The following is a 54,421-nucleotide window of genomic DNA, read 5'->3' on the forward strand; positions in this document are numbered from 1 at the left end:
CCAATGTCATCGAGGGCGCGGCGTACAAGGCGAAACGTGCCGGCGTGCGTTTCATCATCGCCGGCGCCTCGCCGCAGACGCGGCGCATGCTGATCAACCACGGCGTCAAGCGGCCGCTGGTGACCTTTGCCGCTTCGATCAAGGATGCGCGGGCGCAACTCAAAGCCGCGCCCGCTGGCTGAGCCGGCAAGTGTGCGCCGTCAGTCCAGGCTCAGCACCGCGATCTCACCTTCGTTCATCAGCGGCACGAAAATCCGCGTGCCATCTGTGCCGATGTCGGCGCTGCCCGGCTTGAACTGCTCTACAGCCTCCGGCGCCTCGCCGACTTTGTACCGATAGAGCGTGCCGGTCATGAAGGCGGTGGCGTAGATCCTGTCGCCGATGGCGACGACGCCATCAAGGTCGGCAAAGTTTTGTGCGCCAGGCAGCGGCGTCACGGCTTTCGTCGCGAGATCGACCGACAGCAGGCCCCCGGGCGCGGCAGTGCTGAAGTCCGGCTTGATACCCTTGCCCCACGAGGCCACGATCAGCCGGTCGCCATCGGCAAAGATGCCGTTGGGCGCGGCGAGCTTCGCATCCTTCACGAACAGGTCCGGCTTGTTGCCGTCGATGCGGTAGATCGCATCGGCCAGCATGTCGGTGACATAGACCTTGCCCGATGAGTCCGATGTGACGTCGTTGAGGAAGACGGCACCGGGCACATCGATGGTCGAGACCAGCTTGCCGCTGGCGAGATCGACGATGCGCACCTTGGTGATATCGGCGACGTAGAGCTTGCCGCCAGAGATCGCCGAGCCCTTCGGTGCATCCATGCCGGCGGTCCAGTGCCGGCTAACGACCTTGCCGTCCAGCGACAGCACCGAGAGATAACCGTTGCCGTCGGCCTCCCCGGGATTGCCGACGATGTTGGAGACGATGATGCGATTGTTGGCGGCATCGAACAGCGCCGATTCGGGTTGCTCGAAGCCCGAGGCGCGCCAGAGTTCGGCGGCCTCGGCGGCAGGCACAAGCGCGATACCGAAGGCGGCGAGACAAATGGAGGGGATGAGGGTTTTCATGGCCAGGTCTCCTGTGGTGGATGGCGGAGAGCTAGGAGTTTCGATACTTTTCCGGAAGGGCGATTCGAGCTAGTATCGGAAACCGATACGAAATGGCGCAAAAGAGGTGCATCCCATGAACGGCCTGATCTTCGAGGCGCTGAAGCGGACGCTGAAGGCCAAGGGCGTCACCTATCGTGAGCTAGCCGGGCGGATGGGCGTTTCCGAGCCGACGGTGAAGCGCATCTTCCACGAGCGCAACTGCAAGCTCGACCGTCTCGTCGGGATCTGCGCTGCCGCCGGCGTCGAGCTGGAAAACGTGCTGGGGTCGATGAACCGGGGGCCGGGACCGGTCAACCGCATCGCGCCAGAGGTCGAGCGCAAGCTTGCCGGCCGGCCGGCGTTGCTGTTCATCTTCGTCATGCTGTCGGAGAAATTCACGCCCGAGGGCGTCATGCGCTCGCAAGGCTTAAGCGAAGCGTCGATGTTCCTCTATCTGCGCGATCTCGAAGCGCTCGGCCTCATTGCGCTGGGCAGCGGGTTGTCGGCACGGCTGCTGGTCGACACACCGATCCAGTGGAATTTCGAAGGGCCGCTCAGGCCGCTATTCGAGATGACAAACAAGAATTTCATCGGCTGGGCGATCACCCATCTGGAGCGGGAAGCGACCTTCGTCTCTTTCTCCAGGCGGATGCGGCCGGAGACGGCGGAGATGGTGAAGCGCGAGGCGGAGGAACTGGCCGAGCGCGCCAAACTGCTCGCCCATCACGACCAGCACACGACGCCGGAAGACGGGCTGACCGGCTACAAATGGACATTTGCTTTTGGCGCAACCCCGTTTCCGGCGATCATGCCGATCGGCCCGCACCCCAGGGATGCCGGTGCGTCCGACCGGCCCACCGCTCCGGCAAAGGGACGCCGCCCGTTGCCGGCTTGACGCGCCAGCCGCGTTTCAAAAACGAAACCATGATAGAGTTCGCGCGCTGATTTGCCAGACTGTACGGGGCGGGTTTGCCGAATGCGTGACCGTCCCCGCAAAATCGAAGTGATCCTATGCCGACCGCGCCAACACTTGAACTTCGCCGCTATTCGCGCCTGAAAAATTTGCGGGAGCGCGCAGAACGCCAGGGTGCTGCATTGCAGTTCTGGGCGCGCACGGCATCGCTCGCCGTGATCTCCTGCTTCTTTTCCTTGATCAGCCGCTGGGATGCCTCGCTGCTCTTCGTGCTGGCGGGCCTAGCGCTGTTCCAGCTCGTCGGCCTGATCCAGTTTCGCTTTGCGCGCCGTCGCAACGCGCCATGGTGGATCGGTTACCTCGTCGGTACGCTGGACATCATTCTGTTGACCGTTCTGCTGGTAACGCCCAACCCGTTTTCCCGCGAGGTCGCGCCGGCTGCGATGCAACTGCGCGAGGGCAGCTTCAAATTCCTGCTGATTTTCGTATGCCTTGGCGCGCTGACCCTTTCGACGCGATTGGCGCTCTATCTCGGCGCGCTCGCGGCCTTGACGTGGACGATCGGGGTGGGATGGGTGGTTTTTCATGCGGGAACCGTCATTCCGGCAACGAACCTCTATTCGCTGCCGATGACAGAGCGACTGAATCTCTATCTCAACCCCAATTTCGTCGATACGTTCGCGCAGGCGACCAATGTGTTGGTTGTCCTGATTATCGGCGCGATCATGGCTCTGGTCGTCTCCCGTTCCCGGCATCTGTCGGAAGACTATGTCAAGGCGGAGCGCGCCCGCGCCAATCTCGCCCGGCATTTTTCGCCCAATGTCGTCGACCAGCTCGCCTCGGATGACGAGCCCTTCGGTCCGGTCCGCCGGCAGGATATCGCGGTGCTGTTCGCCGACATCGTCGGCTTCACACACTATTCCGAGGATCATCCGGCCGAAGCAGTGTTCGAACTACTGCGTCAGTTCCACCGTCGCATGGAGCAGGTCGTTTTCGACCACCATGGCACCGTCGACAACTATATCGGCGATTGCATCATGGCGACCTTCGGGGTTCCGCAAGCCAGCCATGACGACGCAACCCGGGCCATCCGGTGCGCTGAAGCGATGATCGCCGCTATCGAAGACTGGAATGTCCAGCGTGTGTCCAGGGGATATCCGCCGCTGGACGTTCGGATCGGTGCACAATATGGCGCCGTCGTCCTCGGCGCGGTCGGCAGCGAGCGCAACCTGTCCTTCGCGGTGGTGGGCGACACCGTCAACGTCGCCAGCCGTTTGCAGGCGCTCTGCCGGGAACTTCAGGCGAATATTTGCTTTGGGTCACGACTGATTGAGGCCGCGAAGGCGGAATCGCCAACGACACGGTTGAATGCGCGCGATCATGGACCGGTTAGCATCCGCGGCCGGGACGAACCGGTCCATGTCTGGGTCGAACACAGGGCCGAAAACCAGGGCGCTATTGCGGTTTCGGCGTGATGCAGGCCGCCATGTGAGACGCCTGAACCTCATGACTCAGGCCGTAGCCATCACGTGTCTGAGGCGATTGCGCCAGCCTTCGCGGCTGCGGCGTCGGTGCCTGCCTTGTCCTCCCAGGTCACCGCCCGGTAGTCGAACCCAAATTCCAGCGTCGGTTTCACGATGCGGAAGAAGGGCGACAGGTCGAAGTCGCGCGGCGTGTAGAGCGAGTGGTGGCGGATGTGCAGGATTTCGCGGCGCGAATAGTTCGACTGCGCCGAGGCGCGGCCGGGCGCGCGGGTGATCTCGGGCAGGATCGGGTAGCGGATCTCACCATAGGCTTCGGCGATCAGCGTCGAGCAAATGGCGCGCGTCGGATCGCCGGAACCGAAAGCCAGCATGCGGCGGCGCCAGCGCACCGGCACCGGTGGCGTCGGCAGGAAAAAGCGCAGCATGTCGAAGATGTTCTTGAGATCGTATTTCAGGCCGAGCTTGCCGATCATGAAGGCGACAACATGGTCGCGGTCTTCCGGCGCCAGCCCGCTCGCCCGGCAGATGCGGGTGTTGTAGGTGCGGTAGCGCGACAGCGGCACGGCGACACAGCCTTCGCCGAGCGTGACTTCGATCAGCCGACGCCGTTCCGATCCGTCCTCCGGTTCGGACAACGCATCGCCGATATAGAAGGCCGCATGCGACCAGGTCGACTGTGTCAGGTATTTGATGGCCGCGGAGATCTTCTGGTTGCCTTCGATGAGCAGGATGTCGCCGGGTTCGAGCGTGCGCCGCAACGTCTCGGCGTCGGACGGCGTGTAGGGCTCATAGCCCGAGGATTCGTCCTGCAGCCGGCCGGCAAGCCAGCGGCCAAGTCGGTCGAGAAGCGTGTCGCGCGGCGCGGTCATGGTAAAGTGTGACTAGCACGAGGTGACGTCCTCGGCCATGATCAACCGACCGGGACCTCTTTCGACAATACCGGGCCGGCGAGGTCGTCGCGCGCATTGCGCGCGAGTTTCTTTGTCGAGCGCTTGGGGCTGTCGCCGAACAGCTCGGCCGCTCCGGCGAGGCAGCTCTTCTTCAGGCTTTTTTCCGAGCGCTTCAAAAGCTTGCCAAGAAGCCTTGTGTCCTGCGCATCGCCGAGCGGCTCACCGTCGGCCTCGAGCAACACGCGCATGACGAAGACGTCGTGCAGTTCGCCGAGCCTTTCGCCCAGTTCGTCGACCGCCTTGCGCCGCACCTTGATCGGCGTCGGCCACAGCCGGCCGAGCAGCGACAAATGCATCGAGTGGGTCTTGGCAGCCTTGCGCAGATCGTGGAAATCCTCTGCTTCGCCGCGCGATCCCGCCCGGTCCAGCGCCTTCCTGGCACGGCGCAAGGTCTTGCGAGCGCCTTCCGCAAGCACATCGGCTGCATGCTCAGGCAGATCGGGGAGCAGCAGCCGCTCGATCCTGATGAGGCCTTCCTCGCAGGCGGCGGTGGCCGCGCCTATGGCGGCGTCGAGGCCGGCGCCGGCATGCATTTCATGCTGGCGGGCAATCAGCCGGTCGCGCACGCTGTCGAGGCCGCCGCCGGCAACCTGCTCGGGAAAGGCGGCTGCCAGCCGGTCGACGGTCTCGACCAGCGCGGTCGCCTCGCGCGGCCCGGCAAGCAGCGCCGCCACCTGACGGTAGCATTGGTTCTCAGTCCGACAGAATGTTTCATTTCCGGAACGGACCAGCCGCAGCAAGGCGCGCGCGCTCTTCAGCCGCTTGCGGCATTTGTGCAATGCCTGCTCCGGCTGGTCGCGCGCGACGGCCAGATGGGCAAGCGCCTTGCCGATCTCCTCGCCAAGGATACGCCTGACCTCGCCGGTCAGCGGCAGGCGCGGATCGATGCGAAAGCTCATGCGGCGATCTCCGGAATCCCCCTAGAGCATGATGCCGAAAAGTGTGAAGCGGTTTTCGGACGACATCATGCTCCATCTCTTTTGATTTAGAGCCGGATTCCGATTTTAGGTCGACCCGACCTAAAATCATCCGGCTCTAGGGCGAGCGACGCGTTGTAAAATCTCTGCTCGCCGGTCACTTCGCGGCCGAGCCAATCAGGCAGCATTTCGTCAGGTACATCCTCCGGCGTCTCCAGTTCGGCCACCACAAGGCCGGCTAGAATCCCGCCGAAAACATCGACTTCGTAGAGATAGCCGCGATGCCTAACATGGTGGCGTGTCTTCTCGATGACATGTCCGATGGCGAAGGCCAGCATCTCCTCTGCGTCCGCCAGTGGAATTTCATATTCGTATTCGTCACGCTCGCGGATCTTGCTGCCGAATTTAAGCGTCAGCTTCGCCGAACTGCCGTCGCTGATGCGCACGCGCACGGTGCGGCCGGGTGTTGCGGCAAGATAGAACTGGCGAATGCGTATATTCGCCTCGGCCATTTCCAGCCATTCGGCGCTGGAGACCAGGAACTTGCGTTCGACTTCCTTGCCCATGGCCGCCCACTAAAGCGTCTGCGGCCCGACATGGCAAGCGGCCGTAGATAATCAACTTGACTTTAATCAATCGATTGATTAAACACGCCGACATGATCAAATCCGCGCCCGACAAAATGCCCCGCCAGGAGACATCGCCCGCCGAGCAGACGCGCGCCGCACTGGTGCTGGCCGCGCTCAAACTGTTTGGGCGGCAGGGCTTCGACGGCACCTCGACGCGCGAGATCGCGGCGGAGGCGAAGGCCAACATCGGCTCCATCGCCTATCATTTCGGCGGCAAGGAAGGGCTGCGCGGGGCCGCCGCCGACCACATCGTTGAGACCATCCAGGCGGTTGCCGGCCAGGCGCTCGGCGGCATGCAGCTGCAAGGTCAAGCCAGTTCAGAGACGGCGCGGGCGCAGCTCTCGACCGCATTGGAGCGGATGGTAGGATTTGTCGTCGCCAGGCCGGAGGCGGGCGAGATCGTACAATTCGTACTTAGAGAGTTGTCGCATCCGACGGCCGCCCTCGACCGCATCTATGACGGGGTGTTCGAACCGACGCATCGCCGCCTCTGCCAGATCTGGGAACAGGCGACGGGCGAGCCGGCCGAAAGCGAGGCCACCAAGCTCGTGGTCTTCACGCTGATCGGCCAGGTCATCTATTTCCGCATCGGCCGCGAAGCAGTGATGCGTCGTATGGGCTGGCGCGAGATCGGTAACACCGAAGCCGCCAAGGTGGTGGCGGCGGTCACAAGCAATCTTGGCGCCATACTGGCGGCCCGAAATCCGGTCGCCCGCAAGGAGGGCAAGCGATGAGTTTTCTCTGTTCCCTGCCGCTCGCAGCCCAGCTGTTCGGCGCCTGCGCGCCGGCAGCGCCGCTTGCCGTCGGCTATGTCGAGGGCGACTATGTCTTGCTGGCGCCGATCGAAGTGGCGCAGGTCGAGACCGTCGCGGTCAAGCGCGGCGACCGTGTTGTATCAGGCACGCCGGTAGTGACTCTCGAAAGCGCCGACGCAAAAATCGCCGTCGCCCAGGGAGAGGCCGCGCTCGCCCAGGCGCAGGCGCAGCTGGCCGACCTGCAGATCGGCAAGCGGCCGGAGGAGATCGCGGTGCTGAAGGCCGAGGTCGACATGGCCAAGGCCCAGGCCACGGATGCCAAGCGCAAATACGACCGCGCCGCCGACCTGTTCAAGCGCGGTGCCGGCACGCAGGCCGACTACGACACCGCCGCCGCGACGCTGGAGACCGCCAATGCGCAGGTCGGCCAGGCGCAGGCCAACCTCGCCGTCGGCGGTCTGCCTGCGCGTCCCGAAACGATCAAGGCGGCAGACAATCAGGTCAAACAGGCGCAGTCGGCGTTGGAACAGGCTGAGTGGCGGCTATCGAAGCGCGTGCTGGCGGCACCCTCGCCCGGCCGCATCAATGACGTCATCCGCAATCCCGGCGACACCGCCGGTCCGACCGCGCCTGTCATTTCGATGTTGCCGGACGGTGCGGTAAAGCTCAGCGTCTATGTCCCGGAAAGTGCGTTCTCGTCGATCAAGGTCGGCACGCTGCTTGTCGTCCATTGCGACGGCTGCGGGCCGGAGGTGAAGGCGCGCGTCAGCTATGTCTCGCCCGACCCGGAATTCACCCCGCCGGTGATCTACTCGCTCGAGAACCGGCAGAAGCTGGTCTACCTCGTCGAGGCGCGGCCTGAGGGCAAGGCGCAAGCGCTGCAGCCGGGACAGATCGTCGATGTCGAGCTGGCGGCCTCCGCAAAATGAACGCCATCGACGTTCATGGCCTGGTCAAGCGTTTCGGCGACAAGACTGTCGTCGACCATGTGACGATGACGGTGGCCGAGGGCGAGATCGTCGGCTTTCTCGGGCCCAACGGGTCCGGCAAGACGACGACCATCCGCATCATGTGCGGCCTGCTGACGCCCGACGAGGGCGAGGGTACGGTGCTGGGTTTCAACATCCGCACCGAGTCGCTCCGCATCAAGCGCGAAGTCGGCTACATGACGCAGAAATTCTCGTTCTACGAGGATTTGACGATCGGCGAGAATCTCGAATTCGTGGCGCGGCTCTACCGGCTGAAACCGGTCGAGGAGCATGTGTCGAAAACGCTGGAAGAGCTTGGCCTGACGAGCCGCCGCAACCAGCTCGCCGGCACGCTGTCGGGCGGCTGGAAGCAGCGGCTGGCACTGGCCGCCTGCATCATGCACAAGCCGAAGCTGCTGCTGCTCGACGAGCCGACCGCCGGCGTCGATCCGAAGGCGCGGCGCGAATTCTGGGACGAGATCCACCGGCTGGCGAGCGGCGGTCTGACCGTGCTGGTGTCCACCCACTACATGGACGAAGCCGAGCGCTGCCACCGAATCAGCTACATCTCCTACGGCAAGATGCTGGCCACCGGCACGGTGGACGAGGTGGTGACGAATGCCGGTCTGACCACCTTCGTGCTGCAGGGACCGCGCCTCGACCAGGTCGCCGATGCACTCAGGGACCGGCCCGGCGTCGACCAGGTGGCGCCGTTCGGCGCGACGCTGCATGTCGTCGGCTCCGACAAGGCAAAGCTCGAAAAGGCGCTCGCCGATGTCGAGAAGGAGCACAAGGGTGTCAGCGTAAAACCCGGCGAGACCAGCCTCGAGGACGTCTTCATTCAGTTCATGTCCGGCTCGAAGGACAATATGGCATGAACAGCGTCTTCTCCTTCGCCAGGCTCGGTGCGCTGCTGATCAAGGAATTCATCCAGATGCGGCGCGACCGCATCACCTTCGCCATGATGCTGGGCGTGCCGCTTTTGCAGCTGGTGCTGTTCGGCTACGCCATCAACAACGATCCCAAAAGCCTGCCTGCCGCACTGGTGGCGACCAGCAACGACCCCTACACCCGCGCCATTGTCGCGGCCCTGCAGACGACCGGCTACTACCGCTTCGACCATGTTGCGCAAAGTGCCGAGGCTGCCGAATTCCTGATGGCGCGCGGCGATGTCGCCTTCGTCGTCACCATCCCGGCCGATTTCGGCCGCCGGGTGGAGCGCGGCGACAATCCGCAGATACTCATCGAGGCCGACGCCACCGACCCGGCCGCTGCCAGCGGCGCCATCTCGACGCTAAGCAAAGTGGCCAGCCAGGCGCTGCTTCGGGCGCAAGGGATGCAGGAGGCGGCGAGTGAGGCCGCCAGGGGCCAGCTCGATGTGGTGGTGCACCAGCGCTACAATCCGGAAGGCATCTCGCAATACAACATCGTGCCCGGCCTGCTCGGCGTCATCCTGCAGATGACCCTGGTGATGATGACCTCGATCGCGCTGACCCGCGAGACCGAGCGCGGCACTATGGAAAACCTGCTCGCCATGCCGTCCAGCCCGTTCGAGATCATGCTGGGCAAGGTGCTGCCCTATCTGGTGGTCGGCGGCGTCCAGGTGGTCGTCGTGCTGGCGGCGTCGAAGCTTCTGTTCGCCATTCCTTTCACCGGCTCGATGTCGCTGCTGCTTACAGCCGTATTGGTGTTCGTGCTGGCGCTGGTGCTGCTTGGCTACACCATCTCGACCATCGCCCGCACGCAGATGCAGGCGCTGCAGCTGACCTTCTTCTTCTTCCTGCCGTCGATCCTGCTGTCCGGCTTCATGTTCCCCTATCGCGGCATGCCGGGCTGGGCGCAGACCTTCGGCGAGATTTTTCCGCTGACGCATTTTCTGCGCATCACCCGCGCGGTGATGCTGAAGGGCGCCGAACTGCCGGCGGTTGCGGGCGAGATCGCCTGGCTGGTCGGGTTCGTGGCCTTGTTTGCCGGCGTCGCATTGGTGCGGTTCAGGCGCACGCTCGACTGAGCGTTCAGGAATTGAGCGATCGCGGACCGCTGACGAACGGACTGCCCCTGACATAGAACCGCAGCGGGCGGTCAGCATCCTTCGTGATGCCGATGCGGATGCCTTGGCCGATGTCGCCGGCCTGATGCTCGTCGGCTGCCAGCCATAGCGGGCCTTGGCGGCACAGATCGAGGCCGTCCAGCGAACGGTCGATGCGCAATGCCTGGGCGAGCCGCCCCGGCCCGCGCGCCAGGTCGCGCAGGCGCTCCACGCCCCGGTTCAGCCGCATGATGGCGATGCCTTCGAGCGGCTCCAGCGCCCGGATCAGCACGCCGGTGCCGGTGCCCGGCCCCTCGCTCGAGACATTGAGCATCCAGGAGACCCCATAGGCGAGGTAGACGTAGGCGTGTCCGGGCCCGAGGAACAGCGAACGGTTGCGCGGCGTCATGCCGCGATAGCCGTGCCCGGCGGCGTCGCCGGTGACATAGGCCTCGGTCTCGACGATACGGCCGCTGACGATGCCTTCCGGCAGCTCCCGCACCACGAGCTTGCCGATGAGATAGCGGGCGAGATCGGCCGTATCGTCAGGCAGTTCGGCACGATCGAGCGGATGGTGGCTGGTCATGCTACCGCCGTCTTTCAAGGTATCCGTTCGACCCCTTGCGCGCGCGACTGTCCCGGCTCGAACGGATCGCCGAAATACTGGGTCTCGCGAACCACTTTGCCATCGACGAACTCCATGATGCTCACCGTATAGGACGGAATCCCGTCATAGGTCAGGACATATTCGGTGATCCAGAGGTCGCCTGACCCGGTGATCCGCCGCACGGCAAAGCGCTTCCGGTTGGGCTGCGTGGCGCGCGACGACTGGATGTTGTGCCGTCCGCTGATGCGCTCGCCTGATTGCGGATAATCGAGCACCGCGTCCTCGCGATAGATCTGATGCTCCGTCTCGAGATCATCGGCATCGGAGGCAGCCCAATGGCGATCGAGAGCCGCCCTTATCTCAGCGTCTGCCATATCGGTTCTCAGGCCGCGGCCATGATCTCGGCATAGGTGGTGAAATCGACATTGCCGCCTGACAGCACGACGGCGACGCATTTGCCCGACAGTTCGATCTCGCCTGACGAGAGCGCCGCCAGCGCCACGCAGCCGCCGGGTTCGACCACCAGCTTGAGATGGGCCATGGCGTCGCGCACCGCCTGTGCGGCCGCCTTGTCGGAGACGGCGATGGCGCCGGCGAGGTTCTTGCGGTTGATCTCGAAGGTGATCGCGCCGGGCTCTGCGGTGAGGATGGCATCGCAGATCGAACTGTGGCCGGGCTCGTTGGAAACCCTTTTTCCTTCGATCAGCGAGCGGCGGGTGTCGTCGAAATGCTCGGGCTCAACGGCCCAGACTGCTGTGGCCGGCGAGGCATCCTTGACGGCGATCGAAATGCCGCTCGTCAGGCCGCCGCCTCCACAGGGAATGACGACCGCATCGAGGCTGACGCCGAGCGCTTTTGCCTGGCACATCAGTTCGAGACCGATCGTGCCCTGGCCGGCGATGATGGCCGGATCGTCGAAAGGAGGCACCAGCACCATGCCCTTGTCCATGTAGGGTCGCACCACCGTCATGCGGTCGTCGCGAAAGCGGTCGAACGGCACCACTTCGGCGCCCATCTTGCGGACATTGGCGATCTTCATCGCCGGCGCGTCGGCCGGCATGGCAATGACCGCCTTGACGCCGAACATGGCAGCCGCCGCGGCGACGCCCTGAGCATGGTTGCCTGAGGAGAAGGCGACGACGCCGCGGCTGCGCTCTTCTTCGCTCAGCGAAGACAGTTTGTTGTAGGCGCCGCGGAATTTGAACGAGCCGGTGCGCTGCAGCGTCTCCGGCTTGAACAGGATGCGGCCGCCGAAGCGTTTGTTGAGTTCCAGCGATTCGATCAAGGTCGTTTCGGCGATCAGGCCGGAGAGCCGCGCGGCGGCGGCATGGATGTCGGCGATGCCGGGAAGCGTGGTCATGGCGAAGTCCTGAAAGGGATGAGATCGGCGCATGGTGCACGCAAAGGCAGGCCACGCACCAATGAAAAAATGTGACCGTTACAAAGTTTGGCGGGCATGAGCGGCGACGAGGGTCAAACTGGCCCACCTCTCCCGCCTTTATCCGCCGGGCCGCATCGGCTAAGGGCGGGGGAGCAGAATCCCGGACCGCCAGACATGACCGCCAAGCCAAAACCCCTGTTCCTCGGTATCGACACCGGTGGCACCTATACCGATGCCGTGCTGTGGTCGGAACAAGGCGGGCCAAAAGGCAAGGTGCTGGCCAAGGCCAAGGCGCTGACCACGCGGCACGATCTTGCTGTCGGCATTTCCGGCGCGGTCGATGCGGTGCTGGGAAAATCGGCCACCGATCCGGCCGCGATCAAACTCGTGTCGATGTCGACGACGCTCGCCACCAATGCGCTGGTCGAGGGCCAGGGTGGGCGTGTGGCGCTCATCATGATCGGCTTTACCGGGGCCGACCTTGCGCGCGACGGGCTGAAGACGGCGCTCGGCACCGATCCGGTGGTGTTTTGTCCGGGCGGCCATGACGTGCACGGCAATGCGGCCAAGCTCGATCTGTCGGGGCTGGAAGCAGCACTCCCTGAACTCGGCGCCTCGGTGTCGGGCTTTGCCGTGTGCGCCTATTTCGCCACCCGCAACCCGGCGCATGAACTCGCCGCGCGCGACCTCATCCGCGAAAAGACCGGCCTGCCGGTGACCGCCAGCCATGAATTGTCGGCCAAGCTCGGCGGTCCGCGTCGCGCGCTCACCACCCTGCTCAACGCCAGGCTGATCTCGATGATCGACCGGCTGGTGGCGGCAACCGAAGGATTTTTGGAAGCCCGCAACATCGCAGCGCCCCTGATGGTGGTGCGCGGCGATGGCGCGCTGGTTTCGGCGGCGTTTGCCCGCCAGCGGCCGATCGAGACCATCCTCTCCGGCCCGGCCGCCAGCCTGGTCGGCGCCCGCCACATGACGGGCCTGGACAACGCCATGGTGTCCGACATTGGCGGCACCACCACCGATGTCGCCGTGCTCGATGGTGGCCGGCCCCGGCTCGACCCCGAAGGCGCCACCGTCGGCGGCTTCCGCACCATGGTCGAGGCGGTCGCCATGCGCACCTTCGGCCTCGGCGGCGATTCCGAAGTGGCGCTGGAAGATGGCGCGCTCAACCCGAAAATCCTGCTCGGGCCGCGCCGCCTGGTGCCACTGGCGCTGGCCGGCATGATGCATGGTGTTTCCGTGACATCGGAGCTCGAGCGCCAGCTCAGGGCGCCCAACCCCGGCCGCATGGACGGCCGCTTTGCGTTGCGCACCGGCGTGCCGGACAGGCTCGCCGCCGGCCTGACCGCGCCCGAGGCGAAACTGTATGAACTGATTGGCGCTGTGCCGCTCGCCATCGACAGGCTGCTGACCTCGAACGCCCAGAACGCGACGCTGAACCGGCTGGTGTCGCGCGGGCTGGTGCATATCTCGGGCTTCACGCCCTCGGATGCCGCCCATGTGCTGGGCAAGCAGGCCAATTGGGATCCCACTGCTGCCCGGCTCGGCGCCGAACTGTTTTCCCGCAAGCGCGACGGCCGCGGCCAGAACATCGCGCCGTCTCCAGAGGTGATTTCCGAACGGGTGCTGCTGACGCTGACGCGCTGGTCGGCCGAATACATTCTGGAGACCGCCTTTGCCGAAGACGGGCTGGATGGCGCCGCCACCGTCGCGCATGCGCTGGTGCAGCGCGCCGTCGATTCCCATCCCGGCATCGCAAGGCTCAGCGTCGCGCTCGATCGTCCGGTCATTGGCCTCGGCGCCTCGGCGCCGCTGCACTATGCCGGCTTGGCCGAGCTGGTCGGTAATGAGTGCGTGGTGCCGGAGGATACCGACGTCGCCAACGCGCTCGGCGCCGTCGTCGGCCAGGTCCGCGTCTCCGCCGAAGCCCGCGTCAGCCAGCCCAGGGAAGGTTTGTTTCGTTTGGCCTCGGGGCAAACGGTGCGCGACTTCACGGACGAGGCCAAGGCGATCGCGGCAGCGGAGGCTGATGTGCGGGCGATTGTGGCCGAGCGGGCGAAGGATGCCGGCACGGATAATGCCGAGATCGACGTTTCGACCGAGTTCAAGGTGTCTACGGTTGAGGCCCAACGGATGTTTATCGAAGCGCATGTGGTGGCGGTTGCATCGGGTCGGCCGAGGATTGCGGTTTAATGCATGTCGCCCAGAAGTGTGCCGCGGTTCTGGGACAACGACATGCATCAAAACAAAGACTTAAAGCGCGTCGTATGAATCCGTTCAGCGCGACGCGCTTTAGGGTAATCTCCCCCCTTGTGGGGGAGATGGCCGGCAGGCCAGAGGGGGGCGCTGTCCCGCCGACCTCTCATCGACGCTCACCCCGCGACTCGGCCTGTTTCGATCGGTCATGGAAAGGTTTGCGTTCCTTCGCGCCCCCCTCTGCCCTTCCGGGCATCTCCCCCACGAGGGGGGAGATCAGCAGCTTCAAATTCCCCGCCTTCACCCTAAGCTGAATTGACCCTTCACCCCCGACATGCCAAAGGCCGCAAAGCCTTTCATCTGGAGAAGCCCTGATGACCGATCGCGTCGAGATCGCCGGATTGCGGATTGCCCGCGAACTGCATGACTTTGTCGGCGAAGCGCTGCCGGGTACCGGTATTGCCGCCGACGCCTTCTGGAACGGCTTTTCGTCCATCGTCCATGATCTCGCGCCGAAGAACCGGGCGCTGTTGGCCAAACGCGACGCCATGCAGGAACAGATCGACGCCTGGCACCGCGCCAATGGCGCGCCCATCAATATGGAGGCCTACAAAACCTTCTTGCGTGAGATCGGCTATCTCGTGCCCGAAGGGCCGGCCTTTTCCGTGTCGACCGACAATGTCGACCCCGAGATCGCCACCGTTGCCGGGCCGCAGCTGGTGGTGCCGGTGATGAATGCGCGTTATGCGACCAACGCCGCCAATGCCCGCTGGGGCTCGCTCTATGATGCGCTCTACGGCACCGACGCCATTGCCGAGACCGGTGGCGCCGAGAAGGGTAAAAGCTTCAACCCCGTGCGCGGCGCCAAGGTGGTTGCCTGGGCGAAGAGTTTTCTGGACGAGTCCGTGCCGCTCACCTCGGGCAAATGGGCCGGCGTGAACGGGCTGACGGTTTCGGGTGGCACCTTGCGGCTCGGCGCCGGCGCCGGCGGCACCACGCTGGCCAACCCGAAACAATTTGCCGGCTATCGCGGCGACGGTGCCAACCCGGAAGCCATCCTGCTGGTCCAGAACGGCCTGCACATCGAGATCCTCATCGACCGCACCAACCAGATCGGCCGCACCGACCCGGCCGGCATTGCCGACGTGATCCTGGAATCGGCGCTGACCACCATCCAGGACTGCGAGGATTCGGTCGCGGCGGTGGATGCCGAGGACAAGGTCATCGTCTACCGCAACTGGCTCGGCCTGATGAAGGGCGATCTGGCGGAGGAAATCAGCAAGGGCGGCAAAACCTTCACGCGCAAGCTCAATCCGGACCGCGCCTGGACCGCGCCCAGTGGTGGCGCGCTGAGCTTGCCCGGCCGCTCGCTGATGCTGGTGAGAAACGTCGGTCACCTGATGACCAATCCGGCCATCCTCGACCGCGATGGCAACGAGGTGCCGGAAGGCATCATGGATGCGGCGCTGACGGCGCTGATCGCGCTGCACGATGTCGGCGCCAACGGGCGGCGGATGAACTCCCGCGCGGGCTCGATGTATGTGGTGAAGCCGAAGATGCATGGGCCGGAGGAAGTCGCCTTCGCAGTCGAGATTTTCGACCGCGTCGAGGCGCTGCTCGGCATGGCCAAAAACACTATCAAGATGGGCATCATGGACGAGGAGCGGCGCACCACCGTCAACCTCAAGGAAGCGATCCGCGCGGCGAAGGAGCGCGTCGTGTTCATCAACACCGGCTTCCTCGACCGCACCGGCGACGAGATCCACACCTCGATGGAAGCCGGGCCGATGATCCGCAAGGGCGACATGAAGCAGGCCGCCTGGATCTCCGCCTATGAGGCGTGGAATGTCGACATCGGGCTCGAATGCGGGCTCGCCGGTCATGCCCAGATCGGCAAGGGCATGTGGGCGATGCCGGATCTGATGGCGGCGATGCTGGAACAGAAGATCGCCCATCCCAAGGCCGGCGCCAACACCGCCTGGGTGCCGTCGCCGACAGCGGCGACGCTGCACGCCACGCACTATCACAAGGTCGATGTCCACGCCGTCCAAGCGGCGCTGAAGAGCCGGCCGAAGGCGAAGCTCGATGATATATTGTCGGTGCCGGTGGCGGTGCGGCCGAACTGGACCCCCGACGAGATCCAGCGCGAGCTCGACAACAATGCGCAAGGCATTCTGGGCTATGTCGTGCGCTGGATCGACCAGGGCGTCGGCTGCTCGAAAGTGCCCGACATCAACGATGTCGGCCTGATGGAAGACCGCGCCACGCTGCGCATCTCCTCGCAGCACATCGCCAACTGGCTGCACCACAAGGTGTGCTCGCAGATCCAGGTGATGGATTCGCTGCGGCGCATGGCAGCGATCGTCGACCTCCAAAATGTCGGCGACCCGCTCTACCGCCCGATGGCCACCGATTTCGACAATTCCATCGCCTTCCAGGCCGCCTGCGACCTGGTGTTTAGAGGCCGCGAACAGCCGAACGGCTATACGGAGCCGGTGCTGCACGCGCGGAGGCTGGAGCTGAAGGCGAAAGAGCGGGCGAATTAGCGCCTGCGTTTCCCTCCCCCTCGAGGGGAGGGTGGCCCGAAGGGCCGGGTGGGGTCCTGCGTGAAGTGCGGCGACTCCCTTCGGACGACACTACAAGCAATGTCATTGCAGAGGCCCCTTCTCGGCTCGGCTCCAAAAAGATCGACCATTCTTCGGCGACCCCCACCCTGCCGCTTCGGGGCCACCTTCCCCTCAAGGAGGAGCGTTACGCCGCCTGCGCTACCCGCTCCGACATCATGCGGTAGGAAATCGCCTCGGCCAGGTGAATTCGGCCGACGGTTTCGCTGGCGTCGAGGTCAGCCAGTGTGCGCGCCACTTTGAGCACGCGGTGATAGGCGCGCGCGGAAAAGCCGAGTTTCTCGCTGGCGTCTTTCAGCAGCGACAGGCCGGCGGCATCCGGCATCGCGATGTCCTCGATAACAGAAGGCGAGCAATGGGCGTTGGTGGTGGCGCTGGTAACGCCCAGCCGCTCGAAACGTTCGCGCTGGATGGTGCGGGCGCGCGCCACGCGCTGGGCGACGGCTGCACTTTTCTCCGCTCGGTCGGGCCGGATCAGGTCGGCGGCCGAGACCGCCGGTACCTCGATCCTGAGATCGATGCGGTCGAGCAGCGGGCCGGAAATGCGCGCCTGGTAGTCGGTGCGGCAGCGCTCACCGCGCAGGCAGCGATAGCCGGGCTCGCCGGCCATGCCGCAACGGCACGGGTTCATCGCCGCCACCAGCTGGATGCGCGCTGGATAGGTGACGCGGTGGTTGGCGCGCGCGATCATGCAGTCGCCGGTCTCCAGTGGCTGGCGCAGCGCATCCAAGGTCTGCGGCGTGAATTCGGGAAACTCGTCGAGGAACAGGACGCCGTTATGGGCAAGCGATACTTCGCCCGGCCGCGCCCTGATGCCGCCGCCGACCATTGCCGCCATCGAAGCCGAATGGTGCGGGGCGCGGAACGGCCGCCGGTCGGTGAGCTTGCCTTCGCCGAGCTCGCCGGCCACCGAGGCGATCATCGAGACTTCAAGAAGTTCCTTGGGCGCCAGTGGCGGCAGAATTGAAGGCAGCCTCTGCGCCAGCATCGATTTTCCCGAGCCGGGAGGCCCGACCATCAACAGATTGTGGCCGCCGGCCGCCGCCACTTCCAGCGCCCGCTTGGCGCTTTCCTGGCCCTTGATGTCTGAAAGGTCGGGCAGGTCGCGGGCCGAGACATGGATGCCGGGCTCGGGCCGCGACAGCACCTGCGTGCCGCGAAAATGATTGGCGATGGCAATCAGGCTGCGCGGCGCCAATATGTCGAAATCCTTGCCCGCCCAGGCCGCTTCCGGCCCGCAGCCGAACGGGCAGATCAGGCCTTTTCCCTCGGCATTGGCGCCGATCGCCGCCGGCAGCGCACCGGCGACCGTGGCAATGGTGCCGTCGAGCGACAATTCTCCGAGCACGACATAGGAGGCCAGCATGTCGCCCGGAATGGCGCCAAGGGCGGCCATCAGGCCGAGCGCGATCGGCAGATCGTAATGGCTGCCTTCCTTGGGCAGATCGGCCGGAGCGAGGTTGACCGTCACCTTCTTCGACGGCATCGACAGGCCCGACGCATGGAGGGCCGCCTGCACCCGCTCGCGGCTTTCGGCCACCGCCTTGTCGGCCAGGCCGACAATCTGCATGCCGACCTTGCCCGGCGCGATCATCACCTGGACATCGACCGGTACGGCCTCGATGCCCTGGAAAGCAACCGTGCGAACCCGCGCCACCATCTTGCTCTGCCCCCGGATATCGGCTCGCCTCGGCCTTGTGGTTCGGACCGCGAGCGACGTCAGGACAAGACAACCATAGATTTCAGGCCAAGGCAAGAACATTACAGGAACATACTCGCCTTCAGCCACTACGATGTCGCGCTGGCCGACCGCTCATCCGAAGTGGCATCGTTTTCGCCGCAAGCTTCGAAGCCATCCTCACGGGATATGTTTCGCCCGGCGACTTGGCGCCAGCGTCCATGGCGGCGAAGGTTATTCTTGCTCCGAGGTAACAAAACAGGCCCGACTAGGCCGCTAACGGTACGCCGCGGGTCCTTCGTCCTGCACGGGATCGGTCTGAAGGATGCTCACCGCCGCCTCCGCTGGACTGAGGCCCAGGTACAATGTTGGTCTCTGTTGCCGTTGTGCTTAGGATTGTGCAGTTCGCAACGAGCCGAAGGCGCCAATAATACGCCATGTCTGGTTGCTCGAAAAGAGTCTTGCCGTTGCCCAAGAGAAGCTGCGTCTATTTGGACTCCGCATCGACAAGAAAATAACGAGGTGCTAATATACCGTGGGGCGATCGTATTTCCGCCGCTGTTCGACGGCGGGACGAAGTTTTGGCAAGGGGGCTGAAATGACAAATCCGGATCATGACCAGACTACCGATCATGCCAGTGACGCGATTGAACGAGGACCTTTGCCAGCAGGACCACCTTGGCGCCTCGTTGTAGGAGCAGTTTTCGGTGGTCTTGTTCTCCTAGGCTTCTTTTATATTGCAGTTAGGGCTGCAGATGGGGGGCCTCAGATTGTCTGTAACGCATTCTACCCACTGACTGCGTTCTTCGCCTTGGGTACAGCCATGGCTGGCGCATTCATAGGCGGAGAGATTGGCGCGAAAGGCACGCTCCCAATTGGTCAATTTGGCTACGCCGCGGTTGGCGGCATTGCCGGCCTGATTACAGTATTCCTAATTTCCTTTTTTACTTACGATTCCTTCTGCCATGGTGGGGAACAGGTGGGCCTTCAACTTGAGATTCAGGACATTCCTAAAAGTTTGGTGGCAACAGAGCTGCCGGCGGATTTTTGGGTACAGAAACGGCGAGATGAAGTCCTGGTCATCAGGTTTGACGAAAATCCGGTCGGCCGTCGCGACTCTACTTTATTGTTACGCTTCGACAAGTCGAGGGAATGCCGGATAGATGTCGTAGAATACCAGCAAAATGAAATTGCATCGAAAGAGAAAGACCTAAAGGACACATCATTTCTCGAGAAATGGAAAGAACGACCGAAAATTATCGTCAAATTTAATCCGCAGTATGTCGGTGATGCCGAAGCAACCCGCTACGCTGTATCAAATTGCCTAATATCTTCGTCCCATCCCGGCTTACCTAGCCAATCGGTGGAGAACAAAATCGAATCCGATGGAATTATGTTGAGCCTTACGAGGTTAAAGCAATTGGCGCCTCTCGTCGGTCAACCTTCGGAGTTCCCCATTCCTCCTCCTATAGAGACCGACAAGCTGGGGAGTCTTTCTCCACCGGGTGCTGAACCGTTCGCTCGGTTTTCAGGGTTTTGGATTGGGTCCGCATACGCAGCCGGAGAGGACTATCAATCTCTGCTGAACGATTTGACCGGCAGCGACGAACGCAAGGCTGCCGACGCCAAAAAGACATTAGGCAGCGATGGAACGCACTACGGCGTTGAGTTGCGGAAAAGTCTAAGGGATGAACATCTCACGGATCGGGCCCGCGCAGCGGTCCTGGACATGCTGGTAGAGCTGATTAATAGCGGGCAGAGCGATTTGACACCTGGGAAAGGCATTCGCGACCTCAGAAAATCGATCACACTATTTGATGATTCCGACTATGGGCTGCTAATCTCTCTGTTGAACTCCCCCGACCCTACTCTGCGCTATCAGGCAAGGCGTCTCATCCAGCGATTTCCTGTTGACCGATTTGTTCTCGGGTTTCAGCAAATTGAGGTAGGAAAACTATTCTCACAATTATGGAGTGGCTGCAACCCGATGCCTGCCTACTGACTTAAACGTGGATGTTGCACTGTTAGACTACGCGCGGGCGCTCATTATTATAAATAGAGACTTCAATACGGTGAAAGGTGCCGGTCCAGTAGGCCCCGCAGCTCTAGCTGCAGCAAAGGGTTTTATGAAACGCCTGTCGTCGAGTGAGGCGAACTATGTTTATCCCGCCCATATCCTATACATGTCCCTGCTTCGCCCTGGGGTTAGCTGGCAAAACCTCACCAAGGAAGCCGCGCAGGTGCAAAGCGCGACAGTGGGAAGTGCTGGCGGCTTAATGAGTGGCCAAGAGTTTCGACAGGTGGCCGGTTTGACGGGCACCGGTTTCTTGGAGCTGTTTTATTCTCCCCGGGACGGTTCCGCGTTTGGCAAAGCAGACGTTAGATACATCCAAGGTATATTGGCGCAGGCGGGCGAATATTCCTTTGTAAAATTCAAAGACGAATACACCGAGTGGCGATACGGATGGATACAGTTCTCCACGGCCGCGTCTCCGAATTTAATTAGCTGGGCCGAGAGCCCACCTGAGGTTGCTTTTTGCTTTCAGCGGGACCATCAGGTCGAGCAAGGGAGATTTTTGGTTCGCTGCTTTAAGTATCTTAATCTTTGCTTACAACAGCAGCAGCGCGATCAGGGACAACGTACCGGCTGCCGGCTTTCTGCTGGGCTTGGTAGTTCTCCTTCATGGAAGTCAGCGGGACGAGGCGGGGTTCTAGATTCGTGGTTCCTATACTCTGCCAGCGCGCTTACACGACCTTTTCCGGAATTCGCGAAAACTGCACAGCTATAGAACTGCTTGTCGTGATTGCAGTCGACTTAGCCGGCCGCTTGCCAGGATTTGCATTGGACATGCGTCGCTATGGTCGGATCCTCATGTGCCCACCACCAGTCATATTTCCACGCGGAAGCGGGCAGCTTCGCCATCGTGGCCAGATACTCAAAGCTCATCGTCATGACGCCGCTTGAATACGAAAGCAGATGGTCGGGCCAAAGATCACAAGTCGCCATGTCGGCAATCTCCACAAGTCGAACCGAGCTCGCAATCCGTTCCGTCACCGCTTACTTTCGCTTCGCCTCAACCGCGTCCCAGAACAGGCTTGCAATATCCGCGCCGCCGAAGCGTTGCACTTCGCGCACGCCGGTTGGCGAGGTCACGTTGATCTCGGTCATGTAGTCGCCGATGACGTCGATGCCGACGAGGATGAAGCCGCGTGCTTTCAGGGACGGCCCGATGCGGGCGCAGATCTCGCGTTCGCGTGTCGTCAGCTCGGTCTTTTCGGCACGGCCGCCGACATGCATGTTGGAGCGCGAATCATGGTCGGCCGGTACCCGGTTGATGGCGCCGACCGCTTCGCCGTCGATCAGGATGATGCGCTTGTCGCCCTTGCGCACGTCCTTGAGATAGCGCTGGACGATATAGGGCTCGCGCGACAGTTGGGCGAACATTTCGAGCAGTGAGGCGAGGTTGCGGTCGCCCTCCTTGAGATGGAAGATGCCGGCGCCGCCATTGCCGTAGAGCGGCTTGACGATGATGTCGCCGAATTCCTTGCGGAAGGCCGCGACCTCCTGGGGATCCTTGGTGATCAGCGTTTCGGGCATCAGATCGGGGAATTCGGTGACGAAGATCTTTTCCGGGCTGTTGCGCACCCAGGCCGGGTCGTTGACGACCAGTGTCTTGGGATGGATACGCTCGAGGATGTGTGTGGTGGTGATATAGTTCATGTCGAAGGGCGGGTCCTGGCGCAGCAGGATCACATCCATCTCCGACAGGTCGGTGCGCACTTTGTCGCCCAGCGTATAATGATTGCCCTTCTCGTCGCGGAGCTTCATCTCTTCGATGCGGGCAAACACCTTGCCGCCCAGCATCGACAGCCGGTCGGGCGTATAGTGGAACAGTTGGTGGCCGCGCCGCTGCGCCTCCAGCGACAGCGCAAACGACGTGTCGCCGGCGATCGAGACGGTGGAGACATGGTCCATCTGGACGGCGATCTTCAGGGGCATCTTCCGGTCTCCAGCAGGCTCTGTCGCCGATATACGGAACTTGGCGGCTTCTGCCAATCGCGCTTGCTTGGCCCAGACCTTTAACGGTCGAAGACCAGCCGGGAGTAACCGAGGAACGACAGCGCCATGGCGACCGGCGAGGCGACGGCAAGTGCGGCCAGCGGCGGCAGCGCCGGCAGCGCAAACAGGATGGCGCAGTAGACGAGATAGTTGACGATGCTGGTGGCGATGCCGACGCCGCCATAGCGCGCGCCCTCCTGCGCCACGCCGCGGCTCGACGGCGAAAAGGTCAGGTGCCGGTTGATCTGCCAGGTGACGCACAGCGCAAAGCCGATCGACAGGACACGGGCGACGAAGGGACCGAGCGGCGTCAGCGCCAAGAGCAGCCAGAGCGCCGCGGCATCGGCGACGAAACCAACGCCGCCTGCCAGGACGAAGCGGGCGAGCCGGCTCACGGCTCAGGCGGCCCGGGGCGTCTTGCCCGGTTCGGCCTTCGGGATTTCACCAGTGCGTTCGCGCCGTTCGACCCGGCCTGACGGCACCGAGAGATAAAAAATGCGCTTCTGCTCGGCGCGTCCGCGCGATACCGAATCGAGGATCAATCCGGTCACCATCGCAAGCATCGAGAGCAGCAGCAGGCCGACCGACAGCACCCAGGTCGGCATGCGCGGCACGAGGCCGGTCTGGGCGAATTCGATCAGCACCGGCGTCATCAGGGCAAGGCTCGACGCCAGGAAGAAAATCGCGAAGGCGCCGAAGAAGCGCAGCGGCTGCGTTTCCTTCATCAGCATGGCGAACATCCACAGGATCCTGGCGCCGTCGCGATAGGTCGACAGCTTCGACGACGATCCCTCAGGCCGGCGGCCATAATCGAGCGCGATCTCGCTCACCGGCAGTTTGAGCTGCGAGGCATGCACCGACATTTCGGTCTCGATCTCGAAGCCGCCGGAAACCGCGGGAAAGCTCTTGACGAAACGCCTCGAGAAGACGCGGTAGCCGGAGAAGATGTCGGTGAAGTCGGTGCCGAACAGCCGCTTGTAGAGGCTGTTGAAGATGCGGTTGCCAAAGGCATGGCCGGAACGGCCGGCATCGTCGGTGACGCCGCGCCTGGTGCCAACCACCATGTCGCAGCGCTCGGTCTGCAGGATGTTGATCAGCAGCGAGGCATCTTCCGGCGCATAGGTGCCGTCGCCATCGGCCATCAGATAGATGTCCGCATCGATGTCGGCGAACATGCGCCGCACGACATTGCCCTTGCCCTGGCGCGGCTCGCGGATGACGATGGCGCCGGCCGCGCGGGCCTTTAATGCCGTCAGGTCGCGCGAATTGTTGTCATAGACATAGATCTCGGCCGATGGCAGCGTCTCGCGAAAGCGCCGCACCACCTCGGCGATGGTCAGTTCCTCATTGTAGCAAGGCAGGAGCACGGCAATGGCCGGCTCATGGCGGACTTCGTGCGGCATTTCCGTCTCCCGACGCCCGGCGGAGCCTCCGGCCGCGCTCATATGCGGCCTCGCTCAGGCGACTTTACTATTTATTGAAGCTGTTAAGGCTAGGTTTAAGGCCGCAGTCTTTCCGACGAAGGTCATGATGATGAACGCAGCCAAGGCGGGTGCTTCCTCCTGGAAGTCCGATATGACGCTGGCGCTGCTTGCCATGCTGGTGGTGCTGGCCGTCAATGCCGCCACGGGCTTTCGCGAATTGAGCAATGCCGGCGGCGACAATGACAGCCTGCTGCGGCTGGTCGAGGTTCGCGACATGCTGGCCGGCCAGGGCTGGTTCGACCTGCATCAGTACAGGATGGGGCCGGAAGGCGGTTTCGTCATGCACTGGTCGCGGCTGGTCGACGCACCGCTCGCCGCCATCATCCTCGCCGCCTCGGCGCTGACCGGCAGCATGGCCATGGCCGAAGCGATCGCACAGGTGCTGTGGCCGTCGCTGCTGTTTTGCCTGGCGGTGTTTTTTACAGCCCGTGCGGCACGCAGCTTCGCCGGCGTCGGCGCCGTGCTGCCCGCTATCGTCATCGGCGCGGCGGCGCTGCATTTCATCGGCATTTTCTTGCCGGGTGCGCTCGATCATCACAATGTCCAGCTGACGCTGACCATGGCCAGCCTCAGCCTGCTGCTCGAGGTGCCGGCGCGTCGCTGGGCGGCGCTGATTTCCGGGCTGTGTGCGGCCCTGACGCTGGCCGTCGGCATGGAAACCGCGCCCTATGTCGCCACCATCGGCGCCTGCATCGCTTTGCTGTTCGTCGTCGATCCCGGCGGCGAACGCCGGATCGCCAGGGATTTCGGTCTCGGCTTTGCCGGGGTTTCAGCCCTCGTCTTCGTCACCACCATCCCGCCATCGGCCATGGGCCAGCCGCAGTGCGATGCCTTCTCGGCTGTGCAGTTCGTGGTGGCGGCAATCGCCGGACTGGGGCTTGCCGCCGTGACGTCGCTCACGGTGTCCAATGGCACGGCCAGCCGCCGCCTGATCTCGCTTAGCCTGCTCGCGCTTGTGCTGGGCGCCGTCGTCGTGGCGCTGTTTCCGCAATGCCTTGCGGCTCCCTACGCAAACCTCGATCCGCGCCTCAAGGAATTGTGGCTCGATCACATCGACGAGGCGCAGTCGCTGTTCAGTATTGCCGTCAATGAGCCGGCCTCGCTGGCGGCGCGCTATGTCACGCCGCTGGTGGCGATCGCGCTGATGGCGCTTCGCCTGTGCGGACCATGGCGCAGCCAGGACAGCCTCGTCGGCGCCTTGCTGGTCGGCGCCTTCATCGTCAGCGCCTGGCAGGTCCGCGGCTCGACATTCTCGATCGCCTTTGCCGTCATCCCGCTGTCGGCCTGGATCGCAAGCTGGCGCGAACGGGCGAGGATCAGCCCTGCGCGCAGCGTATCGCTGCGCATGGCGGCAGTCTGGGTGGTGTCGGTGAATGCCGTCTGGGCCGGTGCTGCCGCCGCGACGTCGAGCGTATTCGAGGCCAGCAAGGTCTCGGTCGAGGCACAGGACACCGACAGCGATCCGTCCTGCGAGCGCAAGGCCTCTTTCGCGGCGTTGGCCCGGCTGCCGGACACCACGGTGCTTGCCATTTCCAATCTCGGCTCGCCCATCCTGGCCTATTCCGGGCACCGCGTCTTTGCCGGCCCCTATCATCGCAACATCGCCGGCGACCTGCTTGCGCTTGATGCCTTCCTCGGATCGGCGGACCAGGCGAGGATGATCGCGGCGGCTCACCACGTCGGCCTGATGGCGCTCTGCCGCGGCAGCGCCGAAAGCAAGATGCTTGCCGCCAAGGCGCCGCAAGGCTTCCTGGCCGGGCTGATGCAGGGAAGCGTCCCCGATTGGCTTGAACCAGTGGCCGAAACGCGCGGAACCCCGGTCGAACTCTACCGCGTCCGCTAAAGCATCATTCGCCAGCGAAAATCGATTTCGCGATACGCTTCCTAAACGCTTTGCTGCCAGTCTCAGCCTAAATTTCGGGCGTCACAAACAGGGATACCGATGCAAACGACGTTTGGCACCGGGCAGGCAAGCAGGGAAAACTCGGATCTGGCGTTCACCGATGCGCTGACCGGGCTTGGCAACCATCGCCGCTTCTTCGACAAGGTCGATCGCCTGATCAGCGACCGTGCAGACGATCCCGCGCCGTTCACGGTCGGCATTCTCGACCTCGACGGCTTCAAGCCGATCAACGATCTGTTCGGCCACAAGGCCGGCGACGACATATTGATCCAGGTGGCGATGCGGCTGCGCGCCTCGATGGACAGCCACTCTACGGTCTGCCGCATCGGCGCCGACGAATTCGCCTTCCTCTACCCGATGGTGTTCTCGGAGGAGGCGGCGGCCGAGAAGTCGCGCATGATGATCGAAATCCTGTCGGCGCCCTACGATGTCGGCGAACGCACCGCCAGGCTTTCGGCGTCGGTCGGCTGCTCGCTGTTTTATTCCGGCGACGAAACCACGGAAATCCTCGTCAACAAGGCCGAAACGGCGCTCTACCACGCCAAGCGTTCGGGCCGTGGCCGCGTCGTCGTCTACACCCGCGAAATGGAAGAGGCGGCCAAGCGCGTCACCCGCATCGAACAGGCGCTGCGCCGCGCCGTCTCGGCCGGTGAGGTCGAGCCGCATTTCCAGCCCATCGTCGATCTGACCACCCGCCGCACCATCGGCTTCGAGACGCTGGCGCGCTGGACCGATCGCGACCTCGGCGTGGTGCCGCCGACCGTGTTCATCCCGATCGCCGAAGAGCGCGGCATCATCGGCCCGCTATCGCAGCTGGTGCTGCGCAAGGCGACCGAAGCGGCGCGCAGCTGGCCGAAGGACCTGTTCCTGTCCTTCAACCTGTCGCCCTCGCAGCTCGTCGACCAGAACACTGGCCTGCATATATTGTCGATCCTCGACCGCACCGGCTTCGATCCGCGACGGCTGGAGATCGAGATCACCGAAACCGGCCTGATGAACGATCCGGCCTCGGCCGAGAAGATCGTCGAGGACCTGCGTCGCGTCGGCATCCGCGTCTCGCTCGACGATTTCGGCACCGGCCAGTCCTCGCTCGGCCGCTTGCGCGAATTCCATTTCGACAAGCTCAAGATCGACCGCGCCTTCGTCTCCTCGATCCTCGACGACCGACCGTCGGAACACATCATCCGCGCCATTCTGGCCATGTGTGAAGGGCTCGGCATGGATGTCGTCGCCGAAGGCATCGAGGAGGAGGCGCAGGCCGACCGCCTCGTCCAGTTCGGCTGCGCCGGCGGCCAGGGCTATCTCTTCGGCAAACCGGTCGACGCCGACGCCACGCTCGGCTACCTCCGCGATTCCTATCGCGGCGCCCTCTACGCCAAGGCAGTCTGACCGGCGGTCTGGCCTGCGTCGAGCAAGTCAGCGGCGCGAGCCAAGATCGACTGTGGCCGCCATCTTGCGGCCTTTTGTCTGACATAAGCCAATCAAATCGCCGTTTTCGCCCTTGCTCCCCGGACTTGGCTGGATAGGATGCGCGCCGACCGGACCGGGAGATGAAGATATGATGCCATCGGCCGATTTTGCCGACCTCAGGGGAGCCTCGGTGCTGATCACCGGCGGCGGTTCCGGAATTGGTGCGGCACTGACCGAGGGCTTCGTTCGCCAGGGCGCCCATGTCGCCTTCATCGACATCGCCGATGGCCCAAGCACGCTGCTTGCCGACCGCGTCGAAAAAGAACTTGGCCGGCGACCGCTCTACGTCAAGACCGATTTGCGCGACGTCGAGGCGTTGCGCGCTTCGGCCGCCAAAGCGGCTGAGGCGCATGGCGACGTCACCGTGCTGGTCAACAATGCCGCATGGGACGAACGCCACGACGTCGCCGACGTTACCGTCGAGTTCTGGGACAACAATCTCGCCGTCAATCTGCGCCCGCATTTCTTCACCGCACAGGCGGTGGCGCCGGGCATGAAGCGGGCCGGCGGCGGGTCGATCATCAACTTCACCTCGACCTCCTATCTCATCAACCACCCCGATATGCCGGCCTACACCGCCGCCAAGGCCGGCATACTCGGCCTCACCAAGGGTCTCGCCGGCAAGCTTGGGGTCGATGGCATCCGCGTCAATGCGATTGCGCCGGGCTGGGTGATCACCGAGCGGCAAAGGGAACTCTGGGTCACCGAGGAGAGGCTCGCCGCCCATGTCGCCAAGCAATGCATCAAGCAGGTCATGCAGCCCGACGACATCGTCGGCACGGTGCTGTTCCTGGCCTCCGACGCCTCGCGTATGCTGACGGCGCAGATGTTGATCGTCGACGGGGGTTTCCTGTGAGCGCGGTGAATCAAAATCCGGCAAAAGGCACGCCAGCAGTCGCCGCCGTCGACTGGGGCACGACCCGCATGCGGGTCTGGCTGGTCGACGAGGCGGGCGGGGTGCTTGCCGAGCGTCGCGGCGATGATGGGTTGATCACCGCGCAGCAAAAAGGCTTTTCGACCATCCTCGAGGGCCATCTGGCGGCGCTCGGCGCACCTGACACACTGCCGGTCATCATCTGCGGCATGGCCGGCTCGCGCCAGGGTTGGCTGGAAGCGCCTTACGTCACCGTGCCGGCGCCGCTCAGTGCCATCCTCGCGGGGGCCGCCCGCATTCCCGGCCAGCGCCGCGACATCCGCATCGTGCCTGGCCTGGCGCAGCGCCTGGAAGATGCGCCGGACGTAATGCGCGGCGAGGAAACCCAGCTTGCCGGCGCCGGTTTGCCGGCAAAAGGTCGCCATCTCGTCTGCATGCCCGGCACCCATTCGAAATGGGTTCTGGTCGAAGACGGCGCGGTCGACGGCTTCTGCACCTGCCCGACCGGCGAGCTGTTTTCGGTGCTGGCCACTCACTCGATCCTGCGCCATTCGCTGGGCGAGAGCCCGAAGCCGGTCATTCCGGACAATCCGTTCTTCCAGGAATGGTGCCGCAAGGCTTTGGCCGAGGGCGGCGATGTCACCTCGCGGCTGTTCTCGATCCGCGCCGCCGGCCTGCTGCAGGACCTCAAGGCCGACGATGCCGCCGCTTGCCTGTCCGGCCTGCTGATCGGCGGCGAGATCGCCTCGGCGGGCCGCCGCTATGGCGAAAGCACCACCGCAATCGTGCTGGTCGCCTCGGGGTCGCTAGCAGCCCTCTACCGCCAGGCGCTCGACCTTGCAGGGCTTGCCGTCAGGACGGTCGACGCCGACGAGGCGGTGCGTGCCGGCCTTATCGAGGCAGCGCGGGAAAATGGCATGATCGCCAAATGACTCACCAGAGTGGAGTGACAGCGTGACCCAGACCGCCCCCTTCCCGAAGCTCAAGCGTGGTCTTGTCGCCATTCTGCGCGGCCTCAAACCCAGCGAGGCGGTTGCCATCTGCCAGGCGCTGTTTGACGCCGGCATCGAAGCCATCGAGGTGCCGCTCAATTCGCCGGAGCCGTTTTCATCGATCGCCAGCATTGTCACCGCATTGCCCAAGACAACGCTGGTCGGCGCCGGCACGGTGCTGACTTCAGCCGATGTCGACGCCCTGGCCAAGGCCGGCGGGAGGCTGCTGGTCAGCCCCAACATCGATGCCGAAGTCATGGCCCGCGCCATGCACCATGGCATGGTGACGATGCCAGGCGTGTTCACCCCCACCGAAGCTTTTCAGGCGATTAGGCTTGGGGCTTCGGCGCTCAAATTCTTCCCGGCAAGCGTGCTCGGGCCTAGCGGCATTTCGGCGATGCGGGCCGTGCTGCCGGCCGATACCGTGGTCGGCGCCGTCGGCGGCGTTTCCGACAAAGACTTTGCCGGCTACAAAGCCGCTGGGGTGACTGCTTTTGGTCTTGGCTCCAGCCTGTTCAAACCCGGCATGAGCGTCGACGAGGTGGCCTCGCGCGCGCAGGCGGCGGTGACGGCCTGGGATGCGGCCTTCGGCGGAGCGGCATGATGGACAAGGTTTCGGTTTTTTCGGACCATGTCTGTGAACTCGGCGAGGGGCCGAGCTACGATCCCGCCACCGACACGCTGTTCTGGTTCGACATCGTCAACGGGCTTTTGGTGGAGCAGGGTGTCACGTCCAGCGCGCGGAAGGTCCATGAGCTCGGCCAGATGGCCAGCGCCATCGCCATTATCGACGACAATCGCCAGCTCATCGCCACCGAGACCGGCCTGCATGTCCGCGACGTCTCGACCGGCAAGCTGACGCTGCATACGCCTATCGAGGCCGACAATGCGCTGACCCGCTCCAACGATTCGCGCGTCCACCCTTGTGGCGCCTTCTGGGTCGGCACGATGGGCAAGGGTGAGGAGAAGGGCGCGGGCGCCATCTACTGGTTCTTCAAGGGAGAATTGCGCACGCTTTACACCGGCATCACCGTGTCGAACTCGATCTGTTTCTCGCAGGATGGAACGATCGCCTACTACACCGATACCTCGACCGGCCTGTTGATGCGCGTCGCCTGCGATCCGGCAACGGGTCTGCCGATCGGCGAGTCCAAAGTGTTCGTTGACCATCGCTCGTCCAAGGGCTTTGTCGACGGCTCGGTCGTTGATCGCGACGGCGTGCTGTGGAACGCCGTCTGGGGCGGCAAGGCGGTCAAGGCCTATTCGCCAGATGGCACATTGTTGCGCGAAATTGCCGTGCCGGCGGGGCAGTCCTCGTGCCCGGCCTTTGTCGGGGCCAAGGCCGATCGGCTGGCGGTGACCTCGGCCTGGAAAGGCAAGGACGACAAGCAGCGCAAGCTCGACCCACAGGCCGGCATGACCTTCCTGCTCGACATCCCCGTCAACGGCCGCTTCGAGCCGCGCGTGGTCATCGCCTGAGCGCTGTCGCGCAGGCGTCCGCCTCGGTCGGTTTCGCGCAAGTCTGAAGCAGGGGCCATGCCATGGTGGGACAACACCACCGAAGGTCCTGATCCATGCCGCGCCCGACCCTGATCCTCGTCCATGAGCCGGAAAAGGCCTGTCTCGACCGGCTGGTCGCCGACGGCTTTCCCGCCGAGCGCGCCCTGGAAATCTCGTCCTATCTGGCGCAATCGACCGATCTCGCGCCCGAATTCGATGAAATCACCGCCACTTGCGGGCGGCGCGGCCTCGCCTTTATGCCGGTTGCACTCGACGATGCGGCAAGCGCGCTGGCGAAGGCCGATCCCGCAACCACGCTGGTCTGGACGCTGACCGACGGCATTGCCTATTTCCGCGGTGCTGCAGCGCCCGCACTTGCCAGGCTGAATGGGCTTAGAACCATCGGAGCCGACGATGCGCTGTTCGCGCTTTGCCAGGACAAGTTCCGTTCCGGCGCCGTGCTTTGCGCGCTCGGCCTGCCGGCGCCGCAGGCAGGCCTGGCCCGCGACGGCCGCTGGCTGGCCGACCCGCCAGCTTCGGAAGCCGGCTGGTTCGTCAAGCCGAACCGGCTCGGCTCCAAGGTAGGCATCTGGCCGGATTCACGCTGCAACGACCTGGCCCATGCGCTGGAGCTTAGCCGGCGGGTCTATGCCGCTTATCGCGACGATGTCGTCGTCCAGCCCTATGTCGGCGGTCGCAATGTCCGCGCCAGCTTCCTTGGGCTGCAAACGGATGCCGGGGCGGAAGCGCTCGGCGTTGCATTCGTCGACTCCGGCGGCGATTTCCAGACCATGGCGGACTCGATGGCGCTTTACGGCGACACCGGCGAGGCCGCCAAGGCGGCTGGACTATACAGCGAGCCGGTGCTGGAGGCGGTTGCCGACACCCAGCCGGCAGCCGCGGCAACCATCCGCCGCATCGCCGAGCGGCTGGTCAGCGGGCTCGGCCTGCGAGACGTGTTTTCCCTCGATTTCAGGGTCGAGGCTAACGACCATGTCCACCTCATCGAGTTCGAGGTCTGTCCCGGCCTGCCCTGCTTCGATTTCCGCGCCTATTGCCTGATGCAATGGGGCATGACGCTGGCCGATGCGGTTGCCGAGACGGCGGCGAACCGACTGAACCGACAGGCGATCTGAACGGTCGAGGGACCAGCGCGACCTACCGCGCCTTGACGGCTTTTGCTCCACCTTTAGTGTCGCGGGACAGTCCTCAGGCAAGGCCGCGCGATGAGCACACCAGCAAGCTCCCTCCACCATCACATCAGGCGCATGGCCGGGCGCGATCCGCACGAGGCGCATCGCGTCGCCACGCCGCTCGAGCTGCTGTTCGATCTGACCTTCGTCACCGCCTTCAGCCTTGCCGCCGCGCAACTGGCGCACGCCCTTGCCGAGGGCAACTACGCGGCGGCGCTGATCGGCTTCGGCTTTGCCAGCTTCGCCATCTGCTGGGCGTGGATCAATTTCTCCTGGTTTTCCTCCGCCTATGACACCGACGATTGGATCTTCCGCCTCGTCACCATGGTGCAGATGATCGGCGTGCTGGTGCTGGCCATCGGCCTGCCGCGCATGTTCGCCTCGATCGAGCATGGCGAACACCTCAACAATTCGGTCATGGTGCTGGGCTACGTCATCATGCGCGTCGCCATGATCTTCCAATGGCTGCGCGCGGCGCGGCAGGACCTTGGGCGGCGGCGTGCCTGTCTCACCTATGCCATCGCCATCGCGATCGCCCAGATCGGCTGGGTGGTGCAGATCCTGGTCGATTTCTCGCTGGCGACGAGCCTGGCTTTCGGCGCGGTCCTGCTTCTCATCGAGCTTGCCGGACCGGTCATCGCCGAACGCCGGGATGGCGGCACGCCCTGGCACGCGCATCACGTCGCCGAGCGCTACAGCCTGTTCGCCATTATCGCGCTGGGCGAAGGGGTGGTCGGCACGCTGGCGACGCTGTCGGCCGTGGTCGAGGAGCAGGGCTGGAACCTCGATGCCGCCTTGATTGGCATTGCCGGAATGGGTCTCACCTTCGGCATGTGGTGGGTCTATTACATGCTGCCCTCGGGGACGGTGCTGCACCAGCACCGCAGCCGTTCCTTCGTCTGGGGCTATGGCCAGATGGTGATCGTCGCTGCCATCGTCGCCACCGGCGCCGGGCTGCATGTCGCGGCCTATTTCATCGAGCACAAGACCCATAACGGCCCGGTAGCGACCCTGCTGTCAGTCGCCATTCCGCTAGGCGTGTTCCTGGGGGCGATCTATGCGCTGTATTATTATCTCGTCCAGCGCTTCGATCCCCTCCACGTCTGGCTGCTGGCGGGAACGGCTGCGGTCGTCGCACTTGCCATCATCGCCGCCCTTGCCGGCGTCGACATGGCGGTCTGCCTCATCTTACTCACGCTAGCGCCGGCCGTCACCGTTGTCGGCTATGAGCTGTCGGGGCACCGCCATCAACTGGAGGTGCTGGCGCAGGAGGAAGCGCCGCACTGAGCAGAGCAGCTTCGCGCGTCAGATACCCTCGACCAGCACGATCTCGCCATCGGCCACTTTCTGACGGATGGCGACGGCGCGTTGGTATTCCGGCGAGTGGTAGCAGTCATGCGCCATCGCCAGCGATTCGAACTCGATAATGACATTGCGGGCGCGGCTAGGCCCCTCGGCCTTTTCATGCTCACCGCCACGGGCAAGGAACTTCACGTCGAAACGGTCGAAAGCGAGCTTGGCGGCAGCGACATAGTCCTTGTAACCTTCGGCGTCGCGCACATCGACGCGGGCGATCCAGTATCCCTTTGGCATTTTCTTCTCCTCGTTACGCGGCGCGCATCTCTTCCAGTATGGCTTCCGCCGCCGCGCGCCTGTCGCTTGCCGCCACGATTGGCCGGCCCACAACAAGGTGGCTGGAGCCGTTGCGGATCGCCTGGCCGGGCGTCACCACGCGTTTCTGGTCGCCATGGTCGCTGCCCTTGGGCCGTATCCCCGGCGTCACCACCGCCAGGTCGGGTCCGACGATGCGGCGCACCGCTTCCGCCTCCTCGGCCGAGCAGACGACGCCGCCCATGCCTGCATGCAGCGCCTGTTCGGCGCGCCTCAGCACCAGCGTGTGCGGGTCATATTCATAGCCGGCGTCGATCACGTCCTGCTCGTCCATCGAGGTCAGCACGCTGACCGCCAGCAGGCACAGGTCGCTGCCCCTGGCGACCTCCACCGCGGCCCGCATAGCCTTGGGATAGGCGTGGATGGTCAGCATGGTCATGCCCATGCGCACGATGTTCTCGACACCCTTGGCCACCGTGTGGTCGATGTCGAGCAGCTTCATGTCGAGGAAGATTCTGGTGCCGCCGCTGGCCAACTCCCTGGCGAAGTCGAGCCCGCCGGCGAAGGCCAGCTGATAGCCGATCTTGTAGAAGGAGACGACGCCGTCGAGTTCGCGCACCGCCTGTTCGGCCTCTTTCACCGTCGGCACGTCGAGGCCGACGATCAGCCTGTCTCTCATGGTATGGGCCTGCATGGCTGTGGAAATCATGCCCCGGTCCGGGTCGCTAGCATGCGCGAGGTTTCGATCAGCGTGCGGCATAGGTGCTCCATCGATTTGGTCAGTCTATCATCCCTGAAATTGCCGTCGCCGTCGAAGGCACTGCCGCCATCGGATACCGAGCATTCCGGCGTCACCATCTCCAGCTGGCAGCGCACCAGCACGGCGCGCAGATGGTTGATGCAGCGGATCCCGGCGAAATGTCCGTTCGAAGACGAGCACAGGCCGGCGACCTTGCCGACAAATGGCCTCACCGGCCGGCCGCCATCCAGGCGCACCCGGCTTACCCAGTCGATCGTGTTCTTGAGCAGTGGCGGGATCGAGCCATTATATTCCGGCGTCGCGATCAGCAGCCCGTCATGGGCGGCGATCAGCCGGCCGAGCTTCACGGCGTTGTCGGGAACGCCTTTTTCCTTTTCGAGGTCCTCGTCGATGATCGGCAGCGGATAGTCGGCCAGCGAAATGCGCGTCACCTCGGCGCCTTGCATGGCCAGCTCCTTCTGCGCCACATCGGCGGTCCTGCCGCTGAAGGCGCCGCTGCGCACCGAGCCGGCGAAGACGAGGATTTTCGCGATCACAGCCATTGGCCACTCTTGTTCCCGGACAGGTACAGCCAGAGGCCGCGCAAATCAACGCACTGGCTCAAAAAACGGAAACGATCGGGGGGCAAGCGCGCGAAGGTGTGCCGAGCAGCTGGGCTATTGCTAGTGGGTGACCGCAATTCTTGCACTCAGCGCGATGAGTGCAACTCCGAGCAAGGCATCTATCGGCCTGCGGACGCTGCCATATGCCGCCCGAACCCTTCTAGTGGAGAACATCAGCGCGACAAGCCCAAACCACGCCATCGCGACCAGCCCGATTATGGCCAGCGATACTGCCTGGACCCAGATCGGAGCCTGCATCGGCAATACCGATATGAACAGGCTCGCGAAGAAGGCGGCCGTCTTCGGATTTGTAATTCCGACAACGAAGCCGCTTCGCCAAGGAGCCGTAGTCTCTGCGCCACTGACGGCCAGCGGTGGCTGCGCCTGCCAAGCCGACAAAAGGATCTTGCTGCCCAGGTAACCGAGATACACGGCGCCGGCGATCCGGACGGCAAGGTGAGCCCATGCAACCTGCGTCAGTACGAGGCCCAGGCCAAACATCGCGAGAGCCGCCCACACCATGATCGCTGCGGCAATGCCAAGCGCCACATGGAACCCCGCGCGACGGCTGATCAGCGCATGGGAAGTCACGGCTACAAAATCGGGTCCCGGGCTCATCGCGCCGAGCAGGAACACTGAAGCAAGTGTCAGGAATTGCGGAAGGTAGCTCATGCGAAGCTCCAATTTCAGGCTCGTCGTACCGCACGCCTGCATGCCAGAGAGGCCAGGAAGCCGCTCGCCGCGATTTCGAGGGTCGTTTCCCTCATCTTCACAAACCTACAGCGCTCTCTAATATGAGCGAAATGAAAGATATTTCGGCAGCCATGAACAAAGCTAATATCAACATCACAATGGTGCGCGTCCTGACATCGCTCAGCGAGACGCGCAGCTTCACGAAAACCGCCGAGCGGCTCTGTCTTTCTCAATCGGCCATAAGCCATGCAATGAAGGCGCTGGAGGAGATCGTTGGCGCGCCCCTCGTCATACGTGATCGGCGCGGTGTCGCTTTCACCGCAACCGGCGAGGCGGCTTTGGATGCGGCGCGCGCCGCTTTGCATGCTTTAGGCCGTCTTGCCGGCCTACGGGAACACTCCATCAAAGGCAGAGTACGGCTCGCGCTGGTCAGCAGCGCCTCGGTAAAGATTGCTCCATATGCGTTGAACATTACTTCCGTCCGGCACCCGGAGCTTGCTGTCGAACTGCTCTTGGGCACGGATACCGAGGTGGCGGAGTGGGTCGATCGCGGTGCCGCCGATATTGGACTGTCCTACATCGCCGGCAATTGCCAAGCCGAGGAACTTGTCGACGACGAACTCTTTGTGGCGTCACCGCAAAAGAACTCAGTCCAAGGCGGGTCATTTCCGATCCGCGCTCTCGACGGCCAGCCATTCATCATGTCGAGCGGCGGCTGCGGACCAATGCTTGCCGAATTGTTCCAGGATTTTGGCGTTGCGCCAGTTGTCATCCTGTCGGCGAGCGATATGGCGGCGCTGCTTGCTCTGGTTGGGGCCGGGCGCGGTTTGTCGGTTGCGCCAGGCCTGGCGTTTCCGGCCGATTGGCAGCGAACCGTCGCGAGGCGTCCTCTTGAGCCGCGTGCGCGTCGGCCTCTGCTGCTTCTGTTCTCCAGCAGCGCCGAAGCAACGGCCGTGCGGGCCGTGTGCGCGGCGATCAGAGAGGTCGCCACGAGTTTGCGAGGCGGATAACAGTCAAGGATGTGGATCGACCCTCAATCGAGCTTCCTTCGGGAGACGTCGATCCTCTACAAGGCGCCAGAGACTTCTTCGGCTCTCGATACCAAGCTAATGCGCTTCGCGCCGGTAGATCCACAGCTGCGTCGGCGGGATGTTGCGGAAGATGAAGTCGAAATGCTTGACCGTGTAATTGCCGCGGCCGGGCGGGATCGGCGACAACGGCCCATAGGTCAGCTGTACGATCGGCCGTCCAACCGGGATGCGGTCTAGCAGGCTTTCAATATAGGCGATCCGCTGTGCGACCGGGAAATTGAGCAGCGGCACGCCGGAGACGACGGAATCGAAAACCATACCGCTCTTCTCGCCAAGCGTGGCGTTGAGATTGAAGGCATCGCCCTCGATGACGTTGACGCCGGGATAGAGCTGGCGCAGATGGCGCACGAAATCGGTGGAATATTCGACCGCGTAGAGGTTTTCGGGCTTAACGCCCTGGGCGAGGATTGCACGCGTGATGACGCCTGTGCCGGGGCCGACTTCAAGCACCGGCAGGCCGGACTTCGGATTGACGATGGAAGCCATCTTGCGGGCGGTGACGGAGCTTGTCGGCACGATCGAACCGACCGACTTCGGCTTGTCGATCCAGCCTTTGAAGAATTTGAGTTCGTCGTCGAACTTTTCCGCCAGCGCCTTCCGCAATCCCGGACCACGTGCCATGCAAGTTCTCCTCAACACTCCCCGAACGCTACTTAGCAGCTAACAGGTCCAAGGCAAGGCGCGATCTGGCATAAGATGTTGATGACGTTCGGGAAGCGTGGCGGCCTTAGTTTGGGTTCAGTGCTCGCCGAAGGATTCAAAAAAGTCCTTCATGCGGGCGAAAAAGCCGCTCGACTGGGGCGAATTGTCCTTCGACGACAGCTGCTCGAACTCTTCCAGCAGCTCGCGCTGGCGGCGCGACAGGTTTTGCGGCGTTTCGACCGCGGTCTGGATATAGAGGTCGCCGACATTGGGCTGACGCAGCACCGGCATGCCCTTGCCCTTGAGGCGGAACTGGCGGCCGTTCTGCGTGCCTTCGGTCACTTTCACCTTGGTCTGACTGCCGTCCAGCGTAGTCACCTCGAACGAGCCGCCAAGGGCGGCCGTCGTCATCGATATCGGCACCTTGCAGTAGAGATCGGCGCCGTCGCGCTGGAAGAATTCATGCGGCTTCACCGCCAGGAAAATATAGAGGTCGCCCGATGGGCCGCCGCGCAGGCCCGCCTCGCCCTCATTGGCAAGCCGGATGCGGGTGCCGTCCTCGATGCCGGCCGGGATATTGACCGACAGCGAGCGTTCCTCGGTGACGCGGCCCTGGCCGGCGCATTTCGGGCACGGGTCCTTGATCGTCTGGCCGCGGCCTTGGCATTGCGGGCAGGTACGCTCGATCGAGAAGAAGCCTTGCGTCGCTCGTACCTTGCCGTGGCCATGGCACATCGAGCAGGTCACCGGCTGGGTGCCGGGCTTGGCGCCGGTCCCGGAGCATTCCGTGCATGAGATCGAGGCCGGCACGCGGATTTGCGCGGTCTTGCCGGCAAACGCTTCTTCCAGCGTGATTTCCATATTGTAGCGCAAATCGGCGCCGCGTTCGCGGCCGCCCGACGAGCGGCGCTGGCGCCCGCCCATCATGTCGCCGAAAATATCTTCGAAAATGTCGGCGAAGCCGCCGGCGCCAAAACCTTGCGCGCCGCCATTCATGCCGCCCTGCTCGAAGGCGGCGTGACCGAAACGGTCATAGGCCGCGCGCTTCTGCGGGTCCTTCAGCGTTTCGTAGGCTTCGTTGATTTCCTTGAACTTGTGCTCGCAGGAGTGATCGCCGGGATTGCGGTCGGGATGGAACTGCATGGCAAGCTTGCGGAAAGCACTCTTGAGCTCCTTCTCGTCGGCGCCTTTTTGCACGCCCAGCGTCTCGTAGAAATCAGCTTTCATCTTTTCCCGCAGTCCGGATGCTCAACGTCTTGATGCATGTTGCGTCGTTTGCCGGCACGTTGTCTCGATTTAGGAGCGGTGCTGCCCGGATGCTAGGGCCGGCGCGCTTGTGCCTGTGTTTTTCAGTGACTTTTTCGGCAAGGCCCGCACTTTTTCAGCGAGGGTTGCAAAAAAGCCCGGCTTTGCGCCGGGCTTTCCGCTTTATTTGCCGTCAACCGGTCAGGCCGACTTCTTCTTCTCGTCGTTTTCGTCGATTTCCTCGAAATCGGCGTCGACCACATCGCTATCCTTGGCCGCGTCCGCCTTGGCGTCGGCTTCCGCCGCTTCCTTCTGCGAAGCTTCGTACATGGCCTGGCCGAGCTTCATGGATGCTTCGGCAAGCGTCTGCGACTTGGCCTCGATGTCGGCGGCATCGTCGCCTTCGGCAGCAGCCTTCAGCGCCGTGATAGCCTCCGATATCGCCGTGCGCTCGGTTTCCGAAACCTTGTCGCCATATTCCTTCAGCGACTTCTCGGAGGAGTGCACCAGCGCCTCGGCCTGGTTGCGGGCCTCGACCAAAGCACGCCGCTGCTTGTCGGTCTCGGCATTGGCTTCGGCGTCCTTGACCATCTTCTCGATGTCGGCGTCCGAAAGGCCACCAGAGGCCTGGATGCGGATCTGGTGCTCCTTGCCGGTGCCCTTGTCCTTGGCCGAAACGTTGACGATGCCGTTGGCGTCGATGTCGAAAGTGACCTCGATCTGCGGCACGCCGCGCGGCGCCGGCGGAATGCCGACCAGGTCGAACTGGCCGAGCGCCTTGTTGTCGGCGGCCATTTCACGCTCGCCCTGGAAGACGCGGATGGTCACGGCCGACTGACTGTCTTCAGCGGTCGAGAACACCTGGCTCTTCTTGGTCGGGATCGTCGTGTTGCGTTCGATCAGGCGGGTGAACACGCCACCCAGCGTCTCGATGCCGAGCGACAGCGGCGTCACGTCGAGCAGCAGCACGTCCTTCACGTCGCCCTGCAGCACGCCGGCCTGGATGGCGGCGCCCAAAGCGACGACTTCATCCGGGTTGACGCCCTTGTGCGGCTCCTTGCCGAAGAACTGCTTCACGATCTCCTGGATCTTGGGCATGCGGGTCATGCCGCCGACCAGGACCACTTCGTCGATCTCGCCAGCCTTCAGCCCGGCATCCTTGAGCGCCGCCTTGCAGGGCTCGATGGTGCGCTGGACGAGATCGTCGACCAGCTGCTCGAACTTGGCGCGGGTCAGCTTCAGCGTCAGGTGCTTGGGGCCGGTCGCGTCGGCGGTGATGAAGGGCAGGTTGATTTCGGTCTGCGTCGTCGACGACAGCTCGATCTTGGCCTTTTCAGCCGCCTCCTTGAGGCGCTGCAGCGCAAGCTTGTCGTTCTTCAGGTCGATGCCCTGTTCCTTCTTGAACTCGGCCGCCAGGTATTCGACGAGACGCATGTCGAAATCCTCGCCGCCGAGGAAGGTGTCGCCATTGGTCGACTTCACTTCGAACACGCCGTCGCCGATTTCGAGCACCGAAATGTCGAACGTGCCGCCGCCAAGGTCATAGACGGCAATGGTCTTGCCATCCTTCTTGTCGAGGCCGTAGGCAAGTGCTGCAGCCGTCGGCTCGTTGATGATGCGCAGCACCTCAAGGCCGGCGATCTTGCCGGCGTCCTTGGTGGCCTGGCGCTGGGCGTCATTGAAATAGGCCGGAACGGTGATGACCGCCTTCTCGACCTTCTCGCCGAGATAGGCCTCCGCCGTTTCCTTCATCTTCTGCAGGATCATGGCCGAGATTTGGCTGGGCGACTGCTTCTTGCCGCCGGCCTCGACCCAGGCATCGCCATTGTCGCCCTTGACGATCTTGTAGGGGACAAGCTTCTTGTCCTTCTCCGTCACCGGGTCGTCATAGCGGCGGCCGATCAGGCGCTTGACCGCGAAGATGGTGTTTTCAGGATTGGTGACCGCCTGGCGCTTGGCCGGCTGGCCGACGAGACGTTCGCCGTCGCCCGAGATGGCGACGATGGAAGGCGTCGTGCGCGCGCCTTCCGCATTTTCAATGACCTTGGGCTCCTTGCCATCCATGATGGCGATGCAGGAGTTGGTGGTGCCGAGATCGATACCGATTACTTTTGCCATTTTTCTAGTCTCTCCGCTAAGCAGGCTCTCAGGACCCGTAAGGCGTTCCGACGAAAGCCCCTGTTCACAAGAAATTCCGCTCCGGCAACCGGCATTCCGGCACTGGGCGGCTTGGCGCGTATATAAGAACAGGCGGCATCGGGCGCAAGCATTCTGCGCATGGCATCCACCGCGCCGCGCTTGGCGCCTTTGAACAGCCGCCCGGCGGCCCGGATGTGCTCAAACCGCGCTCAAACCCCCAGGATCTGCGCGATCCCCCGGCGAAGCGCCCAGTCAGGGCTTCGAAACCACAAGAAAACGTCACCTATGCGTGAGAGAGGCGGCTCCTGGCTGAGGAAGGCGCCTGCCCACAGCAGACACAGGCAAAAGCGTCACGCGGCCTGCGACAGCGATTTATGCGCCTCGGCCAGGATTTCGAACGAGCGCACGCGTGCCGCATGGTCGAAGATCTGCGCGGTCACCATCAGCTCGTCTGCGCCGGTGCGGCGCACGAACGCGTCTATGCCTTGCCGGACCGTTTCGGGAGAGCCGACGACGGCGCAGGACAGCGCCTGCGAAATCATGGTTTTTGCCATCGGCTCGAGCGTCTGGTCATAGCCCTCGACCGGCGGCGGCAGGCGGCCGGCCCGCCCGGTGCGCAGATTGACGAAGGCCTGCTGCAACGAGGTGAACAGCAGTTTGGCCTCTCCATCGGTCGGTGCGGCGAAAACGTTGAGGCCGAGCATGACATAGGGCTTGTCCAGCTGTTCCGAAGGCTGGAAGCGCGAACGGTAGATCTCCAGCGCATGGTCGAGTTCGGCCGGCGCGAAATGCGAGGCAAACGCATAGGGCAGGCCGAGCATGGCGGCGAGCTGCGCGCCATAGAGGCTGGAACCGAGGATCCAGACCGGCACCTTCTGGCCTTCGCCGGGCACGGCGTGGATACGCTGGCCTTCCGCGGCCGGCTGGAAATAGCCCATCAGCTCGACGACATCCTGGGGGAAATTGTCTGACGCCTCGAGATTGCGGCGCAGCGCGCGCGCTGTTCCCATATCGGTGCCGGGCGCGCGGCCGAGGCCGAGGTCGATGCGGCCGGGGTGCAGTGCCGCCAGCGTGCCGAACTGCTCGGCAATCACCAGCGGCGCATGGTTGGGCAGCATGATGCCACCGGCGCCGACGCGGATCGTCTTGGTGCCGCCGGCGACATGGGCGATGACCACGGCGGTCGCCGCGCTGGCGATGCCCGGCATGTTGTGGTGCTCGGCCAGCCAATAGCGCCTGTAGCCGAGCCGCTCGGCATGGCGGGCCAGGTCGAGCGAATTTGCCAGCGATTGCGAGGCGTCGCTGCCTTCGACGATCGGCGACAGGTCGAGAACGGAAAGTGCGGTCATGGGCCTCAAGCCTTTACGATGTTCAACTGCCTGACCCTGGTTTCGAAGGCGCGGTCGGGAATGACGATGTCGAGCTGGTGCCAAGCAACGGGTCCATATTCTCGAACGGGATCGCCTGCGGACGCTGGCGATGCAGCGCGCTCAGCTTGTAGAGCGACGCATCGATCGGACCGCGATAGCCAATGCGGTCGAAATAGGAATCGAGGTCGAAGGAGGCATCGTTCATCGCAGGGTCCGGCTTGACCGGCTCGATATAGGCACTCCGCCTGAAGACAACAAATGCGCGATGACGGACAGGCGCGGCAAGCTTATGCTGCGGCCTTTCCGTTCTCTTCGGCCGCTTCCTCCTCCACCACGGCCGTCTGCTGTGCGGCGAGAAAATTGCCGACATGGCTGAGGCCATCGAAATGATCGCAGAACACCTTGACGACGACCAGCAGCGGCACCGCCATCAGCGCGCCGACAAAGCCCCAAAGCCAGGACCAGAAGGCGATGGCGATGAAGATCGCCACGGCGTTGATCTCGAGGCGTCGGCCGACAACCATCGGTGTAACGAACTGGCCTTCGGCGATGTCGCACAAAAGCACGAAGCCCGGCGCCAAGAGGGCGTAGGTAATCGAGTCGAAGCTGATCATCGCAATGACGCTGACCAGCACGATGGTAATCAGCGCGCCGACATAGGGCAGGAAGTTGAGCAGCGCCGCCATCGTTCCCCAGACCAGCGGGTTGGGCATGCCGAGCGCCCACAGGCCAAGGCCGATAACCGCGCCGAGACCGGCATTGATGACGGTGACGGTGAGCAGATAATGCGAGATTTCGCGCTCGACGTCATAGACGACGCGCAAGGCCCGCTTCTTCTCGCTGAGGCTGGCGAAGGACTGGATGATCTTCTCATAGAACATCGTGCCCGACGCCAGCAGGAACAGCGACAGCACAAAGATGATGGTCAGGCTTGTCCCCGCCGACAGGACGTTGCTGGCGGCGGCCGACAGGACGCCGGACTGTGCCATCGCCACCTTCTGGATGCCCGGCTCCTGCGAGGTCTCCGTCATCTGTTCGATCTGATGCGAGATCTGCATGATCCTCTCGAGCGGACGCCGCAATTGCGCCAGCCGCTCGGTGAGTTGTTGGCCGATCGACGAGGTGTTGTTGAGAAGGTCGATGACCGGGCCGCTGAGCAGATACCCGGCAACGCCGAAGAGGCAGATCGACAGCACGACCAACATTGTCGCCGAAATCACTTCCGGAATGCCGCGCTTGCGCAGGAAGCGCACGATCGGTGTCAGCGTCAGCGTCAGCAGGAAGGCGAGAATGACCGGCATGAAGAAAGCACGCGCAAAATACAGCGCGTAGATGGCCATGAACAGGAAGATCCCGATGAGCAGCGAACGCATCAGATGCGTGTCGGCACGCGCCACAACTCTCGCCTCTTCGGTCTCGGCAAGGCCAGCACCCAAAGCGGCGGGTTCGGCTTTCATGATTTTCCCTCAGCGGCGCACCGCAATTGGTGCATTCCCCTGACGGAAACGCCTCTGCAAGCCCAAGGTTCCGTTAGCCGGCAAGGCCCTCAATCCGGGCCGCCCGTCGCTCAGGCGGCTGGCGCTGCGACGGCGACGCCGGGCTTGGCGGTCTCCTTGCGCACGATCGGCGCCACCTTGGTGCCGTAGAGTTCGATCGCCTTCATGATCTTGGCGTGCGGCATGGCGCCGATCGCCATCTGCAGCAGAAAGCGGTCATTGTTGAAGATCTTGTGCTGGGCGACGATCTTTTCCGCCACCTGCTCCGGATTACCGACAAACAGCGCGCCGTTCGGACCACGCGACTGATCGAAATGCGCCCGCGAGGTCGGGCCCCAGCCGCGCTCGCGGCCGATGCGGTTCATCACTTCGGCCTGCGGGCCGTAGAAATCGTCGGCCGCCTGTTCAGTGGTCCCGGCGATGAAGCCGTGCACATTGATGCTGGTGGCAAGGCCCGAGGGGTCGGTACCGGCCCGCCTGGCGGCATCGCGATAAATGTCGAACAGCGGTGCAAACCGCGCCGGCTCACCGCCGATGATGGCCAGCGCCAGCGGCAGGCCGAGCACGCCCGCGCGCGCCGCAGATTGCGGCGTTCCACCTATTGCGATCCAGATCGGCAATTTGTCCTGCAGCGGCCGCGGATAGACGCCGCGGTCGTTGATCGGCGCGCGCAGATTGCCGGACCAGGTAACTTTGACGCTGTCGCGTATGGCCAGCAGCAAATCGAGCTTTTCGGCGAACAGCTCGTCATAGTCCTCGAGATTGTAGCCGAACAGCGGGAAGGATTCGATGAACGAGCCGCGCCCGGCCATGATCTCGGCCCGGCCGCCCGACAAAAGGTCGAGCGTTGCGAACTGCTGGAAGACGCGAACCGGATCGTCGGAGGACAGCACGGTGACCGCGCTGGTCAGCTTGATGCGCTTGGTGCGTTCGGCGGCAGCGGCCAGCGCCACCACCGGCGCGGACGCGGCATAGTCGGGGCGGTGATGTTCGCCCAGACCAAAGACGTCGAGGCCAACCTGGTCAGCCAGCTCGACCTCCTCGATCAGATTGCGCAGCCGCTGATGCGGGCCGATCGCGCCGGAGCCGGGCTCCGGGCTGACGTCGGCGAAAGTGTAGAGACCGAGTTCCATGGCATGTCATCCAAATGTTCTGATTTGCCGCTAGAGGTAGCGGCGAGCCGCCCCGGCCGCCAGAGGGGCGGATAGTGAACAGTGCATGTCGGTTTTTCGGCCGGCTTTGTTTCAGGGAAAACGCGTCTCCCGGCTGCAACAGCCTAAACTTTCATGGCTGGCATACCGTTTTGGCGCTTGAACTCTCGGTTTTCGCGCGTATGTAAGCGTCGCGAATTGACTTCAGGGAAGTGGACTTGGCTATCTACAGGGAAAAAGACATTTTCGAGCGGCGCAATGCCGCGAACGAGGCAAAGAAGGCGCTTCTGGAGCGCTTCAAGTCGAAGCCGGCGGCTGATGATCCTGCGGTTCTGGCCAAACAGGCCGAACGCAAGGCGATTCTTGAGGCTCGCGAAATACGCGAGGCCGAAAAGGCCAGGCTGAAGCAGGAAAAGCTGGCACGCGAGGCGGTCGAGAAGGCCGAGCGCGAGGCAGCAGCCGAAGCGGCGCGTATTGCGGCCGAAGAGGCAGCGCAGGCTGAAGCGAAGATCAAGGAAGCCGAAGAAAACGAGCGCATCGCCCGTTTGCTGGCCGACGAAGCCGAACGCAAGGCCAAGCGCGACGCACGCTATGCGGCGCGCAAGCAGCGTACCGGCAGGACGCCTCCGGGCTTCTCCGCCCGCTAACGCTTCGATCGAAACGATCGGACATTCAGGGTCGCCTTCCAGCGGCCCTGAATGTGTTTGTGCGTCGATTTCCTTGGTTGCTTTGCTCAGGCGGCGAGCTTCAGCCCCATAATGCCGCAGACGATGAGCGCAATGCAGGCGAGCCGGATGGCCGTCGCAGGCTCGCCCAGCAGCCAGATGCCAAGAAGCGCCGTGCCGACCGTGCCGATGCCGGTCCACACCGCATAGGCCGTCCCGACAGGCAGCGTCTTGAGCGCCAGGCCGAGCAACCCGAGGCTGATGATCATCGAGGCGACAGTGAGCACCGTCGGCAGCGGCTTCGAGAAGCCGTCGGTGTATTTGAGGCCGATCGCCCAGCCGATTTCGAACAGGCCGGCGAAAAACAGAAAAATCCACGACATCGGGATGCACTCCATTCCATGAGCATGGCGGGCCGTCCCGGCCGATTTATGGGAAGGCGCGAGGTCGTCCTCGCCGCTTCGACACAAGCGGCTGCGCCGGTGCGATCAACAAAAACACCGGCCGCATCGTTCATGCCGCCGGTGTCAAAATCTGCGCCGAAACGGTTTGTCCGGATTTCAACCGTCCAAGATCTTCCGAGGCGGGCTTACTTTTCCTTGAGCCTCATCGCCTTGACGGGCGGCGCCTTGAGTGCCGGAGCCGCTGCGGGCTTCTTGGCGTCTTTTTTCGGCTTCCGAGCTTCCTTGCCCGCCTTCATCGCACCTTTAGCCATGATTCGTTCCTCCAGTTGCTGGGAGGCCAAGTGAAACAAGAGAAACGCCGGACTGCAAGAGGGCTGCGTCTGTCGCCGGCGCCGTCGGGCCGCTTTCAACCGGTTTCTAATTTGCTCGTAAACCATTCCGGTCCGTGCCATGGTTGCCTTCGCACTGCAGCATCGGCCATGCCTTCGCCCGGCGATGATCAGGCAGTGCGGTCAGGACGACAATGCGAATCCGCATCGGCAGCGAGATGAGTTTCGATTTTCCGCAGGAAACGCCGCTGATCGCGATGCTCAACGTCCACTACTCCAGGGCCTCCGATCTCGAGCGCCCGGATTTCCTGACCTCCAACCCGCCGGTGCCGATCCAGAGCTACCGCGACAGTTTCGGCAATTGGTGCAACCGTTTCGTCGCCCCGCCCGGACGCTTCACCTTCGGCACCGATTCGGTAATCCGCGACCCCGGTACCTTCGAGATGGGCGACCTGATGGCCTGGCAGCATGAGGTGCGCGACCTGCCGTCGGACACATTGCTGTTCCTGTTGCCCAGCCGCTTTTGCGAGAGCGATCTGCTGGCCAGCGAAGCCTGGCGGCTGTTCGGGCACACTCCGCTCGGTATTGCCCGCGTCCAGGCGGTCTGTGATTTCGTCCACAACCACATCGTCTTCAGCTACGGCAATGCCCGACCGACGCGCACCGCGGCCGAAGCCTATCGCGAGCAAAGCGGCGTCTGCCGTGACTTTGCCCACCTCGCCGTCACCTTTTGCCGTGCGCTAAACATCCCGACCCGCTACTGCACCGGCTACATCAGCGACATCGGCCTGCCCAAACCTTGGGCGAGCATGGATTTCGCAGCCTGGATGGAGGTCTATCTCGGTGGCCGCTGGCATGTCTTTGACCCGCGCAACAATTCGCCACGCATCGGCCGCATCCTGATCGCGTCGGGTCGCGACGCCGCCGACGTGCCGCTGACCCACATCTTCGGACCGGGCACGCTGGCTGGTTTCAAGGTGTGGACGGACGAGATCATCGAATAGGGGCGTCTTTCCGCAAGCTGGCCTTCAACCTGAACGACCAGGCGATTCGTGCGTTGTGATGCCTGTGGAGCTCGGCGGCAGGCCGTTACATTGGGCGCCTTGGAGGGACAGCATGGCAGCGCATGGCGGGTCGAAGACGGTCATCTACGCGGCGCTCGCCGGTAATTTAGCTGTTGCTGTGACCAAATTCGTCGCCGCCTTCTTCACCGGCAGCTCGGCGATGCTGTCGGAAGGCGTGCACTCGCTGGTGGATACCGGCAATGGCGGGCTGCTGCTCTACGGCATGCACCGCGCCGCCCGTCCGCCGGACCGCACGCATCCGCTCGGCCATGGCCGCGAGCTGTATTTCTGGAGCTTCATTGTCGCCCTGCTCGTCTTTGCGCTTGGCGCTGGCGTGTCCTTCTATGAAGGCGTCGTCCACATCATGGCGCCTGAGCCGGTCGCCAATCCCAAGATCAACTACATCGTGCTTGGCCTCTCGATGCTGTTCGAGGGCAGCTCCTGGTACGTGGCGCTGAAGGAGTTCCGCCAGCAGAAGGGCAAGCAAGGCTGGCTGCAGGCCGTGCAATCGAGCAAGGATCCGAGCGTCTACACGATCCTGTTCGAGGACAGCGCCGCCCTGCTCGGTCTGTTCGTCGCCTTCGCCGGCATATTGGCGGCCGAACTCCTCGACATGCCCGAACTCGACGGCGTCGCCTCGATCGGCATCGCGATGATCCTCGGCGCCACCGCCATCTTTCTGGCGCGCGAAAGCAAGGGATTGCTCATCGGTGAGCCGGCCTCGGCGGAAGTGCAGGCCAAGGTGCTGGCCATCGCCCAGCAGGATCCGGCGGTGCAGCGGGCCAACGGCGTTCTCACCGTCCATCTCGGCCCGCAACAGATCGTCGCTGGGCTGAGCATCGAATTCGAGGACCATCTGACGGCGCCTGAGATCGAAGCCTGTGTCGAGCGCATCGAGGCGCTCTTGAAAAAAGAAATGCCGGAGATCACCAGGCTGTTCGTCAAGCCGCAGACGACCGGAACGTGGGAGCACCGGCGCAAGCAGGTCGAGGCGGCGTCGGACTAGTTCTGGACCAGCAGTGCACCGTTGGCCCCATCGCCTGGTCCCGCTAAGATCACCCGACGGATTTCGGAGAATCAACCATGAAAATCGATGGTGGGTGCCATTGCGGCGCCATAACTTATGAAGCAGACGTCGACCCGGAAAAGACCTCTATCTGTCATTGCACCGACTGCCAGCAACTGACCGGTACCGCCTTTCGTGTCACTGTTCCCGCGCCTGAGGATCATTATAGGATCACAAAGGGCACACCGAAGGTTTATATCAAGACGGGATCGAGCGGCGCCAAGCGTGCCCAGGCGTTCTGCGGCGACTGCGGTTCGCATCTTTACGCAACGTCGGTTGGCGACGGGCCGAAGGTCTATGGGATCAGGGCGGGGACCGCGCGGCGACGCGAGGATCTCGTTCCGACCCAACAGAAATGGCACCGATCGGCCCTGCACTGGCTTCCGGAATTCGAGGGCGTAAGCATCGTAGAGGCGCAGTAGCACCTGCCCCCCGGTTAAACGCGGCCCAAACCAGCCAATAATGTGCTAGGCTCGCCATCAAACGGATGGCGGGGGATAGCAATGTCGGAAACGGACAAAGTGTTTGCCGGCTCGATTCCGGAAAACTACGACCGCTACATGGTGCCGTTGATCTTCGAGCCGTTCGCCGCGGATTTGGCACGACGGGCAGCGTCCTTGTCGCCCGGCGCCGTCCTGGAAGTCGCCGCCGGCACCGGCGTTGTCACCCGCGCATTGGCGCCAAAACTGTCTCCCGGCGCAAGCTATGTCGTGACCGACCTCAACCAGCCTATGCTCGACTACGCGGCCTCGCGACAAGCTCCCGACAGTCGTATACAATGGCGTCAGGCGGATGCTCTGGCGCTGCCGTTCGAAGATGCGGCTTTCGATCTCGTTTGCTGTCAGTTCGGCGCGATGTTCTTTCCCGACCGAGCCGCCGGCTATCGCGAAGCAAAGCGGGTTCTGAAGACCGGCGGCCATTTCCTGTTCAACGTGTGGGATCGCATCGAAGAGAATGTATTCGCCAATGATGTGACGAATGCTCTTGCGGAGATTTTTCCGAACGATCCGCCCCGCTTTCTCGCCCGCACGCCGCACGGCTACAATGACACTGCATTGATCCGCGGCGAGTTGGAAGCCGCAGGTTTCTCCCGTGTGGTGATCGAGACGAGGGCCGAACAAAGCCGTGCCCCCTCGCCGCGCCTTCCGGCGGTTGCCTATTGCCAGGGAACTCCGCTTCGCAATGAAATCGAGGCCCGAGGAAAATTGGAAGCCGCAACCGATCACGCCGCGTCCGTGATTGCAGCCAGACACGGCAGCCGCGAGGTTGCGGCCAAGATCCAGGCGCACGTGATCGTGGCTACGGTCTAATGCATGGCGCCCAGAAGTGTGCCGCGGTTCTGGGACAACGACATGCATCAAAACAAAGACTTTAATCGTCGCCTTCGACGACACGTAGCCTGAGCTGCCCCGTCTTGGAATCCGCCACCCGCACCCCGGCTTCGGCCTTGGCGGGTCCGCCACCGCGCACTTCGGCTTCGCTTTCGCCAAACTCCAGCGCTTCGATCTTTTGGCCGCGCTTGGTCACCTTCGAGGTCGACACCAGTATCTCGTCGATATCCTTGGCCGACTGGCCAAAATGCGTCTGCAGCCGGCGCACGCGTTCGTCGACACGCGCGACGTCCTCCATCAGCCGGATCACCTCGCCCTGGATCAGATGCGCCTGTTCGCGCATGCGGGCGTCCTTGAGGATGGCCTGGATGACCTGGATCGACAGCATCAAAAGCGACGGTGAGACGATGATGACACGCGCCCGGTGCGCCTTCTGGACCACGGCGTCGAAATTCTCGTGGATTTCGGCGAACACCGATTCCGACGGCACGAACATGAAGGCGGTGTCCTGCGTCTCGCCCTGGATCAGGTATTTTTCCGAGATATCGCGGACGTGAATTTCGATGTCGCGGCGGAAAGCCTGGGCCGCGATCTTCTGTTGTTCGGCGCCATCGGCGGCGCGGATGGCGTTCCAGGCTTCCAGCGGAAACTTGGCGTCGATGGCAAGCTGCGGCGCACCGTTCGGCATCCTGACCAGGCAGTCGGGACGGCTGCCGTTTGACAGCGTTGCCTGGAACTCGTAGGCGCCCATCGGAAGGCCGTCGGCGACGATCGCCTCCATGCGCGACTGGCCGAAGGCGCCGCGCGTCTGCTTGTTGGACAGGATCGCCTGCAATTGCACGACCTGGCCGGCCAGCGACTGAATGTTGCCTTGCGCGGTGTCGATGACCGCCAGCCGTTGCTGCAGTTTGGCGAGGCTCTCATGCGTCGATTTGGTCTGTTCGGTCATGGTTTGGCCGAGTCGGCCGGTCATGGCGTCGAGGCGCTGGCCGATCGACTGGTTGAGTTCGGCCTGCCTTGCGCCGAACACGTCGGCGATGGCGCCCATGCGGCCCTGCATCTCGGCCTGGCTTTGCAAAATGCCGGCCATCCGCGCCCCGGCGTCGCGGGCGTGGTCGGCGGCTTCCGCCGCGGCGATGGTGCGCGCCTTGGCCGATCGCCACAGCGCCACGACAAGCGCCAGGAACAGGCCGAGAAACACCAGCGCGCCGAGGGCCAGTGCATGGCCGAGCGTGATCGTCGTGGCGCCAAGCCGGGCAACGGGTTCGGAAAGGATGGTGCTCAGGTCGTTCATCCCGCCAGCATAGCCGATTCGCAGACCTGGCACAGATCAAAACGTGAACGAGACCGATTCGCACCGGTTGACGCTTCTCCTGCGACGTTTTAGGTGAGGCGCCATGTCGATCAAGCCGCTCATCATCCTTCCCGATCCCATCCTGCGCCAGGTTTCCAAACCAGTCGAACGCGTCGACGCGCCTTTGCGCAAACTGGCCGACGACATGCTGGCGACGATGTATGATGCGCCGGGCATCGGCTTGGCCGCAATCCAGATCGGCGAGCCGCTGCGCATGCTGGTCATCGACCTCGCCAAGGAAGACGAGCCGCCGGCGCCGCATGTCTTCATCAATCCCGAAATCCTCGAAAGCGCCGACGCCCGCTCGGTCTACGAGGAAGGCTGCCTGTCGATCCCGGACTATTACGCCGAGGTCGAGCGTCCCGCCTCGGTGCGCGTGAAATATCTCGACCGCGACGGCAAGCTGCAGGAGATCGAGGCCGAAGGCCTGATGGCGACTTGCCTGCAGCACGAGATCGACCATCTCAACGGTGTGCTGTTCATCGACCACATCTCGAAGCTGAAGCGCGACATGGTGGTCAAGAAGTTCAAGAAGCTCGCCAAGGACAAGGCGCCGGGCAAGCTGGTGGGATAGGCCCTGCTTCGGCGACTCGCACAAAATCCCGTCTCGACCCGCCCCTATTGAGAGACGCTTCCTTGCGTGATATCACTGATATCAGACTGGAGACTCAGATGGGCGATATGTTGATCAGAGATATTCCCGAGCCGTTGAAGCGTGAAATCGAGCATGCGGCACGCAAGGGCGGCCAAAGCCTCTCGATCAAGGCGATCGATTTATTGCGAAAAGGCATGGTTGCGGAAAAAGAAGGCAAGGCCGAGCCTGGACTCACGGCTTGGGATGCGATTCGCGCTGCCTTCGCCTCGGAAAATGCAATCAGCGACGAATTTGCGCAGATGATGGATGAGATAGAAGCGGAACGGAAACGCGACTTTGGCCGCACCATTGAGAATTTCGAGTGATAATCCTCGATACCAATGTCGTCTCGGAAGCGAGCCGGCCCGCGCCCGATCCAAACGTCGCTAAGTGGTTTCGCAGACAGGACCTGCTCGACCTCTATCTCTGCGGTCCTGTTGTCATGGAGCAGTCCTTTGGAGCCGAAAGGTTTCTGAACAAGACCGGCTCGGACCGCCACGTCCGTGCACTTGACCACCTGGTTTCGAAGCAGTTTTCGGGACGTGTCGTCGAATTTGCCGGTCCCATTCCCCGTCTGGCGGGCAAGCTCCGGGCAATGCGGGAAACTATCGGCCGGCCGATCAGCCTTTCCGATGCCATGATCGCTGCCATCTGCCTGTCGCACGACGCTATGCTGGCGACGCGCAATATTAAGGACTTCGAAGAGCTTGACCTCAAGATCGTAAACCCGTTTGAAGCAGACGCTTGAGCGGACTGCCGCGCGCAGAACAGGATACTGGACGAAAAATGCCGCTTCGCGTCATCTTCATGGGCACGCCGGAGTTTTCGGTGCCGGTGCTGCGCGCGATTGCCGAGGCCGGGCACGAGATAGCAGCCGTCTACACCCAGCCGCCGCGAGCCGCGGGCCGCCGCGGGCTGGAGCTGACACCGTCCCCGGTGCAGCGCGAGGCTGAGCGGCTGGGCATCGAAGTGCGCACGCCGCTGTCGCTGAAGGGCGAGGCCGAGCAAGCTGCTTTCCAGGCGTTGCGTGCCGATGTCGCGGTCGTCGTCGCGTATGGTTTGCTGTTGCCGAAGGCTATTCTGGAGGCTCCGCGCCTCGGCTGCCTCAACGGCCACGCCTCGCTTTTGCCGCGTTGGCGTGGTGCAGCTCCCATCCAGCGCGCCATTATGGCCGGCGACGTCGAGACCGGCATGATGGTGATGCGCATGGAAGAGGGCCTGGACACCGGTCCGGTGGCACTGGTTGAAAAATGCGCCATAGAGCCCGATATGACGGCCGGCGATCTGCACGACCGCTTGATGAATATTGCTGCCACGCTGATGGTGGAAGCGCTGTCCCGATTGGAGACAAATACCCTGGCATCGACTTTGCAGGCGGCTGACGGGGTGACCTACGCCAGGAAAATCGATAAGTCGGAGACACGTGTGGACTGGACGCGCCCGGCTGCGGAGGTCCACAATCACATTCGCGGGCTGTCGCCATTCCCCGGCGCCTGGTGCGAGGCCGACATCGGCGGCCGCACGGAACGGCTGAAACTGCTTCGCTCGACGCTTTCTGAAGGTACGCTTTCTGAAAGCATGGGCGAGTCGGGAGGAATTCTCGATGACCGGCTGACGGTCGCCTGCGGGTCGGGCGCGGTCAGGCTAGTCGAAGTTCAACGGGCGGGCGGAAAGCCTGCTGCCGCGAAGGAGTTTCTGCGCGGGGCCAAGATCGAAAAAGGAATGAAGTTCTCATGAGCATGATGTCGATACGCGGCGCGACGCCGCGGGACCGCGAGGCCATACGCCTGGTCGAGGAACACGCATTCGGCCAGCAGGCGGAGGCCGGGCTGGTCGACGCTCTGGTCACCGGCGGCGACGCCGTTGTCGAACTGGTGGCGGAAGAAGACGGCCAGGTGGTCGGCCACATCCTGTTTTCCAGGCTGTTCGTTAGGAACGGCGGCAAGCAGTTTGCAGCCGTGGCGCTGGCGCCGTTGGCGGTGGAACCTTCGTTCCACGGCTCGGGCATTGGCGGTGCGCTGATCCGCGAGTCGCATATCCGCCTCAGGGATGCCGGCGAGACGCTCGCCGTTGTGTTGGGCGATCCGGCCTATTACGGCCGCTTCGGCTACAATCATGCGCGCGCCGAAAAGTTCGAGAGCGAATATCAGGGCGAAGCGCTGCAGGCGCTGGCCTGGGGTGACGCACCCGAAAAAGGCAAACTGGTCTACGCCCAGGCCTTTACCGCACTCGCCGCCTGAACGAAGGGTGTATGCCGCGTTTTCGTCTCGATATCGAATATGACGGCAGCCTCTTCGCCGGCTGGCAACACCAGGCGGATCAGCCTTCGGTGCAGCAGGCTATAGAGCAGGCGATCGAGAAATTCTGCGGTGAGGCGGTGCGGATACGCGCCGCCGGCCGCACCGACGCCGGGGTGCATGCGACCGCCCAGGTGGCGCATGTCGACCTCGCCAAGGCATGGCCAAACGACAAGGTGCGCGACGCCGTCAACGCCCACCTGCAGGCGGCAGGCGCGCGCATCGCCATCCTGCAGGCGACGGTTGTCCCCAATGAGTTCGACGCCCGTTTCTCGGCCACCGGACGGCACTATCTCTACCGCATCCTCAACCGGCGCGCGCCTGCAGCGATGGAAAAGGGCAAGGTCTGGTGGGTGCCGAAGCGGCTCGATGCGGACGCCATGCACGAAGCGGCGAAAGTCCTGCTCGGCCGACATGACTTTACCACCTTCCGCTCGACGCAATGCCAAGCCAACAGTCCGGTGCGGACGCTGGAGCGGCTCGATGTAAGCCGCCAGGGCGACCTGATCGAAGTCAGGGCCTCGGCGCGCTCTTTCCTGCACAACCAAGTGCGCTCCATGGTCGGTTCGCTGAAACGCGTCGGCGACGGCGGCTGGACCGCCGCCGACCTCAAGGCAGCGCTCGCGGCGCAAGACCGCGCCGCCTGCGGCCAGGTGGCGCCGCCCGACGGGCTTTTTCTCGTCGGTGTAGACTATCCGGAGAAGTTCTAAGCCGGAGCGGCGGTCGGCACCGTGATGCCGAGCAGCGCCACTAGGCCGAACAAGACGGCCAGAGACACCACCAACATG

Annotated in this window: 57 protein-coding genes (2 of these 57 only partly in view); 31 read left to right on the forward strand and 26 right to left on the reverse strand. The window is 63.4% G+C overall.

Translation table 11 applies throughout. The features are described 5' to 3' along the window. Nucleotides 1-182: the 3' end of a SulP family inorganic anion transporter gene (locus tag NKJ78_RS11765; RefSeq protein ID WP_352460018.1), read on the forward strand. 1,540 nt of this gene lie to the left of the window's left edge; the window shows 182 of its 1,722 coding nt (coding positions 1,541-1,722); the start codon falls outside the window, past its left edge; the stop codon is at nucleotides 180-182. Between the two features lie 18 nt (nucleotides 183-200). On the opposite strand, the gene NKJ78_RS11770 is transcribed toward NKJ78_RS11765, so the two are convergent. Then, nucleotides 201-1,058, reverse strand: coding sequence for an NHL repeat-containing protein (locus NKJ78_RS11770; protein WP_023739824.1), 858 nt, complete (start codon nucleotides 1,056-1,058; stop codon nucleotides 201-203). Between the two features lie 115 nt (nucleotides 1,059-1,173). Here NKJ78_RS11770 and NKJ78_RS11775 point away from each other — a divergent pair, with 115 nt between their 5' ends. Both NKJ78_RS11775 and NKJ78_RS11780 read left to right on the forward strand, forming a co-directional pair. Next, nucleotides 1,174-1,974, forward strand: coding sequence for a helix-turn-helix domain-containing protein (locus NKJ78_RS11775; RefSeq protein ID WP_023739823.1), 801 nt, complete (start codon nucleotides 1,174-1,176; stop codon nucleotides 1,972-1,974). 116 nt (nucleotides 1,975-2,090) lie between these two features. After that, the gene (locus tag NKJ78_RS11780; protein WP_023739822.1) at nucleotides 2,091-3,467 is read left to right on the forward strand and encodes an adenylate/guanylate cyclase domain-containing protein; all 1,377 of its coding nucleotides are present in this window, start codon (nucleotides 2,091-2,093) and stop codon (nucleotides 3,465-3,467) included. 50 nt (nucleotides 3,468-3,517) lie between these two features. Here the strand turns inward: NKJ78_RS11780 and NKJ78_RS11785 are convergent, their stop codons facing one another. The 3 genes from NKJ78_RS11785 to NKJ78_RS11795 all read right to left on the reverse strand — a co-directional run bounded on the left by NKJ78_RS11785 (nucleotide 3,518) and on the right by NKJ78_RS11795 (nucleotide 5,909). After that, a complete protein-coding gene (locus tag NKJ78_RS11785; RefSeq protein WP_023687509.1) occupies nucleotides 3,518-4,345 on the reverse strand; it encodes a C40 family peptidase in 828 nt (275 codons plus the stop codon). A 41-nt stretch (nucleotides 4,346-4,386) separates the two neighbouring features. Next, nucleotides 4,387-5,325 carry a CHAD domain-containing protein gene (locus tag NKJ78_RS11790; protein ID WP_352562441.1) on the reverse strand — a complete coding sequence of 313 codons (939 nt, stop codon included), beginning with the start codon at nucleotides 5,323-5,325 and terminating at the stop codon, nucleotides 4,387-4,389. Nucleotides 5,326-5,411: 86 nt separating this feature from the next. Further along, nucleotides 5,412-5,909, reverse strand: a complete 498-nt coding sequence (locus NKJ78_RS11795) for a CYTH domain-containing protein (RefSeq protein WP_023728787.1) — start codon at nucleotides 5,907-5,909, stop codon at nucleotides 5,412-5,414. 92 nt (nucleotides 5,910-6,001) lie between these two features. Here NKJ78_RS11795 and NKJ78_RS11800 point away from each other — a divergent pair, with 92 nt between their 5' ends. The 4 genes from NKJ78_RS11800 to NKJ78_RS11815 are packed head-to-tail and all read left to right on the forward strand — an operon-like array spanning nucleotide 6,002 to nucleotide 9,706. Beyond that, nucleotides 6,002-6,706, forward strand: a complete 705-nt coding sequence (locus NKJ78_RS11800) for a CerR family C-terminal domain-containing protein (protein ID WP_023748243.1) — start codon at nucleotides 6,002-6,004, stop codon at nucleotides 6,704-6,706. Further along, nucleotides 6,703-7,656 carry an HlyD family secretion protein gene (locus NKJ78_RS11805; protein ID WP_352460016.1) on the forward strand — a complete coding sequence of 318 codons (954 nt, stop codon included), beginning with the start codon at nucleotides 6,703-6,705 and terminating at the stop codon, nucleotides 7,654-7,656. Before NKJ78_RS11800 ends, NKJ78_RS11805 begins: the two co-directional genes overlap by 4 nt. Next, the gene (locus tag NKJ78_RS11810; RefSeq protein WP_023673289.1) at nucleotides 7,653-8,573 is read left to right on the forward strand and encodes an ABC transporter ATP-binding protein; all 921 of its coding nucleotides are present in this window, start codon (nucleotides 7,653-7,655) and stop codon (nucleotides 8,571-8,573) included. The genes NKJ78_RS11805 and NKJ78_RS11810 overlap by 4 nt, the downstream gene beginning before the upstream one ends. Next, nucleotides 8,570-9,706: an ABC transporter permease gene (locus tag NKJ78_RS11815; RefSeq protein ID WP_023681282.1), complete on the forward strand. Its 1,137-nt coding sequence runs from the start codon at nucleotides 8,570-8,572 to the stop codon at nucleotides 9,704-9,706. Before NKJ78_RS11810 ends, NKJ78_RS11815 begins: the two co-directional genes overlap by 4 nt. Before the next feature lie 4 nt (nucleotides 9,707-9,710). Here the strand turns inward: NKJ78_RS11815 and NKJ78_RS11820 are convergent, their stop codons facing one another. From NKJ78_RS11820 to NKJ78_RS11830, 3 genes are read right to left on the reverse strand one after another with little or no spacing between them, the layout of a single operon-like run. Then, a complete protein-coding gene (locus tag NKJ78_RS11820; protein ID WP_023739817.1) occupies nucleotides 9,711-10,310 on the reverse strand; it encodes a DNA-3-methyladenine glycosylase in 600 nt (199 codons plus the stop codon). 14 nt (nucleotides 10,311-10,324) lie between these two features. Then, on the reverse strand, nucleotides 10,325-10,705 hold the full coding sequence (locus NKJ78_RS11825; RefSeq protein WP_023739816.1) for a nuclear transport factor 2 family protein: 381 nt from the start codon (nucleotides 10,703-10,705) through the stop codon (nucleotides 10,325-10,327). 8 nt (nucleotides 10,706-10,713) lie between these two features. Then, complete coding sequence (locus NKJ78_RS11830) at nucleotides 10,714-11,691, reverse strand: threonine ammonia-lyase (protein ID WP_023739815.1); 978 nt, start codon at nucleotides 11,689-11,691, stop codon at nucleotides 10,714-10,716. Between the two features lie 195 nt (nucleotides 11,692-11,886). Here NKJ78_RS11830 and NKJ78_RS11835 point away from each other — a divergent pair, with 195 nt between their 5' ends. Beyond that, entirely contained in the window at nucleotides 11,887-13,908 is a 2,022-nt protein-coding gene (locus NKJ78_RS11835) for a hydantoinase/oxoprolinase N-terminal domain-containing protein (protein ID WP_352460015.1), read from the forward strand. A gap of 377 nt (nucleotides 13,909-14,285) precedes the next feature. Then, the gene (locus NKJ78_RS11840) at nucleotides 14,286-16,457 is read left to right on the forward strand and encodes a malate synthase G (protein WP_352460014.1); all 2,172 of its coding nucleotides are present in this window, start codon (nucleotides 14,286-14,288) and stop codon (nucleotides 16,455-16,457) included. 205 nt (nucleotides 16,458-16,662) lie between these two features. On the opposite strand, the gene NKJ78_RS11845 is transcribed toward NKJ78_RS11840, so the two are convergent. After that, entirely contained in the window at nucleotides 16,663-18,195 is a 1,533-nt protein-coding gene (locus NKJ78_RS11845; protein WP_023819274.1) for a YifB family Mg chelatase-like AAA ATPase, read from the reverse strand. Nucleotides 18,196-18,811: 616 nt separating this feature from the next. Between NKJ78_RS11845 and NKJ78_RS11850 the strand changes: the two genes are divergently transcribed. Further along, a complete protein-coding gene (locus tag NKJ78_RS11850; RefSeq protein ID WP_352460013.1) occupies nucleotides 18,812-20,215 on the forward strand; it encodes a hypothetical protein in 1,404 nt (467 codons plus the stop codon). Nucleotides 20,216-20,339: 124 nt separating this feature from the next. Further along, a complete protein-coding gene (locus NKJ78_RS11855; protein WP_352460012.1) occupies nucleotides 20,340-21,002 on the forward strand; it encodes a hypothetical protein in 663 nt (220 codons plus the stop codon). A 269-nt stretch (nucleotides 21,003-21,271) separates the two neighbouring features. On the opposite strand, the gene gshB is transcribed toward NKJ78_RS11855, so the two are convergent. The 3 genes from gshB to NKJ78_RS11870 all read right to left on the reverse strand — a co-directional run bounded on the left by gshB (nucleotide 21,272) and on the right by NKJ78_RS11870 (nucleotide 23,676). Further along, complete coding sequence (gene gshB, locus NKJ78_RS11860) at nucleotides 21,272-22,213, reverse strand: glutathione synthase (protein ID WP_352460011.1); 942 nt, start codon at nucleotides 22,211-22,213, stop codon at nucleotides 21,272-21,274. Nucleotides 22,214-22,293: 80 nt separating this feature from the next. Further along, nucleotides 22,294-22,668 (reverse strand): GtrA family protein, encoded by a 375-nt coding sequence (locus tag NKJ78_RS11865; protein ID WP_023710381.1) that lies wholly within the window; start codon nucleotides 22,666-22,668, stop codon nucleotides 22,294-22,296. A gap of 3 nt (nucleotides 22,669-22,671) precedes the next feature. Further along, the gene (locus NKJ78_RS11870; RefSeq protein WP_023732778.1) at nucleotides 22,672-23,676 is read right to left on the reverse strand and encodes a glycosyltransferase; all 1,005 of its coding nucleotides are present in this window, start codon (nucleotides 23,674-23,676) and stop codon (nucleotides 22,672-22,674) included. Between the two features lie 124 nt (nucleotides 23,677-23,800). Here NKJ78_RS11870 and NKJ78_RS11875 point away from each other — a divergent pair, with 124 nt between their 5' ends. From NKJ78_RS11875 to NKJ78_RS11910, 8 genes are all read left to right on the forward strand, one after another. Next, entirely contained in the window at nucleotides 23,801-25,600 is a 1,800-nt protein-coding gene (locus NKJ78_RS11875) for a GtrA family protein (RefSeq protein WP_352460009.1), read from the forward strand. Between the two features lie 99 nt (nucleotides 25,601-25,699). Further along, nucleotides 25,700-27,049 (forward strand): putative bifunctional diguanylate cyclase/phosphodiesterase, encoded by a 1,350-nt coding sequence (locus NKJ78_RS11880; protein ID WP_023681311.1) that lies wholly within the window; start codon nucleotides 25,700-25,702, stop codon nucleotides 27,047-27,049. 169 nt (nucleotides 27,050-27,218) lie between these two features. Continuing rightward, a complete protein-coding gene (locus NKJ78_RS11885; RefSeq protein WP_352460008.1) occupies nucleotides 27,219-27,986 on the forward strand; it encodes an SDR family NAD(P)-dependent oxidoreductase in 768 nt (255 codons plus the stop codon). A 5-nt stretch (nucleotides 27,987-27,991) separates the two neighbouring features. Beyond that, nucleotides 27,992-28,936, forward strand: coding sequence for a 2-dehydro-3-deoxygalactonokinase (locus tag NKJ78_RS11890; RefSeq protein ID WP_352460030.1), 945 nt, complete (start codon nucleotides 27,992-27,994; stop codon nucleotides 28,934-28,936). Nucleotides 28,937-28,958: 22 nt separating this feature from the next. Further along, the gene (locus NKJ78_RS11895; protein ID WP_023739804.1) at nucleotides 28,959-29,600 is read left to right on the forward strand and encodes a 2-dehydro-3-deoxy-6-phosphogalactonate aldolase; all 642 of its coding nucleotides are present in this window, start codon (nucleotides 28,959-28,961) and stop codon (nucleotides 29,598-29,600) included. Beyond that, a complete protein-coding gene (locus NKJ78_RS11900) occupies nucleotides 29,600-30,475 on the forward strand; it encodes an SMP-30/gluconolactonase/LRE family protein (RefSeq protein ID WP_031253428.1) in 876 nt (291 codons plus the stop codon). Before NKJ78_RS11895 ends, NKJ78_RS11900 begins: the two co-directional genes overlap by 1 nt. Before the next feature lie 95 nt (nucleotides 30,476-30,570). Then, entirely contained in the window at nucleotides 30,571-31,632 is a 1,062-nt protein-coding gene (locus tag NKJ78_RS11905) for a D-alanine--D-alanine ligase family protein (protein ID WP_023739802.1), read from the forward strand. Nucleotides 31,633-31,722: 90 nt separating this feature from the next. Beyond that, nucleotides 31,723-32,976 carry a low temperature requirement protein A gene (locus NKJ78_RS11910; RefSeq protein ID WP_031253429.1) on the forward strand — a complete coding sequence of 418 codons (1,254 nt, stop codon included), beginning with the start codon at nucleotides 31,723-31,725 and terminating at the stop codon, nucleotides 32,974-32,976. Between the two features lie 18 nt (nucleotides 32,977-32,994). On the opposite strand, the gene NKJ78_RS11915 is transcribed toward NKJ78_RS11910, so the two are convergent. The 4 genes from NKJ78_RS11915 to NKJ78_RS11930 form a co-directional block, all read right to left on the reverse strand. Further along, entirely contained in the window at nucleotides 32,995-33,282 is a 288-nt protein-coding gene (locus NKJ78_RS11915) for a DUF1330 domain-containing protein (protein WP_023739800.1), read from the reverse strand. 13 nt (nucleotides 33,283-33,295) lie between these two features. Further along, a complete protein-coding gene (gene pyrF / locus NKJ78_RS11920; protein ID WP_023739799.1) occupies nucleotides 33,296-34,009 on the reverse strand; it encodes an orotidine-5'-phosphate decarboxylase in 714 nt (237 codons plus the stop codon). Then, complete coding sequence (locus tag NKJ78_RS11925) at nucleotides 34,006-34,602, reverse strand: NADPH-dependent FMN reductase (RefSeq protein WP_023739798.1); 597 nt, start codon at nucleotides 34,600-34,602, stop codon at nucleotides 34,006-34,008. Before NKJ78_RS11925 ends, pyrF begins: the two co-directional genes overlap by 4 nt. A gap of 120 nt (nucleotides 34,603-34,722) precedes the next feature. Next, nucleotides 34,723-35,334 (reverse strand): LysE family translocator, encoded by a 612-nt coding sequence (locus NKJ78_RS11930; RefSeq protein ID WP_023739797.1) that lies wholly within the window; start codon nucleotides 35,332-35,334, stop codon nucleotides 34,723-34,725. 122 nt (nucleotides 35,335-35,456) lie between these two features. Between NKJ78_RS11930 and NKJ78_RS11935 the strand changes: the two genes are divergently transcribed. Beyond that, nucleotides 35,457-36,365: a LysR family transcriptional regulator gene (locus NKJ78_RS11935; protein ID WP_352460007.1), complete on the forward strand. Its 909-nt coding sequence runs from the start codon at nucleotides 35,457-35,459 to the stop codon at nucleotides 36,363-36,365. 96 nt (nucleotides 36,366-36,461) lie between these two features. On the opposite strand, the gene pmtA is transcribed toward NKJ78_RS11935, so the two are convergent. The 7 genes from pmtA to NKJ78_RS11970 form a co-directional block, all read right to left on the reverse strand. After that, a complete protein-coding gene (gene pmtA / locus NKJ78_RS11940; RefSeq protein WP_023681321.1) occupies nucleotides 36,462-37,067 on the reverse strand; it encodes a phospholipid N-methyltransferase PmtA in 606 nt (201 codons plus the stop codon). Between the two features lie 117 nt (nucleotides 37,068-37,184). Then, nucleotides 37,185-38,315 (reverse strand): molecular chaperone DnaJ, encoded by a 1,131-nt coding sequence (gene dnaJ, locus NKJ78_RS11945; RefSeq protein WP_023681322.1) that lies wholly within the window; start codon nucleotides 38,313-38,315, stop codon nucleotides 37,185-37,187. Between the two features lie 219 nt (nucleotides 38,316-38,534). Next, complete coding sequence (gene dnaK, locus NKJ78_RS11950; protein ID WP_023673200.1) at nucleotides 38,535-40,451, reverse strand: molecular chaperone DnaK; 1,917 nt, start codon at nucleotides 40,449-40,451, stop codon at nucleotides 38,535-38,537. 371 nt (nucleotides 40,452-40,822) lie between these two features. Then, nucleotides 40,823-41,821, reverse strand: coding sequence for an LLM class flavin-dependent oxidoreductase (locus NKJ78_RS11955; RefSeq protein WP_023673201.1), 999 nt, complete (start codon nucleotides 41,819-41,821; stop codon nucleotides 40,823-40,825). A gap of 22 nt (nucleotides 41,822-41,843) precedes the next feature. Next, nucleotides 41,844-42,047 carry an arylamine N-acetyltransferase gene (locus NKJ78_RS11960; protein WP_023739795.1) on the reverse strand — a complete coding sequence of 68 codons (204 nt, stop codon included), beginning with the start codon at nucleotides 42,045-42,047 and terminating at the stop codon, nucleotides 41,844-41,846. Nucleotides 42,048-42,129: 82 nt separating this feature from the next. Next, a complete protein-coding gene (locus NKJ78_RS11965) occupies nucleotides 42,130-43,299 on the reverse strand; it encodes an AI-2E family transporter (protein ID WP_023739794.1) in 1,170 nt (389 codons plus the stop codon). A gap of 110 nt (nucleotides 43,300-43,409) precedes the next feature. Then, a complete protein-coding gene (locus tag NKJ78_RS11970; protein WP_352460005.1) occupies nucleotides 43,410-44,471 on the reverse strand; it encodes an LLM class flavin-dependent oxidoreductase in 1,062 nt (353 codons plus the stop codon). Between the two features lie 236 nt (nucleotides 44,472-44,707). On the opposite strand from NKJ78_RS11970, the gene NKJ78_RS11975 reads away from it, so the two are divergent. Beyond that, a complete protein-coding gene (locus tag NKJ78_RS11975; protein WP_023673205.1) occupies nucleotides 44,708-45,136 on the forward strand; it encodes a DUF6481 family protein in 429 nt (142 codons plus the stop codon). An 86-nt stretch (nucleotides 45,137-45,222) separates the two neighbouring features. On the opposite strand, the gene sugE is transcribed toward NKJ78_RS11975, so the two are convergent. Both sugE and NKJ78_RS11985 read right to left on the reverse strand, forming a co-directional pair. Then, a complete protein-coding gene (gene sugE / locus NKJ78_RS11980; RefSeq protein WP_023681326.1) occupies nucleotides 45,223-45,537 on the reverse strand; it encodes a quaternary ammonium compound efflux SMR transporter SugE in 315 nt (104 codons plus the stop codon). Between the two features lie 206 nt (nucleotides 45,538-45,743). Continuing rightward, complete coding sequence (locus NKJ78_RS11985; protein WP_006200611.1) at nucleotides 45,744-45,869, reverse strand: hypothetical protein; 126 nt, start codon at nucleotides 45,867-45,869, stop codon at nucleotides 45,744-45,746. A gap of 212 nt (nucleotides 45,870-46,081) precedes the next feature. On the opposite strand from NKJ78_RS11985, the gene NKJ78_RS11990 reads away from it, so the two are divergent. From NKJ78_RS11990 to NKJ78_RS12005, 4 genes are all read left to right on the forward strand, one after another. Continuing rightward, on the forward strand, nucleotides 46,082-46,891 hold the full coding sequence (locus NKJ78_RS11990; RefSeq protein WP_023687480.1) for a transglutaminase-like domain-containing protein: 810 nt from the start codon (nucleotides 46,082-46,084) through the stop codon (nucleotides 46,889-46,891). 112 nt (nucleotides 46,892-47,003) lie between these two features. Continuing rightward, entirely contained in the window at nucleotides 47,004-47,957 is a 954-nt protein-coding gene (locus tag NKJ78_RS11995) for a cation diffusion facilitator family transporter (RefSeq protein WP_352562442.1), read from the forward strand. 77 nt (nucleotides 47,958-48,034) lie between these two features. Continuing rightward, a complete protein-coding gene (locus tag NKJ78_RS12000; protein WP_352460004.1) occupies nucleotides 48,035-48,439 on the forward strand; it encodes a GFA family protein in 405 nt (134 codons plus the stop codon). A gap of 81 nt (nucleotides 48,440-48,520) precedes the next feature. Continuing rightward, nucleotides 48,521-49,327: a class I SAM-dependent methyltransferase gene (locus tag NKJ78_RS12005; RefSeq protein ID WP_352460029.1), complete on the forward strand. Its 807-nt coding sequence runs from the start codon at nucleotides 48,521-48,523 to the stop codon at nucleotides 49,325-49,327. A 61-nt stretch (nucleotides 49,328-49,388) separates the two neighbouring features. Here NKJ78_RS12005 and NKJ78_RS12010 read toward each other — a convergent pair whose 3' ends face one another. Next, a complete protein-coding gene (locus tag NKJ78_RS12010) occupies nucleotides 49,389-50,642 on the reverse strand; it encodes a DNA recombination protein RmuC (RefSeq protein ID WP_352460003.1) in 1,254 nt (417 codons plus the stop codon). Between the two features lie 103 nt (nucleotides 50,643-50,745). On the opposite strand from NKJ78_RS12010, the gene def reads away from it, so the two are divergent. From def to truA, 6 genes are all read left to right on the forward strand, one after another. Then, nucleotides 50,746-51,276 carry a peptide deformylase gene (def, locus tag NKJ78_RS12015; RefSeq protein WP_023673213.1) on the forward strand — a complete coding sequence of 177 codons (531 nt, stop codon included), beginning with the start codon at nucleotides 50,746-50,748 and terminating at the stop codon, nucleotides 51,274-51,276. Nucleotides 51,277-51,374: 98 nt separating this feature from the next. Then, entirely contained in the window at nucleotides 51,375-51,662 is a 288-nt protein-coding gene (locus NKJ78_RS12020) for a hypothetical protein (protein WP_023696043.1), read from the forward strand. Next, on the forward strand, nucleotides 51,659-52,084 hold the full coding sequence (locus tag NKJ78_RS12025) for a type II toxin-antitoxin system VapC family toxin (protein ID WP_023732763.1): 426 nt from the start codon (nucleotides 51,659-51,661) through the stop codon (nucleotides 52,082-52,084). Before NKJ78_RS12020 ends, NKJ78_RS12025 begins: the two co-directional genes overlap by 4 nt. Before the next feature lie 38 nt (nucleotides 52,085-52,122). Continuing rightward, nucleotides 52,123-53,073 (forward strand): methionyl-tRNA formyltransferase, encoded by a 951-nt coding sequence (fmt, locus tag NKJ78_RS12030; RefSeq protein ID WP_023728812.1) that lies wholly within the window; start codon nucleotides 52,123-52,125, stop codon nucleotides 53,071-53,073. Further along, on the forward strand, nucleotides 53,070-53,576 hold the full coding sequence (locus tag NKJ78_RS12035; RefSeq protein WP_352460002.1) for a GNAT family N-acetyltransferase: 507 nt from the start codon (nucleotides 53,070-53,072) through the stop codon (nucleotides 53,574-53,576). The genes fmt and NKJ78_RS12035 overlap by 4 nt, the downstream gene beginning before the upstream one ends. An 11-nt stretch (nucleotides 53,577-53,587) precedes the next feature. Next, nucleotides 53,588-54,343, forward strand: coding sequence for a tRNA pseudouridine(38-40) synthase TruA (gene truA / locus NKJ78_RS12040; protein ID WP_023681338.1), 756 nt, complete (start codon nucleotides 53,588-53,590; stop codon nucleotides 54,341-54,343). On the opposite strand, the gene NKJ78_RS12045 is transcribed toward truA, so the two are convergent. Then, nucleotides 54,340-54,421, reverse strand: the final stretch of a protein-coding gene (locus NKJ78_RS12045; protein WP_352460000.1) for a transporter. It continues 524 nt past the right edge of the window; the window shows 82 of its 606 coding nt (coding positions 525-606); its start codon lies beyond the right edge, outside the window; it ends in the stop codon at nucleotides 54,340-54,342. The genes truA and NKJ78_RS12045 overlap by 4 nt on opposite strands.

The sequence above is a fragment of the Mesorhizobium sp. M0037 genome (genome assembly GCF_040323635.1).
In the GTDB taxonomy this organism is placed as follows: domain Bacteria; phylum Pseudomonadota; class Alphaproteobacteria; order Rhizobiales; family Rhizobiaceae; genus Mesorhizobium.

What these genes read in the sequence shown, in the direction of transcription:
- NKJ78_RS11770 (WP_023739824.1), bottom strand. Translation starts at nt 1,058, where the DNA reads ATGAAAACCCTCATCCCCTCCATTTGTCTCGCCGCCTTCGGTATCGCG.
- NKJ78_RS11775 (WP_023739823.1), top strand. Translation starts at nt 1,174, where the DNA reads ATGAACGGCCTGATCTTCGAGGCGCTGAAGCGGACGCTGAAGGCCAAG.
- NKJ78_RS11780 (WP_023739822.1), top strand. Translation starts at nt 2,091, where the DNA reads ATGCCGACCGCGCCAACACTTGAACTTCGCCGCTATTCGCGCCTGAAA.
- NKJ78_RS11785 (WP_023687509.1), bottom strand. Translation starts at nt 4,345, where the DNA reads ATGACCGCGCCGCGCGACACGCTTCTCGACCGACTTGGCCGCTGGCTT.
- NKJ78_RS11790 (WP_352562441.1), bottom strand. Translation starts at nt 5,325, where the DNA reads ATGAGCTTTCGCATCGATCCGCGCCTGCCGCTGACCGGCGAGGTCAGG.
- NKJ78_RS11795 (WP_023728787.1), bottom strand. Translation starts at nt 5,909, where the DNA reads ATGGGCAAGGAAGTCGAACGCAAGTTCCTGGTCTCCAGCGCCGAATGG.
- NKJ78_RS11800 (WP_023748243.1), top strand. Translation starts at nt 6,002, where the DNA reads ATGATCAAATCCGCGCCCGACAAAATGCCCCGCCAGGAGACATCGCCC.
- NKJ78_RS11805 (WP_352460016.1), top strand. Translation starts at nt 6,703, where the DNA reads ATGAGTTTTCTCTGTTCCCTGCCGCTCGCAGCCCAGCTGTTCGGCGCC.
- NKJ78_RS11810 (WP_023673289.1), top strand. Translation starts at nt 7,653, where the DNA reads ATGAACGCCATCGACGTTCATGGCCTGGTCAAGCGTTTCGGCGACAAG.
- NKJ78_RS11815 (WP_023681282.1), top strand. Translation starts at nt 8,570, where the DNA reads ATGAACAGCGTCTTCTCCTTCGCCAGGCTCGGTGCGCTGCTGATCAAG.
- NKJ78_RS11820 (WP_023739817.1), bottom strand. Translation starts at nt 10,310, where the DNA reads ATGACCAGCCACCATCCGCTCGATCGTGCCGAACTGCCTGACGATACG.
- NKJ78_RS11825 (WP_023739816.1), bottom strand. Translation starts at nt 10,705, where the DNA reads ATGGCAGACGCTGAGATAAGGGCGGCTCTCGATCGCCATTGGGCTGCC.
- NKJ78_RS11830 (WP_023739815.1), bottom strand. Translation starts at nt 11,691, where the DNA reads ATGACCACGCTTCCCGGCATCGCCGACATCCATGCCGCCGCCGCGCGG.
- NKJ78_RS11835 (WP_352460015.1), top strand. Translation starts at nt 11,887, where the DNA reads ATGACCGCCAAGCCAAAACCCCTGTTCCTCGGTATCGACACCGGTGGC.
- NKJ78_RS11840 (WP_352460014.1), top strand. Translation starts at nt 14,286, where the DNA reads ATGACCGATCGCGTCGAGATCGCCGGATTGCGGATTGCCCGCGAACTG.
- NKJ78_RS11845 (WP_023819274.1), bottom strand. Translation starts at nt 18,195, where the DNA reads ATGGTGGCGCGGGTTCGCACGGTTGCTTTCCAGGGCATCGAGGCCGTA.
- NKJ78_RS11850 (WP_352460013.1), top strand. Translation starts at nt 18,812, where the DNA reads ATGACAAATCCGGATCATGACCAGACTACCGATCATGCCAGTGACGCG.
- NKJ78_RS11855 (WP_352460012.1), top strand. Translation starts at nt 20,340, where the DNA reads ATGAAACGCCTGTCGTCGAGTGAGGCGAACTATGTTTATCCCGCCCAT.
- gshB (WP_352460011.1), bottom strand. Translation starts at nt 22,213, where the DNA reads ATGCCCCTGAAGATCGCCGTCCAGATGGACCATGTCTCCACCGTCTCG.
- NKJ78_RS11870 (WP_023732778.1), bottom strand. Translation starts at nt 23,676, where the DNA reads ATGCCGCACGAAGTCCGCCATGAGCCGGCCATTGCCGTGCTCCTGCCT.
- NKJ78_RS11875 (WP_352460009.1), top strand. Translation starts at nt 23,801, where the DNA reads ATGATGATGAACGCAGCCAAGGCGGGTGCTTCCTCCTGGAAGTCCGAT.
- NKJ78_RS11880 (WP_023681311.1), top strand. Translation starts at nt 25,700, where the DNA reads ATGCAAACGACGTTTGGCACCGGGCAGGCAAGCAGGGAAAACTCGGAT.
- NKJ78_RS11885 (WP_352460008.1), top strand. Translation starts at nt 27,219, where the DNA reads ATGATGCCATCGGCCGATTTTGCCGACCTCAGGGGAGCCTCGGTGCTG.
- NKJ78_RS11900 (WP_031253428.1), top strand. Translation starts at nt 29,600, where the DNA reads ATGGACAAGGTTTCGGTTTTTTCGGACCATGTCTGTGAACTCGGCGAG.
- NKJ78_RS11905 (WP_023739802.1), top strand. Translation starts at nt 30,571, where the DNA reads ATGCCGCGCCCGACCCTGATCCTCGTCCATGAGCCGGAAAAGGCCTGT.
- NKJ78_RS11910 (WP_031253429.1), top strand. Translation starts at nt 31,723, where the DNA reads ATGAGCACACCAGCAAGCTCCCTCCACCATCACATCAGGCGCATGGCC.
- NKJ78_RS11915 (WP_023739800.1), bottom strand. Translation starts at nt 33,282, where the DNA reads ATGCCAAAGGGATACTGGATCGCCCGCGTCGATGTGCGCGACGCCGAA.
- pyrF (WP_023739799.1), bottom strand. Translation starts at nt 34,009, where the DNA reads ATGATTTCCACAGCCATGCAGGCCCATACCATGAGAGACAGGCTGATC.
- NKJ78_RS11925 (WP_023739798.1), bottom strand. Translation starts at nt 34,602, where the DNA reads ATGGCTGTGATCGCGAAAATCCTCGTCTTCGCCGGCTCGGTGCGCAGC.
- NKJ78_RS11930 (WP_023739797.1), bottom strand. Translation starts at nt 35,334, where the DNA reads ATGAGCTACCTTCCGCAATTCCTGACACTTGCTTCAGTGTTCCTGCTC.
- NKJ78_RS11935 (WP_352460007.1), top strand. Translation starts at nt 35,457, where the DNA reads ATGAGCGAAATGAAAGATATTTCGGCAGCCATGAACAAAGCTAATATC.
- pmtA (WP_023681321.1), bottom strand. Translation starts at nt 37,067, where the DNA reads ATGGCACGTGGTCCGGGATTGCGGAAGGCGCTGGCGGAAAAGTTCGAC.
- dnaJ (WP_023681322.1), bottom strand. Translation starts at nt 38,315, where the DNA reads ATGAAAGCTGATTTCTACGAGACGCTGGGCGTGCAAAAAGGCGCCGAC.
- dnaK (WP_023673200.1), bottom strand. Translation starts at nt 40,451, where the DNA reads ATGGCAAAAGTAATCGGTATCGATCTCGGCACCACCAACTCCTGCATC.
- NKJ78_RS11955 (WP_023673201.1), bottom strand. Translation starts at nt 41,821, where the DNA reads ATGACCGCACTTTCCGTTCTCGACCTGTCGCCGATCGTCGAAGGCAGC.
- NKJ78_RS11960 (WP_023739795.1), bottom strand. Translation starts at nt 42,047, where the DNA reads ATGAACGATGCCTCCTTCGACCTCGATTCCTATTTCGACCGCATTGGC.
- NKJ78_RS11965 (WP_023739794.1), bottom strand. Translation starts at nt 43,299, where the DNA reads ATGAAAGCCGAACCCGCCGCTTTGGGTGCTGGCCTTGCCGAGACCGAA.
- NKJ78_RS11970 (WP_352460005.1), bottom strand. Translation starts at nt 44,471, where the DNA reads ATGGAACTCGGTCTCTACACTTTCGCCGACGTCAGCCCGGAGCCCGGC.
- sugE (WP_023681326.1), bottom strand. Translation starts at nt 45,537, where the DNA reads ATGTCGTGGATTTTTCTGTTTTTCGCCGGCCTGTTCGAAATCGGCTGG.
- NKJ78_RS11985 (WP_006200611.1), bottom strand. Translation starts at nt 45,869, where the DNA reads ATGGCTAAAGGTGCGATGAAGGCGGGCAAGGAAGCTCGGAAGCCGAAA.
- NKJ78_RS11990 (WP_023687480.1), top strand. Translation starts at nt 46,082, where the DNA reads ATGCGAATCCGCATCGGCAGCGAGATGAGTTTCGATTTTCCGCAGGAA.
- NKJ78_RS11995 (WP_352562442.1), top strand. Translation starts at nt 47,004, where the DNA reads ATGGCAGCGCATGGCGGGTCGAAGACGGTCATCTACGCGGCGCTCGCC.
- NKJ78_RS12000 (WP_352460004.1), top strand. Translation starts at nt 48,035, where the DNA reads ATGAAAATCGATGGTGGGTGCCATTGCGGCGCCATAACTTATGAAGCA.
- NKJ78_RS12005 (WP_352460029.1), top strand. Translation starts at nt 48,521, where the DNA reads ATGTCGGAAACGGACAAAGTGTTTGCCGGCTCGATTCCGGAAAACTAC.
- NKJ78_RS12010 (WP_352460003.1), bottom strand. Translation starts at nt 50,642, where the DNA reads ATGAACGACCTGAGCACCATCCTTTCCGAACCCGTTGCCCGGCTTGGC.
- def (WP_023673213.1), top strand. Translation starts at nt 50,746, where the DNA reads ATGTCGATCAAGCCGCTCATCATCCTTCCCGATCCCATCCTGCGCCAG.
- NKJ78_RS12020 (WP_023696043.1), top strand. Translation starts at nt 51,375, where the DNA reads ATGGGCGATATGTTGATCAGAGATATTCCCGAGCCGTTGAAGCGTGAA.
- fmt (WP_023728812.1), top strand. Translation starts at nt 52,123, where the DNA reads ATGCCGCTTCGCGTCATCTTCATGGGCACGCCGGAGTTTTCGGTGCCG.
- NKJ78_RS12035 (WP_352460002.1), top strand. Translation starts at nt 53,070, where the DNA reads ATGAGCATGATGTCGATACGCGGCGCGACGCCGCGGGACCGCGAGGCC.
- truA (WP_023681338.1), top strand. Translation starts at nt 53,588, where the DNA reads ATGCCGCGTTTTCGTCTCGATATCGAATATGACGGCAGCCTCTTCGCC.